The 56,460-nt window shown below is 72.1% G+C and carries 51 protein-coding genes, 1 pseudogene and 1 riboswitch (1 of these 53 only partly in view); of the genes and pseudogenes, 11 read left to right on the forward strand and 41 right to left on the reverse strand.

Translation table 11 applies throughout. The features are described from left to right. Nucleotides 1-40: 40 nt before the first annotated feature. Both ACWGJ5_RS39280 and ACWGJ5_RS39285 read right to left on the reverse strand, forming a co-directional pair. Nucleotides 41-1,654, reverse strand: a complete 1,614-nt coding sequence (locus tag ACWGJ5_RS39280) for an amidohydrolase (protein WP_453314415.1) — start codon at nt 1,652-1,654, stop codon at nt 41-43. A gap of 70 nt (nt 1,655-1,724) precedes the next feature. Continuing rightward, nucleotides 1,725-2,165: an Lrp/AsnC family transcriptional regulator gene (locus ACWGJ5_RS39285; RefSeq protein ID WP_228619002.1), complete on the reverse strand. Its 441-nt coding sequence runs from the start codon at nt 2,163-2,165 to the stop codon at nt 1,725-1,727. 244 nt (nt 2,166-2,409) lie between these two features. Between ACWGJ5_RS39285 and ACWGJ5_RS39290 the strand changes: the two genes are divergently transcribed. Then, nucleotides 2,410-2,844 (forward strand): hypothetical protein, encoded by a 435-nt coding sequence (locus ACWGJ5_RS39290; RefSeq protein WP_453314416.1) that lies wholly within the window; start codon nt 2,410-2,412, stop codon nt 2,842-2,844. 6 nt (nt 2,845-2,850) lie between these two features. Here ACWGJ5_RS39290 and ACWGJ5_RS39295 read toward each other — a convergent pair whose 3' ends face one another. The 8 genes from ACWGJ5_RS39295 to ACWGJ5_RS39330 all read right to left on the reverse strand — a co-directional run bounded on the left by ACWGJ5_RS39295 (nt 2,851) and on the right by ACWGJ5_RS39330 (nt 12,073). Continuing rightward, complete coding sequence (locus ACWGJ5_RS39295; protein ID WP_453314417.1) at nt 2,851-3,948, reverse strand: phosphotransferase family protein; 1,098 nt, start codon at nt 3,946-3,948, stop codon at nt 2,851-2,853. A 14-nt stretch (nt 3,949-3,962) separates the two neighbouring features. Next, complete coding sequence (locus ACWGJ5_RS39300) at nt 3,963-5,063, reverse strand: hypothetical protein (RefSeq protein WP_453314418.1); 1,101 nt, start codon at nt 5,061-5,063, stop codon at nt 3,963-3,965. Between the two features lie 345 nt (nt 5,064-5,408). Beyond that, entirely contained in the window at nt 5,409-6,581 is a 1,173-nt protein-coding gene (locus tag ACWGJ5_RS39305) for an acyl-CoA dehydrogenase family protein (RefSeq protein WP_453314419.1), read from the reverse strand. A gap of 340 nt (nt 6,582-6,921) precedes the next feature. Further along, complete coding sequence (locus ACWGJ5_RS39310; protein WP_453314420.1) at nt 6,922-7,575, reverse strand: TetR/AcrR family transcriptional regulator; 654 nt, start codon at nt 7,573-7,575, stop codon at nt 6,922-6,924. A 104-nt stretch (nt 7,576-7,679) separates the two neighbouring features. Beyond that, nucleotides 7,680-7,826: an SCO1431 family membrane protein gene (locus ACWGJ5_RS39315; protein ID WP_453314421.1), complete on the reverse strand. Its 147-nt coding sequence runs from the start codon at nt 7,824-7,826 to the stop codon at nt 7,680-7,682. A 93-nt stretch (nt 7,827-7,919) separates the two neighbouring features. Then, entirely contained in the window at nt 7,920-9,290 is a 1,371-nt protein-coding gene (locus ACWGJ5_RS39320) for a peptidase C39 family protein (protein ID WP_453314422.1), read from the reverse strand. A gap of 207 nt (nt 9,291-9,497) precedes the next feature. Next, nucleotides 9,498-11,039, reverse strand: coding sequence for an amino acid permease (locus ACWGJ5_RS39325; protein WP_453314423.1), 1,542 nt, complete (start codon nt 11,037-11,039; stop codon nt 9,498-9,500). 77 nt (nt 11,040-11,116) lie between these two features. Beyond that, complete coding sequence (locus ACWGJ5_RS39330) at nt 11,117-12,073, reverse strand: hypothetical protein (RefSeq protein ID WP_453314424.1); 957 nt, start codon at nt 12,071-12,073, stop codon at nt 11,117-11,119. 216 nt (nt 12,074-12,289) lie between these two features. Between ACWGJ5_RS39330 and ACWGJ5_RS39335 the strand changes: the two genes are divergently transcribed. Both ACWGJ5_RS39335 and ACWGJ5_RS39340 read left to right on the forward strand, forming a co-directional pair. Continuing rightward, a complete protein-coding gene (locus tag ACWGJ5_RS39335) occupies nt 12,290-12,910 on the forward strand; it encodes a uridine kinase family protein (protein WP_453314471.1) in 621 nt (206 codons plus the stop codon). A 428-nt stretch (nt 12,911-13,338) separates the two neighbouring features. Further along, a complete protein-coding gene (locus tag ACWGJ5_RS39340; RefSeq protein ID WP_453314425.1) occupies nt 13,339-15,201 on the forward strand; it encodes an AAA family ATPase in 1,863 nt (620 codons plus the stop codon). A 76-nt stretch (nt 15,202-15,277) separates the two neighbouring features. Here ACWGJ5_RS39340 and ACWGJ5_RS39345 read toward each other — a convergent pair whose 3' ends face one another. The 9 genes and pseudogenes from ACWGJ5_RS39345 to ACWGJ5_RS39385 all read right to left on the reverse strand — a co-directional run bounded on the left by ACWGJ5_RS39345 (nt 15,278) and on the right by ACWGJ5_RS39385 (nt 22,707). Further along, nucleotides 15,278-16,351 (reverse strand): hemolysin family protein, encoded by a 1,074-nt coding sequence (locus ACWGJ5_RS39345; protein WP_453314426.1) that lies wholly within the window; start codon nt 16,349-16,351, stop codon nt 15,278-15,280. Beyond that, nucleotides 16,348-17,682: a hemolysin family protein gene (locus ACWGJ5_RS39350; protein ID WP_453314427.1), complete on the reverse strand. Its 1,335-nt coding sequence runs from the start codon at nt 17,680-17,682 to the stop codon at nt 16,348-16,350. The genes ACWGJ5_RS39345 and ACWGJ5_RS39350 overlap by 4 nt, the downstream gene beginning before the upstream one ends. Before the next feature lie 268 nt (nt 17,683-17,950). After that, nucleotides 17,951-18,415: a PH domain-containing protein gene (locus ACWGJ5_RS39355; protein ID WP_453314428.1), complete on the reverse strand. Its 465-nt coding sequence runs from the start codon at nt 18,413-18,415 to the stop codon at nt 17,951-17,953. Nucleotides 18,416-18,430: 15 nt separating this feature from the next. Beyond that, entirely contained in the window at nt 18,431-19,288 is an 858-nt protein-coding gene (hisG, locus tag ACWGJ5_RS39360; RefSeq protein WP_453314429.1) for an ATP phosphoribosyltransferase, read from the reverse strand. Nucleotides 19,289-19,348: 60 nt separating this feature from the next. Next, nucleotides 19,349-19,621 (reverse strand): phosphoribosyl-ATP diphosphatase, encoded by a 273-nt coding sequence (locus ACWGJ5_RS39365; RefSeq protein ID WP_023552153.1) that lies wholly within the window; start codon nt 19,619-19,621, stop codon nt 19,349-19,351. A gap of 34 nt (nt 19,622-19,655) precedes the next feature. Then, nucleotides 19,656-20,141 carry a 6,7-dimethyl-8-ribityllumazine synthase gene (ribH, locus tag ACWGJ5_RS39370; RefSeq protein ID WP_208901990.1) on the reverse strand — a complete coding sequence of 162 codons (486 nt, stop codon included), beginning with the start codon at nt 20,139-20,141 and terminating at the stop codon, nt 19,656-19,658. 23 nt (nt 20,142-20,164) lie between these two features. Further along, a complete protein-coding gene (locus tag ACWGJ5_RS39375) occupies nt 20,165-21,463 on the reverse strand; it encodes a bifunctional 3,4-dihydroxy-2-butanone-4-phosphate synthase/GTP cyclohydrolase II (RefSeq protein WP_453314472.1) in 1,299 nt (432 codons plus the stop codon). Nucleotides 21,464-21,523: 60 nt separating this feature from the next. Further along, nucleotides 21,524-22,042 (reverse strand): annotated as a pseudogene (locus tag ACWGJ5_RS39380) (nicotinamide mononucleotide transporter family protein); the annotation flags it as partial. A gap of 56 nt (nt 22,043-22,098) precedes the next feature. Beyond that, nucleotides 22,099-22,707 (reverse strand): riboflavin synthase, encoded by a 609-nt coding sequence (locus tag ACWGJ5_RS39385; protein WP_453314430.1) that lies wholly within the window; start codon nt 22,705-22,707, stop codon nt 22,099-22,101. A 156-nt stretch (nt 22,708-22,863) separates the two neighbouring features. After that, a riboswitch (FMN riboswitch) is annotated at nt 22,864-22,994 on the reverse strand. 325 nt (nt 22,995-23,319) lie between these two features. Here ACWGJ5_RS39385 and ACWGJ5_RS39390 point away from each other — a divergent pair. Continuing rightward, nucleotides 23,320-24,210: an RNA polymerase sigma-70 factor gene (locus tag ACWGJ5_RS39390; RefSeq protein ID WP_453314431.1), complete on the forward strand. Its 891-nt coding sequence runs from the start codon at nt 23,320-23,322 to the stop codon at nt 24,208-24,210. Between the two features lie 104 nt (nt 24,211-24,314). Continuing rightward, a complete protein-coding gene (locus ACWGJ5_RS39395) occupies nt 24,315-25,058 on the forward strand; it encodes an SDR family oxidoreductase (protein ID WP_453314432.1) in 744 nt (247 codons plus the stop codon). 110 nt (nt 25,059-25,168) lie between these two features. Here ACWGJ5_RS39395 and ACWGJ5_RS39400 read toward each other — a convergent pair whose 3' ends face one another. Next, nucleotides 25,169-26,410, reverse strand: a complete 1,242-nt coding sequence (locus tag ACWGJ5_RS39400) for an ROK family transcriptional regulator (RefSeq protein ID WP_453314433.1) — start codon at nt 26,408-26,410, stop codon at nt 25,169-25,171. Between the two features lie 130 nt (nt 26,411-26,540). Between ACWGJ5_RS39400 and ACWGJ5_RS39405 the strand changes: the two genes are divergently transcribed. Beyond that, complete coding sequence (locus ACWGJ5_RS39405) at nt 26,541-27,755, forward strand: MFS transporter (protein WP_453314434.1); 1,215 nt, start codon at nt 26,541-26,543, stop codon at nt 27,753-27,755. Here the strand turns inward: ACWGJ5_RS39405 and ACWGJ5_RS39410 are convergent. Next, complete coding sequence (locus ACWGJ5_RS39410) at nt 27,715-28,173, reverse strand: acyl-CoA thioesterase (RefSeq protein WP_453314435.1); 459 nt, start codon at nt 28,171-28,173, stop codon at nt 27,715-27,717. The genes ACWGJ5_RS39405 and ACWGJ5_RS39410 overlap by 41 nt on opposite strands. Before the next feature lie 101 nt (nt 28,174-28,274). Further along, a complete protein-coding gene (locus ACWGJ5_RS39415; protein ID WP_453314436.1) occupies nt 28,275-29,555 on the reverse strand; it encodes an alginate lyase family protein in 1,281 nt (426 codons plus the stop codon). Nucleotides 29,556-29,699: 144 nt separating this feature from the next. Here ACWGJ5_RS39415 and ACWGJ5_RS39420 point away from each other — a divergent pair, with 144 nt between their 5' ends. The 3 genes from ACWGJ5_RS39420 (at nt 29,700) to ACWGJ5_RS39430 (ending at nt 33,304) form a co-directional block, all read left to right on the forward strand. Next, the gene (locus ACWGJ5_RS39420; RefSeq protein ID WP_453314437.1) at nt 29,700-31,106 is read left to right on the forward strand and encodes a uracil-xanthine permease family protein; all 1,407 of its coding nucleotides are present in this window, start codon (nt 29,700-29,702) and stop codon (nt 31,104-31,106) included. A 483-nt stretch (nt 31,107-31,589) separates the two neighbouring features. Further along, entirely contained in the window at nt 31,590-32,276 is a 687-nt protein-coding gene (locus ACWGJ5_RS39425) for a DUF5995 family protein (RefSeq protein WP_453314438.1), read from the forward strand. 98 nt (nt 32,277-32,374) lie between these two features. Further along, a complete protein-coding gene (locus tag ACWGJ5_RS39430; protein WP_453314439.1) occupies nt 32,375-33,304 on the forward strand; it encodes an LLM class F420-dependent oxidoreductase in 930 nt (309 codons plus the stop codon). A 38-nt stretch (nt 33,305-33,342) separates the two neighbouring features. Here ACWGJ5_RS39430 and ACWGJ5_RS39435 read toward each other — a convergent pair whose 3' ends face one another. Continuing rightward, nucleotides 33,343-35,040: a flavin monoamine oxidase family protein gene (locus tag ACWGJ5_RS39435; RefSeq protein ID WP_453314440.1), complete on the reverse strand. Its 1,698-nt coding sequence runs from the start codon at nt 35,038-35,040 to the stop codon at nt 33,343-33,345. Nucleotides 35,041-35,116: 76 nt separating this feature from the next. Next, nucleotides 35,117-35,905 carry a carbon-nitrogen hydrolase family protein gene (locus ACWGJ5_RS39440; RefSeq protein WP_453314441.1) on the reverse strand — a complete coding sequence of 263 codons (789 nt, stop codon included), beginning with the start codon at nt 35,903-35,905 and terminating at the stop codon, nt 35,117-35,119. Nucleotides 35,906-36,211: 306 nt separating this feature from the next. Here ACWGJ5_RS39440 and ACWGJ5_RS39445 point away from each other — a divergent pair, with 306 nt between their 5' ends. Further along, nucleotides 36,212-36,784 (forward strand): Repetin, encoded by a 573-nt coding sequence (locus ACWGJ5_RS39445; RefSeq protein ID WP_453314442.1) that lies wholly within the window; start codon nt 36,212-36,214, stop codon nt 36,782-36,784. Between the two features lie 6 nt (nt 36,785-36,790). Here the strand turns inward: ACWGJ5_RS39445 and ACWGJ5_RS39450 are convergent, their stop codons facing one another. From ACWGJ5_RS39450 to ACWGJ5_RS39490, 9 genes are all read right to left on the reverse strand, one after another. Next, nucleotides 36,791-37,435, reverse strand: a complete 645-nt coding sequence (locus ACWGJ5_RS39450) for a DUF4232 domain-containing protein (RefSeq protein ID WP_453314443.1) — start codon at nt 37,433-37,435, stop codon at nt 36,791-36,793. 102 nt (nt 37,436-37,537) lie between these two features. Next, complete coding sequence (locus ACWGJ5_RS39455; protein WP_453314444.1) at nt 37,538-37,918, reverse strand: DUF742 domain-containing protein; 381 nt, start codon at nt 37,916-37,918, stop codon at nt 37,538-37,540. A gap of 7 nt (nt 37,919-37,925) precedes the next feature. Further along, nucleotides 37,926-38,363, reverse strand: coding sequence for a roadblock/LC7 domain-containing protein (locus tag ACWGJ5_RS39460; protein ID WP_453314445.1), 438 nt, complete (start codon nt 38,361-38,363; stop codon nt 37,926-37,928). Beyond that, nucleotides 38,353-41,280 carry a nitrate- and nitrite sensing domain-containing protein gene (locus ACWGJ5_RS39465; protein ID WP_453314446.1) on the reverse strand — a complete coding sequence of 976 codons (2,928 nt, stop codon included), beginning with the start codon at nt 41,278-41,280 and terminating at the stop codon, nt 38,353-38,355. Before ACWGJ5_RS39465 ends, ACWGJ5_RS39460 begins: the two co-directional genes overlap by 11 nt. Before the next feature lie 101 nt (nt 41,281-41,381). After that, complete coding sequence (locus tag ACWGJ5_RS39470) at nt 41,382-42,848, reverse strand: HAD-IA family hydrolase (RefSeq protein ID WP_453314447.1); 1,467 nt, start codon at nt 42,846-42,848, stop codon at nt 41,382-41,384. A gap of 14 nt (nt 42,849-42,862) precedes the next feature. Beyond that, nucleotides 42,863-43,939 carry an ABC transporter ATP-binding protein gene (locus tag ACWGJ5_RS39475; RefSeq protein ID WP_453314448.1) on the reverse strand — a complete coding sequence of 359 codons (1,077 nt, stop codon included), beginning with the start codon at nt 43,937-43,939 and terminating at the stop codon, nt 42,863-42,865. An 8-nt stretch (nt 43,940-43,947) separates the two neighbouring features. Next, complete coding sequence (locus ACWGJ5_RS39480) at nt 43,948-44,769, reverse strand: ABC transporter permease (RefSeq protein ID WP_453314449.1); 822 nt, start codon at nt 44,767-44,769, stop codon at nt 43,948-43,950. Then, on the reverse strand, nt 44,754-45,653 hold the full coding sequence (locus ACWGJ5_RS39485; protein ID WP_453314450.1) for an ABC transporter permease: 900 nt from the start codon (nt 45,651-45,653) through the stop codon (nt 44,754-44,756). The genes ACWGJ5_RS39480 and ACWGJ5_RS39485 overlap by 16 nt, the downstream gene beginning before the upstream one ends. Beyond that, on the reverse strand, nt 45,650-46,810 hold the full coding sequence (locus ACWGJ5_RS39490; protein WP_453314451.1) for an ABC transporter substrate-binding protein: 1,161 nt from the start codon (nt 46,808-46,810) through the stop codon (nt 45,650-45,652). The genes ACWGJ5_RS39485 and ACWGJ5_RS39490 overlap by 4 nt, the downstream gene beginning before the upstream one ends. A gap of 205 nt (nt 46,811-47,015) precedes the next feature. On the opposite strand from ACWGJ5_RS39490, the gene ACWGJ5_RS39495 reads away from it, so the two are divergent. Further along, nucleotides 47,016-47,756 (forward strand): GntR family transcriptional regulator, encoded by a 741-nt coding sequence (locus ACWGJ5_RS39495; protein ID WP_453314452.1) that lies wholly within the window; start codon nt 47,016-47,018, stop codon nt 47,754-47,756. A gap of 93 nt (nt 47,757-47,849) precedes the next feature. On the opposite strand, the gene ACWGJ5_RS39500 is transcribed toward ACWGJ5_RS39495, so the two are convergent. From ACWGJ5_RS39500 to ACWGJ5_RS39535, 8 genes are all read right to left on the reverse strand, one after another. Continuing rightward, a complete protein-coding gene (locus ACWGJ5_RS39500) occupies nt 47,850-48,302 on the reverse strand; it encodes an Lrp/AsnC family transcriptional regulator (protein ID WP_031174468.1) in 453 nt (150 codons plus the stop codon). Between the two features lie 27 nt (nt 48,303-48,329). Further along, nucleotides 48,330-49,817 carry an amino acid permease gene (locus ACWGJ5_RS39505; protein WP_453314453.1) on the reverse strand — a complete coding sequence of 496 codons (1,488 nt, stop codon included), beginning with the start codon at nt 49,815-49,817 and terminating at the stop codon, nt 48,330-48,332. Nucleotides 49,818-50,184: 367 nt separating this feature from the next. Then, nucleotides 50,185-51,627 (reverse strand): GuaB1 family IMP dehydrogenase-related protein, encoded by a 1,443-nt coding sequence (locus tag ACWGJ5_RS39510; protein ID WP_453314454.1) that lies wholly within the window; start codon nt 51,625-51,627, stop codon nt 50,185-50,187. A 132-nt stretch (nt 51,628-51,759) separates the two neighbouring features. Then, nucleotides 51,760-52,074: a barstar family protein gene (locus tag ACWGJ5_RS39515; protein ID WP_453314455.1), complete on the reverse strand. Its 315-nt coding sequence runs from the start codon at nt 52,072-52,074 to the stop codon at nt 51,760-51,762. Further along, on the reverse strand, nt 52,071-52,496 hold the full coding sequence (locus tag ACWGJ5_RS39520) for a ribonuclease domain-containing protein (protein WP_453314473.1): 426 nt from the start codon (nt 52,494-52,496) through the stop codon (nt 52,071-52,073). Before ACWGJ5_RS39520 ends, ACWGJ5_RS39515 begins: the two co-directional genes overlap by 4 nt. Nucleotides 52,497-53,458: 962 nt before the next feature. Continuing rightward, on the reverse strand, nt 53,459-54,502 hold the full coding sequence (locus ACWGJ5_RS39525; protein WP_069781990.1) for a sugar-binding transcriptional regulator: 1,044 nt from the start codon (nt 54,500-54,502) through the stop codon (nt 53,459-53,461). Nucleotides 54,503-54,592: 90 nt separating this feature from the next. Continuing rightward, nucleotides 54,593-55,279 carry a ribulose-phosphate 3-epimerase gene (rpe, locus tag ACWGJ5_RS39530; RefSeq protein ID WP_453314456.1) on the reverse strand — a complete coding sequence of 229 codons (687 nt, stop codon included), beginning with the start codon at nt 55,277-55,279 and terminating at the stop codon, nt 54,593-54,595. A gap of 135 nt (nt 55,280-55,414) precedes the next feature. Then, on the reverse strand, nt 55,415-56,460 hold the 3' portion of the coding sequence (locus ACWGJ5_RS39535; RefSeq protein ID WP_453314457.1) for an RsmB/NOP family class I SAM-dependent RNA methyltransferase. 373 nt of this gene lie beyond the right edge of the window; only the last 1,046 of its 1,419 coding nucleotides appear in the window; the start codon falls outside the window, past its right edge; the stop codon is at nt 55,415-55,417.

Raw genomic sequence — 56,460 nt, forward strand, 5'->3', positions numbered from 1 at the left:
GCGCGGCGGCGAGCGATCGCCGCCGCGCCACCCCCGTAGATCACTCGCCCGGCCGTACGAACACAGTCCGCCCGCCCACCACGGTGCGCAGACAGACCGGCAGGTCGCGGCCCGGGGTGAGATCCGGCAGGCCGGGCGTGCCGGAGCGCGGGTCCGTCGACCAGCGGGCCACCCGGTCGTCGGGGGCCTGGACGACCAGTTCGTCGGTGCGCCAGACCGCGTAGTCGGCGGGCGCACCCGGCACCAGGACACCGGCGTCGTCCCGCCCCACGGCCCGCCAGCCGCCGCGCGTGTGCGCCGTGAAGGCGGCACGGACGGACACCCGGTGCTCGGGCGTGTGGTGGAACGCGGCGGCACGGACGGTGCCCCACGGGTCGAGCGGGGTGACCGGGCTGTCGGAGCCGAAGGCGAGGGGCACACCGGCGCGCAGCAGGGCCGCGAAGGGGTTGAGGGTGCGGGCCCGTTCGGCGCCCAGCCGCCGGGCGTACATGCCGTCCTCGCCGCCCCACAGCGCGTCGAAGGCGGGCTGCACGGAGGCGATCAGGCCCAGTTCGGCGAAGCCGGCGACGGTCTCGGGGGTGAGCATCTCGGCGTGCTCGACGCGATGCCGCGCGGCGCGGACGCGGGCGAGGCCGAGCTTCTCGGCCGCGGCGCGCACGCCCTCCACCACGGCGGTCACGGCGGCGTCCCCGATGGCGTGGAAGCCGGCCTGCAGGCCCGCCTCGGTGCAGGCGACGACATGGGCGGCGACGGCCTCGGCGTCCAGGTAGGCCGTGCCCGTGTGGCCGGCGTCGGCGTACGGCTCGTGCAGGCAGGCGGTGTGCGAGCCGAGGGCGCCGTCGGCGAAGAGGTCGCCCGCCGCGCCCACGGCGCCCAGCTCCCCAGCCTTCCGGACGTTCTGCTCGGCCCAGTAGCCGACCACGCGCGGGCCGGGCACCTCGGCGGCGAGCTTCAGCAGTCCGGTGAAGTCGTCCTCGGAGGAGATCTCCGGGCCGCCGCACTCGTGCACCGAGCCGATACCGAGGGAGGCGGCGTGGGCGAGCGCGGTGCGCTGGGCCTCGGCGCGCTGGGCCTCGGTGATGGCCGCGAGGGCGGCCTCCCGGACGGTGTGGTGGGCGTCGGCGATGAGGGGGGCGTCCGCGCGGGGGACGTCGCCGGGGATCAGGTCCAGCAGGGCGGTGGTGACGACCGCCGAGTGCACGTCGATGCGGGAGAGGTACAGCGGGCGGCCGCCGGTGGCCTCGTCGAGTTCGGCGCGGGTCGGCGGACGGCCGCCGGGCCAGCGGGCGGCGTCCCAGCCGTGGCCCAGCAGGACGCGGTCGTCCGGGCGGGCGGCGGCGAAGTCACGGACCAGAGTGAGGGCCGCCTCCCGGGTGGGGGCGGCGGACAGGTCCAGGCCGGTCAGGGCGAGACCGGTGGCGGTGGTGTGCACATGGGCGTCGGTGAAGGCCGGGGTCACCAGGGCGCCGTCGAGGTCGATCACCTCGTCCACGCCGTCGGCGAAGGCGTCGGCGGCACCCTCCGAACCGACCCAGGCGACTTGGCCGCGCTCCACCACCATCGCCGTGGCGAAGGGGTCGGCGGGGCTGTGCACCTCGCCTCGGCGCAGCAGGACGGTCTTGGGGGGCTCGGGGTCGGCGGTGCGGTCGCTCATGGCGGACAGTTTCCCGCCCCGGCCGGCGCCGGCTGTACCCGGGGCGCCCGAAACGCACCCGGTGCGGTGATCAGATCCGGGGCGGCCGCGCCTCGTACGGCGTGGAGAGGACCACCGTCGTGCGCGTCGACACCCCTGCCAGGCCGCGGAGCCTCGCCAGCAGCTCCTCCAGTTCGTGCGGGGTGGCCACGCGCACCTTGAGGATGTAGTTCTCGTCGCCCGCGACGCTGTGGCAGGCCTCGATCTCGGGCACGTCGGCCAGGCGGTCCGCGATGTCGTCGGGGGCGCTGGGGTCGAACGGTTTCACCGAGATGAACGCGGTGAGCGGCAGCCCGACGGCCTCGGGGTCGACCACCGCGGCGTAGCCGCGGATCACGCCACGCTGCTCCAGCCGGCGCACCCGCTGGTGCACGGCGGACGTGGACAGGCCCGTGGCCTTGCCCAGGTCTGTGTAGCTCATCCGCCCGTCCTTGACGAGCAGCTGCACGATCTGTCGGTCCAGCTCCTCCATGGCGCCAAAACCTACAGTGCGCTTGATCTCCTGGGATAGCCGAGAGCGCAGGTCATAGCCGGTTCGATACAAAAGGCGCCGCACAAGGCCCGCAGTGGGCACCTGCACACGGCATGTGACGAACGCCACACACCCGGAACCGGCTCCGTGATGTTCTCGTGATTACCGCCGAGGGCGGGCGGGAAGTGCTTGGTGTGGTCGAGGCCGCAGCGCCGTAACGGCCCAGCCTTAGGGGGAGAATCCCATGCAGAGTGTCCATCGCCCTGGTCGATCCGCGTCCAAGCGGCAGCAGCCGGTCGTCGAGCTCGAGCCGGAGGGCGTCGAACCCGACGCCCTCGACGACGATCCGGACGCCTACGACACCTTCGAGATGTACCGCGTGATCTGCCCGGACTGCGCTCAGCCGATCGCGCTGCTGGCGGACGAGCAGGTGCTGCCCGAGCACGCGCTGTGCGCCTCGCCGTGGAACCCGTTCGGCCTCACGGTCTGTGCGGGCACGGGCCGTTCGGCTGCCGACGCCCGCCCCGCGGACGAGTCCTTCGCGCCGCAGGAGCAGGACACCGCGCTGCTGCTGACGCTCCCCCAGGGACTGGACTGGCGCACGCAGCCCTTCTCGCACGTCGGCGGCCCGGGCTCGCGCCCGATGCGCGTACCGGCGATGCGCCGCCAGGCCGCCTGAACGGCCTCACCGCATCCAGTACGCGCCCTGCACCATGGCACGCAGGCTGTCGTGGTGCAGGATCAGTGTGTCCGGATCCGCCGGGACGGCGACCTCCCCGAAGTGCGCCTGCCGGTAGGCGACGCGGAGCATGACGATCGCGTGTCGCAGGGCGGCGTACAGGGTGTGGAACTCCATGTCCCGTGGGGTGTGGCCGGTCAGGCGGGCGTAGCGGGCCTCGACGCGGTCCCGGCGCAGGAAGTCCGGCAGTCCGCGCTGTCCGGAGGCGACCGTGAGGTCGTGGAAGAAGCGGTGCAGATAGACGATCCAGCCGAGGTCGACCTCGCGCGGGGCGAGTGCCGCCATCTCCCAGTCCAGCACGGCGACGGGCTCGAAACCGTCGTAGACGATGTTCCCGATGCGCGCGTCGCCCCAGCTGAGGACGGGTTCGCCCGCCTCGCGCGGCCACAGCTCCTCCAGCCGGTCGAACGCGGCCTCGATGAGACGTGAGCGGGGCAGGCCGTCGATCACCCAGGCGTAGTAGGCCCGTTGGGCCGTCACATGACGGCGCAGCGCGTCTCCCGTTCCGGGCCCGGCGAGGAACTGCGCCTCGGCGAGGGGCACCTGGTCGTGCAGACGGGCCAACAGCGCGACGGTTGCAGCCTCCAGGTGCTCGCGTTCTCCGTCGCTCGCCACGTACAGCCAACTGCCCTCGTAGGTGTACGGCATGACGTCCGGCGGCACGCGGCCTGCGACCCGCTCCATGACGAAGAACGGGGCCCCGAGCGGGCCCGGGTCCTCCTCCAGCCACAGCACACGCGGCACGGGCACGTCGGTGCGCTCGGCCACCAGGCGAAGGGTGCGGTACTGGCGGGCCATGTCGTACTCGGGGAAGACGGTGTACGCCGACGGGTCCGCCGCGAGCCGCAACGCGCAGGCCCCGAAAGGTGCTTCGGGGTGTTCGAGGTCGAACAGCAGGGTCTCGCTGGACATGCCGTTGGCGGCCGGGACGGTGACCCCGGTGGCCTTGGCTCCGGGCAGCCGGGTGCCGAGCCAGGCGGTCAGGCGCCGGGCGAGCTCCTCGGGGTCGCGCGTGGTCGTACGGGGACGCGGTGCCGTGGCCATGCCGGGCTCCTTCCTCAGGGTGCGACCGAGTCGAAGCCGGTGAAGCCGCTCGGGTCGTGCCGGCCGAACGAGCCGTGCTCGAAGATGCCGTAGCCGGTCCGTCCGTCCAGCCGGAAGCGGGCGGAGTGGTCGGTGACGCCGTAACCGGCCAGCGGGTGGGGCAGGGTCATGTCGTAGGTACGGCGATCGGTCCAGCCGGGGCCCCGCCAGGTGCCGTGCTGCCAGTCGTCCGCCGGCGGATAGCCCGCGCCGAGGGCGAGCGGCGAGGAGGCCAGGATCTCGACGTCAAGCTTTCGCGACTCCCGCGCGTCCCCCAGATGGATGACCGCCCGTTCCGGGTGGCGGGTGCCGCAGCGGTAGCCGATCTCGGCCTGCGGCCAGCCCAGTTGGCGGTCGCGCCGGCCGGGGCGGACCAGGGTCGCGTCGTTCAGGGAGCGGTGGCCGTCGGCGTCCTCCTGCGTGATGACCATCAGGAAGCGGTCCTCGAACCGGACCGGGCACCAGATCCAGTGGAAGCCCTCGGTGGGGTGGTCCGCGGCGAGCCGCCCGCCGTCCTCGCCCGGGACGGGCCGCACGCCCCAGCTGCGGTCCCGGGTGCCGGTCCAGTCGTCCGCGGTGACCCGGAACTCCTCTCCCCCGGCCCGGAGCACGCCCTCCGCAGTGCCCGCCTGGACGAAGCGGCGGCCCTCCAGGGTGAGCCGGTCGCCCCGGCGCTGGAGGTGGTGCGGCTCCCACAGGGCGGGGAAGGCGGCCGTCCAGGTGAGGTCGTACGACAGCTGCTCGTCCTCGCAGATCAGGCGCAGCTCCTTCAGCGGCCGCGGGACCTCGATGCGCAGTGGTCCGACGGCGAGCCGCATCCGGTCCTCCCCCAGCGCGTCGGAGGCACGTACGGCGTGCAGGGTGTCCCCCGTGCGCAGGGTGGCGTACGCGTCGATCACGCCGAGGTTGGGGTAGACGCCGAGGCCGAGGATGAGCAGGGCGCGGCCGGAATGGTCGAAGACGTGGAAGATGCAGCGGTCGTAGGCGTTCCGGTCGCCGGTCGCCACGTGCTTCATGGACAGCGGTACCTGGTGCACCGGGTACTCGTCGAGCGGTACGGGACGGTCGTCGGCCACGGACACCCCCTGGGCAATGGTCGGCCGACGGTACGTCAGCCGACCGGAGGAGGCCAGAGCGGGGACGGAACGTTCCTGAACTGACGCTCGATTCCGCCGGGCGGTGACCTGTCGGGCCACTGCCGCGTTGCCCGGGTATGACCCCCCTGCACTCGGTCACCGGGCGTCAGCGCCGTATCTTCGTCCCTCGCCCCGCAGAATCGGTTCCGCCGCCGCCCGCGCCGCCGGACCCGCCCATCTACCGCGATCTCATGCGGACCTGGGCCGACCGGGGCCGGACCCTGCCGGGCCGCCACGATCCGGAGTGGATCAGGCTGGCGGCCCCGACGGTCCTCACGGGACAGTTCAGCGGCCTTCGGGTCCCGCCACGTGACGGGCGATGACCATCCGCTGGATCTGGTTGGTGCCCTCGACGATCTGCAGGACCTTGGCCTCGCGCATGTAGCGCTCGGCCGGGAAGTCGGCGGTGTAGCCGTAGCCGCCGAGTATCTGCACGGCGTCCGTGGTGACCTTCATGGCCGCGTCGGTGCAGTGCAGCTTGGCCATGGCGGCCTGCTTGGCGAACGGTTTGCCGGCGTCGCGCAGCCGGGCCGCGGCGAGGTAGAGCGCCCGGCCGGCCTCGATCTGGGTGGCCATGTCGGCGAGCATGAAGCGCAGGCCCTGGAAGTCGGCGACGGGGTGGCCGAACTGCCGGCGCTGGGTGGCGTAGGCGACCGCCTCGTCCAGTGCGGCCTGGGCGAGGCCGATCGCGCAGGCGGCGATGCCGAGTCGCCCGGAGTCGAGGGCGGACAGGGCGATGAAGAACCCCTGGCCCTCCTCGCCGATCCGCCGGTCGTCGCCGACGCGGACGCCGTCGAGGTGGACCTGCGCGGTGGGCGAGCCCTTCATGCCCATCTTCTTCTCGGGCACCGCCCCGCTCAGCCCCGGCGCGTCCCCGCGGACCAGGAAGGCGGTGATCCCCCGCGGGCCCTCCTCGCCGGTGCGGGCCATCACGGTGTAGAAGTCGGCGATGCCGCCGTGCGTGATCCAGGCCTTGGTCCCGTTGATCACCCACCGGTCGCCGTCGCGGACGGCCTTGGTGCGCAGGGAGGCCGCGTCGGAGCCGGAGGACGGCTCGGAGAGGCAGTACGCGCCGAGCAGGCCGCCGCCGAGCATGGCGGGCAGGTGCTCGACCTGCTGCTGCTTGGTGCCGTAGGTGGCGAGCGCGTAGGAGGCGAGCGTGTGCACGCTGACGCCGAGGCCCACGGTGAGCCGGGCCGCGGCCAGCTCCTCCAGGACCTGGAGGTAGACCTCGTAGGGCTGGTCGCCGCCGCCGTACTCGGAGTCGTACGGCAGGCCGAGCAGGCCCGATTCGGACAGCAGGGTGAAGACCTCACGCGGGAAGCGCCCCGCGTCCTCCTCCTCGGCGGCCTTCGGCGCGATCTCGCGCTGGGCGATGTCCCGGACGAGGGCGAGCAGATCCCGCGCCTCCTCCGTCGGCAGCTGACGCTCCACCGGCTGCGGGTCGCGGTCGGACATGGCGTCGGTCTCCTCCCTGGTCGGGCACCGGCGGTCTGGCCCTGGGGGTGGGGGCGGCTCCGCCTGGTCGTTGCGTGATCGCCGAAGGCGCCCTCTCCCGGGTCTCGGAAGCGGCTGACCAGCGGCTGTGCGCTGTGAGTATGCCCGATCAGCGACCTCCAGTCACCAGTTAACGACCGCTTACTTCAAGAATCCAGTCGGAACCTGTCGTGGCCCTGGAAACCGACTCGAGCCATTGAGGGAGCGGTCTGGTCCTGGGTTCACACACCCTCGAATTGTCGCGTTCACGCCATTCCGGCTGCCGCAGGGGAGGACCACGCGGCCTCCGCTTCCCGGTGTGTCAGGTGTCGCGGCGGGCCGGCTGCGGCGCCGGGTAGGCCGGGTCCAGTTCCTCGACGGCGCGCAGGGCTCCGCCGAGCGTCTTCACCAGCAGCTCGCGCATGGTCTCGCGGGACAGCTCGGGGCGGTCGATCCAGTCCAGGGTCGCGCCCTCGACGGCGCACACCCAGGAGAGCAGGCCCATCCGGGCGAGCGGGGCGATGTCGCTGCGGCCGTAGGCCCCCTCGGCGATGGTGGCGATGATCGCCTCGCGGACGCCGTCCCGGATGGCGTGCACCTCGGTGTCGAAACCGACGCCGCCGCTGACGATGGTGCGGTAGGCGGCCTGGTGGTGCTCGGCGTAGCGCAGATAGCCGTCGATGGTGCGGTGGACGCGCTCCACGGCGGGCATCTCCAGGGCGCCGCCGGCGAAGGTGACCAGGTCGGCGACGGAGTCCTTGATGATCGCCAGGTAATAGCCGCGCTTGGACTGGAAGTAGTAGTAGATCAGGCCCTTGGCGACATGAGCCTGGCGGGCGATGTCGTCCATGGACAGCGCGTCGTAGGACGTGTCGGCGAACAACTTCCGCCCGATGGCGATGAGTTCGGCGCGACGCGCCACCGAGCGCTCGGTACCGCGCATCCGGGGACGGACGGCGGCACGCTGATGCGGCATATTCAATTTCGACCCTGTTCGAGGCGGTCGGCGGGACCTCCGCAGTATGTCAGAACATGCCGCACACGTGAGCGGGGCGAGTCAGAGCAGGCCGGACCCGGGCATCAGAGCAGGCCGAGCTGGGTCACGAACATTGCGACGACCGCCACGAGGACCCAGCCCATGACGTGCTCGAGGATCTTCGGGCCGTCGTCCTTGGGGCCGCCGGTGCGGGCGCGGGTGACGGTGGACGGGTGTGCGGTCGTATCCATTTGTCCACCTTGCCACCCGCGACGGCGTGTCCGGCGATGAGCTTGCTCACACCGTCTGATCAGGCCGTCTGCGCAGACGGTCTGCTCACACGGTCAGTGCACGCCCACCGCGGCGAGTGCCTTGCGCTGGCGCGGGCTCGGATGGGCCGGGAAGTAGAGGTAGCAGACTCCCCCGGTGCCGGAGACGACCTTGCCGGAGGCGTTGTACCGCTTGGTCCTGAGCCAGATGTTCTCGAACTCCCGGCGCAGATAGACCCGTCGTACCGCGTCGTCGCTCGGCGAGGCCGGGTCGTTGGCGATCACGTCGCCGTCCGCGGTGAAGCCGATCACCGTCATCAGATGGCCGGAGGTGCCGTAGCCGGCACCGGTCAGCTCGGTCTTCAGGAAGGACTGGGACGTTATGGCCGGGATGCCGGCCGCGACCAACGTCTCCAGGTCGGTGAGCGAGGCGAGGCGGGTGACCACGCCCTGGATGCCCTGGAAGGTGGCCGCGTAGGCGGCGTTGAACGGCCAGTTGCCGCAGCCCTCGTACTGGTAGTCGTAGGTGAAGCGGGCGGCGTGGTCCACCTCGGGATCGGCGTAGGAGGGGTCGACCCAGGAGAGCTGCTCGGGGGTGAGCCGGCCGCCCCAGTACTCGACGATCATCTGCGAGGACGTGGGGCTGCACCAGGCCTCGCCGCCGTTGTCGTACTGCGGGTACTGGCCCTTGTGGATCTCCTGGGAGTAGCGCGGTACGGCCAGTTCCTGGGCGAGGCCGGGGGTGGAGGCGGGGACGGTGAAGCGGTCGGGGATGTCGGACCCCATGGCGCCCAGCCGCCACACGGTCGGCGTCAGGTGCGTCCCCGGCCTGCGGTAGAGGGTCAGGCGCAGCCGGTACGACGTCAGGCGCAGGCCGGTGCTCGCGTCGTCGATGGCGAAGGTGTCCGTCCAGATGGTGCTCTTGCCGTCGGTCTGGCCGTCCACCGAGGTCCGCTTGATGTCCTGGTCACCGGCCGCCCAGCGGCCCATCACGTACCACGGGGTCCCGGTGCCGTCGGAGTACGTGCCCTGGAGCTCCACCTGGATCCAGGTGCCCTCGGGGGTGTGGGCGTTCCAGGAGGAGACGACCTCGGTGGCGGGGACCGTGAGCCGGTGGACCGGGGCGGTCCAGGTGGCGTACTCCCAGGTGGCGGTCGTACCCGTGTGCGGGTCGGTGTAGTCGGTGCGGCCGGCGGGGGCGCCGATCACGACGCCGGGGCGGGCGCCGGCGACGGCCCGGACGCCCTGGGCGGCGCCGAGACGCCACTCGCGGTACGTGGTCCAGCCGTGGTAGTCGATCGGGCGGGCCTGCCCCTGGCCGGTGTCGTCGGCCTCGGTGTCGGGTCGCTGCGCGGCGGCGGCAGCGGGGGCCGCTCCGCTCGCCACCGCCACGGCGACGGCTGCGGTGAGGACTGTTCTGCGGGACGGCTGTTGGGCTCTGCTCATGGGCGCGATTACCCCCAGGTGTCCGATGATCCGGTGCGGTGTGTGCGCCAACTATGGAGCAGGCGGCATGGCGCTGCCAGCACTTCCGCGCATGCCACGCCACCAATATTGGTCTGGACCACTGGAAGGCACCCCGAGGGGGCGCGGGCCAGCCGCACGACACCCCGCGCCACCCGAGCTGTACGCCTCGTACTGTGGTGCTCGCCGTCAGACGAGGTCCATCGCGGCGACCTCGTCGGGCCGGCCATAGCTGACCGGCCCCTGGAAGCGGCGGCGCGCGGTGGCGAACCACCACACGGTCGCCACGACCAGGACGATGCCGAGCGCGATCGGCGCGTAGTTGAAGGAGTCGGCCGTGATCGGCGAGGCCTGGGGCAGCATGAACAGGACACTGCTGAGCACGATCCAGATCACCGCGAGCCAGCCGACCGGCCGGCCCCAGCGGCCCAGGTGCCAGGGCCCGGACTGGAACTCGCCGCCGAGCCGCAGCCGCAGGAAGATCGGCACGGCGTAGGCGAGGAACAGGCCGACCACGTTGACGCTGACGATCGCGGTGAACGCGGTGTGCGACCACCAGCCGGGCACCACCAGGGCCACTGAGCAGACCACAGCCAGCCACACCGCGTTCACGGGCGTACGGGTGCGCGACGAGACCGAGTGCCACCAGCGGGAGCCGGGCATGGCACCGTCACGGGAGAAGGCGAAGATCTGCCGGGTGTTGCTGGTGAGGTTGGCGAGACCGCAGAAGAGCATCGCGCCGATGACGACGAGGAGCATGACCTTGGCCACGCCGAGGCCGAGGCCGTCGATGAGAATCTGCACGGGCGGCGCCGCCGAACCGGCCACCTTGGCGTAGTCGCCAATGCTGTAGACCAGTGCAAGCATCAGGATCAGACCGGTGATCGCCGAATAGCCGATGGCGCGGGTGATCCCCTTGGGCGCGTTGACCGTCGCGTGGACCGTTTCCTCGGACATGTGGAAGCTGCCGTCGAACCCGGTGAACGTCCAGCTCGTGACCAGCAGCCCCAGCATGCCGCCGTAAAGACCGCTCGAGAAGCCGGTGTTGTTCTCGAAATGCGTCACGAAGGACACCGGCTGATGGTGATCGGGCATCACTATGAGTGCGCCGACGATCACGACGAGTCCGATCAGCAGCCACCACACGGAAATGCGGTTCAGTACGGCGACGAGCTGCACGGTGTAGGTGTTGGCGAGACCCTGTACGACGATGAGCAGGGCCGTGATCAGCACCGTCTGGTGCGTGGTCGGCTGGTAGGACGGCCACTGCAGCTGGATGAAGGCCTGGATGAAGGTGGCCGCCGCATAGCCGGTCGCGGCGGTGCCGCCGATCTGGCCCACGAAGTTCAGCCAGCCCGTGTACCAGGACCAGGCGCCTTTGTGCCGCTTTGCAAGTTTACCGGCGGAGAAATACAGGGCACCGCTCGTCGGATACGCCGAGGCGACTTCCGCCATGGCCGCGCCGATGAGCAGCACCATGACGCAGACCCCGATCCAGCCGAATACGAGAATGCGGGGGCCGCCCGCGTTCATACCGAATCCGAAGGACGAGAAAATACCTGAGAGGATATTGATGATGGTGAAGGAGATCGCGAAATTGTCGAACGCCTGGAAGCGCCGGGTGAGTTTCCGCGGATAACCCATCGCGTGCAGGGTCGCGTCGTCGTCGAGCGCGACCTGGTCCTCGCCCGCGCGGGCCTTCGCCCCGGGCGACGATGTCCGTTCCGACACGGTTCGGCCTTTCTCTGAGGGAAATCTCCGAGTGAATCCGAGTGCAGGTGCAGGTGCAGGTGCAGAGCGCGTGCAGGTCAGTCGGGCCGGGGCACGGGCAGCCCGCAGGCACGCCGGGCCCGGGACAGCTGCTCGGCGGGGTCACCGAAGGCGCTCCAGGGCATGCGCGAGGCGTACGGGCCCATGGCCGTGAACACCGCCCGGGCCTCGAACTCACGCTGGGCCATGACCAGGGCGTGCGCGAGGTAGGCGAGGTCGAGCACCGGGGTGAAGCGGTAACGGCCCACCGCGGGCAGCCAGTTCTGGTAGATCGCCAGCGCGGTGGAGCGCCACTGCGGCTGTTCCCAGACGCGCTCGGCGAGCAGCTGGGTGGGGTTGTAGCTCTCCACCAGGGCCACCAGCGGCAGCAGCCGGAGGGCGGAGTCGGCGGGCGCCCGCTGGCTGAGGAAGGCGGCCACGTCCCAGGCCGCGTTGACCGAACCGCCGTAGCGCGTGAAGAAGCACGACAGGAAGCGGTGGTGGCCCTCGCGGTGCCAGGGATCCAGCGACAGGACGTGCGAGAACAGCCGCCAGGGGCCGGGCGGAGCGGTGAGCAGGCCGTGCGGGGCCGGGTCGCGCAGCCGGTGCAGCCGGGCCATGGCGAGCTTGGCGACCCAGGGCGTGGGGTCCTCGGGAGCCATGGCGGCGGCCCGGTCACAGGCGGTCAGCGCTATCCGCTCCAGCGCCTCGGCGCGCTCGTCGCGGGCGTCGGCGGCCCGCAGCGCGCGCTGTACCGCGACCCGGGCCCACATCAGCGCGGACTCGGGCGTCGGCTCCTCGGCGAGCCAGCGCTCGACCAGATCGGTGCCGGCCGCCTCGGAGGCGAGGATCAGCGAGCGATGCGCGCGCAGGGCGAAGTCGGTGCGCGTCTCGGCGAGGGACTCGTACGCGTATCGATAACGTCCGGCGCGCACATCGACGCATACGCTCGCCAGGACACGGTCGTCGGCCGCCGGATGCCACACGTAGTGCCCCTCGAATAACTCCGCGGCCATGTCTCCCTGCCAGTCCCCGTACGGCGCACAGGTGTTGCGCTGGAGGCACCCTACTCAGCGGCGGGCACACCCGGAACGCCTAATTCGACATATCGGTCAAGGGATTCGCGAATGTTTATCCAGGGCCTTGACTGGCTGGCAGCCGATGATTCAAAACGCGACCACAACTACACTGTCCCCGAAAACCGCCCACACCCACCCACCCCGGGAACCACCATTCGCGACCTCGCCGCCCGGCTGCGCGGGCTTCCCCCCTCCCTCGGGCCGGTCCGGCTGATCGCCGTCGACGGGCACGCCGGCTCGGGAAAGTCCACCTTCGCCGGGCACTTGGCCGCCGCGCTCGGCGGGGCTCCGGTGCTGCATCTCGACGACATCGCCAGCCACGAACAGCTCTTCGAGTGGACCGACCGGCTCATGGCCCAGGTGATCCGGCCGTTCGCCCGGGGCGAGAGCGCCTCCTGCGCACCCTACGACTGGCGCGCCCGCGGCTTCGGCGCGCCGCGCCCGCTGCCGGCCGCACCCGTGGTCCTCGTCGAGGGCGTCGGCGCCGGCCGCCGGGCCCTGCGGCCGCACCTGGCCCTGCTGCTGTGGATGGAGTTGCCCCGGGAGGAGTCCTGGACCCGTGGCCGGCTGCGGGACGGGGCCGAGCAGCGGGAGTTCTGGAAGGGCTGGGTCGAGGCGGAGCACGCGCACTTCACCGCGGACCCTTCGCGCCCCCATGCCGATCTTCTGGTGCTGCAGACGCCGAAGGGGTACGAGGTGCTGCCGGGTCCCGGGTCAACCTGTGGACCGGACCAAGGTGTTACCCAGAGTGACGGACCCTCCCCGTTGTGGTGAAGCTGTGAAGACCCTTGCGGGGGAACTTCCGGGAGTGCCTCAACTCCGCTTGACCGGGGGGCCGTACAGGTCTTACGTTCTCAATGAGCGGTCATTCGGGACCGCCCCCAGACGCGAAGCCCCCGGTTGTTCCCCCGTGACCGGGGGCTTCGTTCTGTCTGCCCCCATTTTTCCGGGTGCCCCGCGCGCCGATCCGCTCACCCTCGGTCACCGATCCGCGTGCGCCCCGTCTGCTCCCACCTCGCCAAACGGCCCGTGCGGCACCCTTCGGCACGCGGTCGTCGCACGGGTACGATGCCCTCGGTGCGACCTTCGAGGCTGCCTCGCGCACCTGTAACTCCGGTCCGCGGCACGGCGGTTCGAACCGCGGCGACGCCGGGCGACTGCCCGGTGGTGAACCACGGGGGCACGGTCTGTGGGGGGACGGGATGGACTTCGGCACGCAGGGCCCCGAGGCCCCGGCCGACCTGGCCTGGCTGCGGGGAGTGGACGCCTACACGATGGGCGCCTACCCGCAGGCGGAGGAGGAGTTCCGCGCCGCGGTGCGGATGGACCCGGGGATGGCCGACGGCTGGCTCGGGCTGCACGCGCTCCGGGTCGACACGACGACCTCACTGCTGAGGATGTTCCGGCACCGCGACCGCTTCGGCGAACAGCGCGCCCGGCACCGTCGCACGCTCAACTCCTGGTACTGGCTGGGCTGGTGGGTGCAGCCGGTGCTGGAGAGCCCGCGCGACCTGCTGCTCGCGCACGCCTCGCACTGGCTGGACGGCCGGCACGTGCCCGAGCTGGACCGGGCCCTCGCCGGGCTGCCCCCGGTCGACACCGACCCGCAGGTCCGCTTCCTGCACGCCTGCCGCTCCTATCTGGTCAAGGACTGGGAGCAGCTGGTACGGCACACCGACCCGCTGCTGGACGATCCCATGCTCGGCATCGAGGCGGGCCTGTTCGGCGGCATGGCCAGGGTCCGGCTGGAGATGTACGGCCAGGCCGAGCCCCTGCTGTCGGCGGCGCTGATGCGGTGCCGCAGCGAACAGCCGCAGCGCAAGGAGCTGCGCTACTGGCTGGCGCGGGCGCACGAGGGCACGGGCCGCTCGGCGGCGGCGCTCCCCCTGTACCGCGCCGTGCACCGCGTCGACCCGGCCTTCATGGACACCTCGGCGCGGCTGGCGGCGATCGCCGAGGGCGACGGGTACGACGACACCGCCGACCTGGCGGCGATCACGCTGACGGGCGCCGGGCAGGACAGCGTGGACGGACCCGACGGCTTCGATCCGCTCTTCGGCGCCGAGGGGCGTGATCTGCGGCTGCCGGAGCCGGACCTGCAGACGGGGCCCCTGCCTTCGGTGACCGATCCGGCGGTGCGGATCAAGACCGGTGTCTCCTCCTCCCCCATTCCGGCCGGTCCGACCGATCCCGCCCTGCTCGAGGAGGCGCTCGCCGAGCTCGAGCGCATGGTGGGGCTGGAGCCGGTGAAACGCCAGGTCAAGGCGTTGTCCGCGCAGTTGAACATGGCCCGGCTGCGGGCCGGGCAGGGGCTGCCGGTGCAGCCTCCGAAACGGCACTTCGTCTTCTCCGGGCCGTCGGGCACCGGCAAGACCACGGTGGCGCGGATTCTGGGGCGGGTGTTCTACGCGCTCGGGCTGCTCGGCGGTGACCATCTGGTCGAGGCACAGCGGGCGGACCTCGTCGGCGAGTACCTCGGGCAGACGGCCGTGAAGGCCAACGAGCTGATCGACTCCGCGATCGGCGGGGTGCTGTTCGTGGACGAGGCGTACTCGCTGTCCAACTCGGGATACGGCAAGGGGGACGCGTACGGCGACGAGGCCCTGCAGGTGCTGCTGAAGCGGGCCGAGGACAACCGGGACCACCTGGTGGTGATCCTCGCCGGCTATCCGGAGGGCATGGACCGGCTGCTGGCCGCGAATCCCGGACTGTCCTCCCGGTTCACGACCCGCGTCGACTTCCCCTCCTACCGGCCGCACGAACTCACCGAGATCGGCAAGGTGCTGGCCGCCGAGAACGGGGACGCGTGGGACGCAGAGGCCCAGGAGGAGCTGCGTTCGATCGCCGGGCACGTGGTCGAGCAGGGGTGGATCGACGAACTGGGCAACGGCCGGTTCCTGCGCACCCTGTACGAGAAGAGCTGCGCGTACCGGGATCTCCGGCTGTCGACGTATGCGGGTTCCCTGTCCCGGGAGGACTTGGCCACGCTTCGCTTGCCCGACTTGATGCAGGCGTACGGGGAAGTGCTGTCGGGGCGGGGGCCGCACGATCCGTCGGGTATGTAGGACAGCCCCCGAAGGGGCGCGGGGAGTGACCGGCCACGACGCACGGCAGGCCGCGCCGCTCCCCGCACCACCCGGGCTAGGAGGCGAGCACCTGCTCCGGCTCCCCGCTGACCCGCGGCTCCGGCATCTCCCGGTGCGCCGGGTCCCGTACCTCGCCCACCAGCAGCTCCAGGACGTCCTCGAGGGCCACCAGACCCAGCACCTTGCCGGAGGCGTCCGCGACCTGGGCCAAGTGCGTGGCCGCCCGCCGCATGACCGTGAGGGCGTCGTCGAGCGGCAGCTCGGCCCGCAGGGTGGTCATGGGCCGCCAGACCTTCTGCGGGACGGCACGGCCGGAGTGCTCCAGGTCGAGGACGTCCTTGACGTGGACGTACCCCATGAAGGGGCCCTTGTCCGACGCGGCGACCGGGAAGCGGGAGTACCCCGTGCGGGCCGTCAGCTCGACGATCTGGCCCGGGGTGACCGACGGGGCCACCGTGACCAGGGACTCCCGGCTCAGCAGGACGTCGGTCACCGGGCGGGAGCCCAGCTCCAGGGCGTCCTCCAGGCGTTCCCGCTCCTCGGGGTCGAGCAGGCCGGCCTGGCCGGAGTCCTCCAGCAGGCGGTTGAGCTGCTCGCTGGTGACGACGGCCTCGACCTCGTCCTTGGGCTCGACGCGGAAGAGCCGCAGGATGGCCTGGGCGCAGGCGCCGAGGGACACGGTGATCGGCTTGCACAGGCGGGCGAACCAGACCAGGCCGGGGCTCAGCCACAGCGCCGCCTTCTCGGGGGCCGCCATCGCGAGGTTCTTCGGCACCATCTCGCCGATGACCAGGTGGAAGAAGACCACGGCGGCCAGCGCGATCACATAGCCGAGCGGGTGGACCATGCCGTCGGGGAGATGGACCGCCGCGAACACCGGCTCCAGCAGATGCGCCACCGTCGGCTCGGCCACCGCGCCCAGCGTCAGCGAGCAGAGCGTGATCCCGAACTGGGCCGCGGCCATCATCTGGGGCAGGCGCTGAAGACCGTAGAGGACCTGGCGGGCCCGCGCCGTGCCCAGCGGTTCGATCTGGCTGCGGCGCACGGACACGAGCGCGAACTCGGCGCCGACGAAGAAGCCGTTGGCGAGCACGAGCAGCGCGGCGAAGACTAGTTGGAGGACGCTCATCGGGCGGCCTCCATCACGTTCGCCGCCGGGGCCGTCCTGACCAGGCGGACCCGTTCGGCGCGGTAGTGGCCGACCTGGCGGACCGAGAGCCGCCAGCCGGGCAGTTCCGCCTTGTCGCCGGGGGCCGGGATGCGGCCGAGCAGGTCGGCGACGAGTCCGGCGACCGTTTCGTACGGTCCCTCGGGCACGTCGAGGCCTATGCGCTGGAGGATGTCGACGCGGCAGCTGCCGTCGGCGTCCCAGGCGGGCCGGCCGTCCTCCGGCGGGGCCGGGGCCAGCTCGGGCATGTCCGTGGCGTCGTGCTCGTCGCGGACCTCGCCGACGAGTTCCTCGACGATGTCCTCCAGGGTGACCACGCCCGCCGTGCCGCCGTACTCGTCCACGACGACCGCGATGGGCTGCTCGGAGCGGAGCCGGGCTAGCAGGGGCTGGACCGGCAGGGTCTCCGGGACCAGCAGCGCCTTGCGGGCGATACGGGTCACCGGGGTGCGCAGGCGGTCGTGCACGGGGACGGCGAGGGCGTCCTTCAGATGGGCCATGCCCACGATCTCGTCGATCTTCTCCCGGTAGACGGGGAAGCGGGACAGGCCGGTGGCCCGGGTGAGGTTGACGACGTCCTCGGCGGTGGCCGAGTCCTGGAGGGCACTGACCTTCACCCGCGGGGTCATGACGTGCTGCGCGGTCAGCTCGCCCAGGGACAGGGTGCGGACGAACAGGTCGGCCGTGTCCTGTTCCAGGGCTCCGGCCTGCGCGGAGTGCCGGGCCAGGGAGACGAGTTCGCCCGGGGTGCGGGCGGAGGCCAGTTCCTCGGCGGGTTCGACGCCGAGGGCCCGCACCAGCCGGTTGGCGACGGTGTTGAGCGCGGCGATCACCGGGCGGAACAGGCGGGCGAAGCGGTGCTGGGGGCCGGCCACGAACCGGGCGACCGGCAGCGGCTTGGACACGGCCCAGTTCTTGGGCACGAGCTCGCCGATCACCATCTGGATCGCGGAGGCCAGCAGCATGCCGACGACCACGGCGACACCGGAGACGGCGCCGTCGGGGATGCCGATGCCGGCGAACGGGCCGTGCAGCAGGCGGGCCAGGGCCGGTTCGGCGAGCATGCCGACGACCAGGGAGGTGATGGTGATGCCGAGCTGGGTGCCGGAGAGCTGGAAGGACAGCTCCTTGAGCGACTCGGCCACTCTGCCGGCCCGGCGGTCGCCCTCGGCGGCCGCCTTCTCGGCGTCCGTGGCCTCGACGGTCACCAGGCCGAACTCGGCCGCCACGAAGAATCCGTTGGCGAGGATCAGCAGGAAAGCCGCTCCCAGGAGCAGCAGGGAGATGGTCACGCTGCCACCGCCTTCCCGGTATGTCGGGTCGGGGCGGCGCAGGTACTACAGGACGATCCGTCCATCGCTGGAGGGAGTCACTCCTCGGGTAGCAGGAACCCCTGTGCACCGGGTGGTGCCCCAGGGGCGGAGACGCAGCGAAACGGCCTCCGTCACCAGATTAATCAAGACACGGGCCAGTCGGGCAGAGTCGGCGGCCCCGAGTCAGCCCGGATCTGCCCCCGAGTCGGCCCTGATCCGGCCCGAGCCGGGTCCGATGTGGTCCGGGTCAGCCCTGATCCTCGACCGGGTGGGCCGGGGAACGGGCTTCGGCGAGGGCGCGCAGGGCCTGCGCGTCGGCGATGGCCCGCTGCTTGGCGAGGCCCGGCTGGATGCCGAGCGCGGGCAGGCTGGTGCCGTCACTGAGGTTGAGGAAGACCCAGGGATCCCCCGGACGGAGGTTCACCTGGACGATCTCCGCCCACTCCAGGTGCCGCTTGCCGGCGATGTTGACCACGGTGACACCGGACTCGTCGGCGACGACCTTCACCCGGGCCAGCTGGGCCAGCGCCCAGAAGATCAGCGCCCCGGTGACGACGAAGCTCGCCCGCTCCCCCGGGCCGAGCTGCTCCAGCAGCATCGCGACCCCGGAGATGGTCAGGAAGATCGCGACACCGGCGGTGAGCAGGATCACCCGGGTGTGGCCCGGCCGGAAGGTGACGGGAAGGGCGGGAAGGGATGGGGTGTCGGACATCTCGGTACGCACCCCTTACAGGCGGCAGGCGTGGATGGCCGTGGTGAGGATGGCGCGGGCGCCGATGGCGTAGAGGTCGTCCATGATCCGCTGCGCCTCCTTGGCGGGGACCATGGCGCGGACCGCGACCCAGCCCTCGTTGTGCAGCGGGGAGACGGTCGGGGACTCCAGGCCGGGGGTGAGCGCGACGGCCTTCTCCAGCTGCTCGACGCGGCAGTCGTAGTCCATCATCACGTACGTCCGCGCGACCAGGACGCCCTGGAGGCGGCGCAGGAATTGCTGGACCTTCGGCTCGGCGTCCTCCTCGCCGTCGGCGTCGGTGCGGCGGATGACGATCGCCTCGGACTTCATGATCGGCTCGCCGAAGACCTCCAGCCCGGCGTTGCGCAGGCTGGTGCCGGTCTCGACGACGTCGGCGATGACCTCGGCGACGCCCAGCTCGATCGCGGTCTCCACGGCGCCGTCGAGGTGGACGACGGAGGCGTCGACGCCGGCGTCCGTGAGGTGGCCGGCGACGATGCCCTCGTAGGAGGTGGCGACCGTCTTGCCCTTGAGGTCCTCGATGCCGCTCGCGGTGCCCGGCTTGGCGGCGAAGCGGAAGGTGGAGCGGGCGAAGCCGAGCGGCAGGATCTCCTCGGCGTCGGCACCGGAGTCGATCAGCAGGTCGCGGCCGGTGATGCCCAGGTCGAGGCGGCCGGAGGCGACGTAGATCGCGATGTCGCGCGGGCGGAGGTAGAAGAACTCGACCTCGTTCCCCGGGTCGACGATCCGCAGCTCCTTGGACTCGCGGCGCTGCTGGTAGCCGGCCTCATGCAGCATCTCCGCCGCAGGGCCGGACAGTGAACCCTTGTTGGGGACGGCGATGCGCAGCATGAGGTCGGCTTCCTTTGCGTGAAGGGGTTTCTACGGCTTTACGGCTTTTGCGCAGGCGGACTACAGGTGGGCGTAGACGTCGTCGAGGGAGATCCCGCGGGCGACCATCATCACCTGGACGTGGTACAGCAGCTGGGAGATCTCCTCCGCGGCCGCCTCCTTGCCCTCGTACTCGGCGGCCATCCAGACCTCGGCGGCCTCTTCGACGACCTTCTTGCCGATGGCATGGACGCCCTTGCCGACCAGCTCTGCGGTGCGGGAAGTGGCGGGATCGCCGTGGGCGGCCTTCTGCTGGAGCTCGGTGAAGAGCTCCTCGAACGTCTTCTTGGACATGGTGGTCCTTACCCTACGCGCTCCGGCCGGTGCCTCAGTGCCAGGGTTCGGATACTGAGCGGAGCGTCGCCGCGGTCGCGACCGCCGCGGTCACCGCCTCGTGGCCCTTGTCCTCGTTGGAGCCCTCCAGGCCGGCCCGGTCCAGGGCCTGCTCCTCGGTGTCGCAGGTGAGTACGCCGAAGCCGACGGGCACGCCGGTCTCGATGCTGACCTGGGTGAGGCCCTGGGTGACGCCCTGGCACACGTAGTCGAAGTGGGGGGTGCCGCCGCGGATGACGACACCGAGGGCGACCACGGCGTCGTAGCCGCGCCCGGCCAGCACCTTGGCGGCGACCGGGAGTTCGAAGCTGCCGGGGACCCGGATCAGGGTCGGCTCGTCGATCCCCAGTTCGTGCAGGGCGCGCAGGGCGCCGTTCACCAGACCGTCCATCACCTTCTCGTGCCACTGCGCCGCGATGACGGCGACCCTGAGGTCGCTCGCGTTGCGTACGGACAGTTCCGGTGCACCCTTGCCGCTCACGTCTCTCCTAAGTGCTTTCTTGCTTACTGGTTGCCGCAGGTGGCCGCGGAAGCCGACACGGCGGGCGTGTCCAGCCAGGGCAGGTCGTGTCCCATGCGGTCGCGCTTGGTACGCAGGTAGTGCAGGTTGTGCTCGCCCGCCTGAACGGGCATCGGCTCGCGGCCGGTGACCTTCAGGCCGTGACGCTCCAGCGCGTCCGTCTTGTCCGGGTTGTTGGTCATCAGCCGGACGCTGCGCACGCCGAGGTCGGCAAGGATCCGGGCGCCGGCGCCGTAGTCGCGGGCGTCGGCGGGCAGGCCGAGTTCGAGGTTGGCGTCCAGAGTGTCGCGACCGCGTTCCTGCAGCTCGTACGCCCGGAGCTTGGACAGCAGGCCGATGCCGCGCCCCTCGTGGCCGCGCAGGTAGACCACCACGCCCCGGCCCTCCTCCTGGATGCGCTGCAGGGCGGTGTCCAGCTGGGGGCCGCAGTCGCAGCGCAGGGAGCCGAAGACGTCACCGGTGAGGCATTCGGAGTGGACGCGGACGACGACGTCCTCGCCGTCGCCGAGCTCGCCGTGGACGAGGGCGACGTGTTCGACGCCGTCGGTGGAGCGGTAGCCGTAGGCGGTGAAGGTGCCGTGCCTGGTGGGCAGGCGGGTCTCGGCCTCGCGGCGGACGGTGGGCTCGCTGCTGCGGCGGTAGGCGATCAGGTCCTCGATGGAGATGATCGTCAGGCCGTGCTTGCGGGCGAACGGGATCAGCTCGGGCAGGCGGAGCATACGGCCGTCCTCGCCGGCGATCTCCACGATGGCGCCTGCCGGGCGCAGGCCCGCGAGCCGGGCGAGGTCGACGGCGGCCTCGGTGTGGCCGTTGCGGACGAGGACGCCGCCGGGCTTGGCGCGCAGCGGGAAGACATGGCCGGGGCGGACGAAGTCCGTCGGCTCCGCCGTGCCGGTCGCGAGGAGCTGAAGCGTCGTCGCGCGGTCGGCGGCCGAGATACCGGTGCTCACACCGTGAGCGGCCGAGGCGTCCACGGAGATGGTGAACGCGGTTTTCATCGACTCGGTGTTGTCGTCGACCATCTGCGGCAGCCGCAGCCGGTCCAGTTCCTCGCCCTCCATGGGGGCGCAGATGAGTCCCCGGCACTCGCTCATCATGAACGCGACGATCTCGGGGGTGGCCTTCTCGGCGGCGACGACGAGGTCGCCCTCGTTCTCCCGGTCCTCGTCGTCCACGACCACGACCGGGCGGCCGGCCGCTATGTCGGCGATGGCCTGCTCGACGGGGTCGAGGCCGAAACTCTCGAAGGCGTCCGTGTCGTACAGCAGCGGTGCCGAGGTCATGCCGGGGCTCCTTTCCAGGACGGGCTGCGGGCTCCTGCGGGAGCGCAGCCACCAGTCGCGCATGCCCCACAGGACGAGTGCGCCGTAGATGACGTAGACGAAACCGGAGAAGGCGTAGCGGTTGGCGAAGTTGAGGGGTACGCCGACGAGGTCGACCAGCAGCCAGGCGATCCAGAACTCGACCATGCCCTTGGCCTGGGCGTACATGGCGACGATGGTGCCGACGAAGATGTAGGCGTCGGGCCAGGGGTCCCAGGACAGCGACGGGTAGGCCGTGAAGAGCAGGGCCACCGCGACCGTGCCGATGGCGGCCGCGCCGAGCATCGCCGCGCGCTCGCGCCAGCCGGCGAACCGGGGGGTGATGTGGCCGTCGGCGGACCGGCCCTTGTTCCGCTGCCACTGCCACCAGCCGTACAGCGCGACGGCCATGACGACGGCCTGCTTGCCGGCGCTGCCGGTCAGATGACCGTAGAAGGCGGCGAAGAGGACGAGGCCGGAGAGGAACTGCACGGGCCAGGTCCACAGGGAGCGGCGCCAGCCGAGGGCGAGGGTGATCAGGCCGAGGATGTTGCCGGTCATGTCCGACCAGATGATGCGCTGCCCGAAGAGGGTGAAGGCCTCGGAGTTCAGCCAGTTCACTTGGTGGCTCCCTGGGCACGGTCGCCGAGGAGCCGCTCGACGTACTTGGCGACGACGTCGACCTCGAGGTTGACCGGGTCGCCGGGCTGCTTCACGCCGAGCGTGGTCAGGGCGAGGGTGGTCGGGATGAGGCTGACCGTGAAGTGGTCGGGGCCGGCGTCCACGACCGTGAGGCTGATGCCGTCGACGGTGATGGAGCCCTTCTCCACGACGTAGCGGGAGAGGTCCGCCGGGAGGGAGATCTTCACGAGCTCCCAGTTCTCGGAGGGCTTGCGTTCCAGCACCTCGCCGGTGCCGTCGACATGGCCCTGCACGATGTGCCCGCCGAGCCGCGCGCCCACGGCCATGGGACGCTCGAGGTTGACGCGGGAGCCGACGGCGAGTGCGCCGAGGCTGGAACGCTTCAGGGTCTCCGCCATCACGTCGGCGGTGAACTCGTCGCCCTCGTGCTCCACGACGGTCAGACAGACCCCGTTCACGGCGATGGAGTCGCCGTGCTGCGCGCCCTCGGTCACGACGGGGCCACGGAGCCGGAAGCGGGAGGCGTCGCCGAGGTTCTCGACGGCGGTGACCTCACCCAGCTCTTCGACGATTCCGGTGAACACTTCCCGGGTCCTCCTGCCTCTTGGGGCACGGACTCCGGGGCCTGTCGATGACGACAGAATGTACGGGTGAGCACGCCGGGGCGACGCCGAAAGAGGCTCGTCCGCGTACGGACAAGCCCAGATACGGCGACGCGCACAGGTACGTGTGCCCGCCCGCCGCGCACTGCCTCCCATCCGGACTTTAACCGTCGGTCCAGGAATTTCACCTGGTCAACCGGCCGCTGGAAGCGACCGGGTCGCGGACTGTAACCGCCGGTTCGGACTTTCACCGACCCCGGAGTGCGCTGCTTCTGGTACACGGCCAGTGTGCCACGCCTGGGGGCACTCCAGACAGGCGGAGCGTGTGGGCTCCCTCACAGCACGTGTCGCCGGCCTTGCGCGGTGCGGTCGGACCGCGCAACCGACCGACGTCCAGGGCGGGTTGGTCTTGGTCCGGACCCATTGACCCCTATGGTCTAGTCCTTTTATCGTGCGGGCGGGTCCGGTGGCGGTGACGACGGCCCTTGCCCGCCGCCGGACCGTCAGGACTTCAGGAGGCCGGACCCCACGTGTGGGACACCGGGGGGGACTCCATGACCAGGTCGCCGCCGGGTGTCTGGCAGGGTGAGGCGCATGACGTCATCGCCGCCCTCCGACGAGTTCGAGTCCCACCGGCCCCGGCTGTTCGGCCTGGCCTACCGCCTGCTGGGCTCCGCCCACGAGGCGGAGGACGCGGTGCAGGACGCGTACCTGCGGTTCCGCGGCGCCGACCGGGCGGCGATCGGGCATCCGGGGGCATGGCTCGCCAAGGCCGTCACCAACCTCTGCCTGACCCGGCTGACCTCGGCCCGGGCGCGGCGTGAGGAATACCCCGGGACCTGGCTGCCCGAGCCGGTGGTCACCTCCGACGGCACGCTCGGCCCGCTGGAGTCGGCGGAGCGGCGCGAGCAGGTCTCCATGGCCCTGCTGGTCCTGCTGGAGCGGCTGACGCCGACCGAGCGGGCCGTGTACGTGCTGCGGGAGGCGTTCGGCTACGCCCACCGGGAGATCGCCGACGTCCTCGACCTGAGCGAGGCCAACTGCCGTCAGCTGTACCGGCGGGCGGTGGCGCGGGTCGCCGTGCCGGAGGGCCGCTTCGAGCCGGCGCCCGAGCGGCGGGAGGCACTGCTCATGTCCTTCCTCACGGCGGCCCGCGAGGGTGACCTGGCCGGCCTGGAGAAGATGCTCGCGGCGGACGTCACCTACTGGGGCGACGGCGGCGGCAAGGTGTCCGCGGTCAGGCGGCCGGTCGAGGGCCGCGAGAAGGTCGTGCGCTTCCTGGTGGGCGGGGCCGAGCGGTTCACGGGCGGCCTGGACTTCGCGGTGGTGGAGGTCAACGGCGCGAGCGCGCTGGTCGCGTGGGCGGGCGACGCGCTCGCAGGGGTGGCGTCCTTCGAACTCCGGGACGGGCTGATCACCCATATGCGGACCGTGATGAACCCGGACAAGCTGACCTACATGCAACGGCAGCTGACCCGGTCGTAGAAGAGCGGACCCGGGGCTTGTCACATTTGCCGGGGGCTGCGTGGTCTCAGCTGTCGAAGGTGCTCCGACCAGGGGCACGCGGAGTCCGAAGGGACAGGAACAGCATGACCACGATCCTGGTGACCGGCGGGACCGGCACGCTCGGCCGGCGTGTGACGGAGCGGCTGCGGGCGGAGGGGCACGAGGTGCGGGTGCTCAGCCGGCACACGCAGCCGTACGCCGTCGATCTGCGCGTGGGCGGGAGCGGTCTGGACGCCGCGCTCGCCGGGGTGGAGACCGTGGTGCACTGCGCGACCACCCAGCGGGGCGGGGACGAGTCCTCCGCCGATCATCTGATCGCGGCGGCGCGGCGGGCCGGTGTGGGCCATCTGGCCTACATCTCCATCGTCGGCATCGATCGGGTTCCGCTCGGCTACTACAAGACGAAGCTGGCCGTGGAGCGCCGGATCGAGGAGTCGGGGATCGGCTGGACCATCCTGCGCGCGACCCAGTTCCACGACCTCCTGGTCACGACCCTCGGCGGACTGGCCAAGTCGCCCGTCATGCTGGTCCCGGCCGGGGTCCCGGACCAGCCGGTGGAGGTGGCCGAGGTCGCGGACCGCCTGGCCGAGCTGGCGCTCGCCGCGCCGGCGGGGCGGGTGGCGGACATGGGCGGCCCCGAAGTGCGGTCCCTGGACTCGCTGGCCCGCGCCTACCTCCACGCGACCGGGCGGCGTCGGGCGGTGGCCCAGGTGCCGCTGTTCGGCCGGACCTACCGCGCCTGCCGCGAGGGCGGGCTGCTGGCGCCGGAACAGGCGGTGGGGAGGACGACGTTCGAGGAGTATCTGGGGCGCCGGTTCGGCGGCTGACAGAGCGGCCGTGAGGGACAGCGGGGAGGAGCACCTCCGCGTCCAGGCCCGTGCCACCCGCGCCGGCGGCCGTATGCCGCGCGGGTGGCGCAGGAGTGTCCGGCGTGCCGTCAGTTCCGGTCCTGGGGTGCGAACAGGTCGTCCTGGGCGCGGTCACGCGCGGTCAGCAGGGCGCCGCGCAGGACCGCCGCGCCGCCGAGGGTGCTCGCCCGTACCTCCGTGAGCAGGGGCGACATACGGCGCAACCGCTCCTCCACCAGCCCGGCGAGCACGGCGCCGCCGGCCTGTCCCGCCTCTCCGCCGAGCACCACACAGCCGGGGTCGAGCACGGCCACCACGGACGCGGCGCCGACGGCGATCCGGTCGGCGAGGACATGGAGAAAGCGCTCGGCGGACCGTCCGGCTCCGGAAGCGTCCGAAGCGGCCGGAGGGGAGTCGCTCCCCTCCCCCGTCACCTGCGCCACGGCCTCCCGGATCACCACCGCCGTGCCCGGTCCGTCCATCGTGGCCGGTACCGACAGGCCGTGCTCCGCCGCCAGGGCGCCGATCGCCGCCGCGCCCGTCAGGGAGTGGAAGCCGCCGTCGCAGTCCCTGGCCGAGGGCAGCGAGCCGGTGCCCGGTACCGGCAGGAAGCCGATCTCGCCCGTGCCGCCCGAGGCACCGCGGCGGAGGGTGCCGTCGAGGACGACCGCCGCCCCCACGCCATGACCCAGCCAGAGCAGGACGAAGGTGTCCCGGTCCCGGGCGGCGCCCTCGCGCTGCTCGGCCAGGGCGGCGAGGTTGGTCTCGTTCTCCACGGTGACGCGTGCCCCGGGCAGCCGTTCCTGCAGCGCGGCGGCGAGGCTGCGGTGCCAGGCGGGCAGGCCGCCGGAGTCGCGCAGGTCGCCGGTGGCCGGGTCGATGAGGCCCGGCGCGCCGATGCCGACGGTGTGCAGCCGGTCCGCCCCGGCCTCCTTCGCGGTCCGTTCCACCGCGGCCACCGCCTGCTCGACGGCCGGACCGGTCCCGGTGTCGCCGCCGATCGGCACGGACGCCTCGGCCAGCACCCGTCCGATCAGGTCGGAGACCAGGACGAAGACACCGCCGGTGCGGACGTCGAGCGCGGCCAGGTGGGCCTGGTCGGCGACGATGCCGTACAGACGGGCGTTGGGGCCCCGGCGCTGCTCGCCGGACTCGCCGACCACCGTGATCAGCCCGCCGGCGGTGAGCCGTTCCACGAGGTCGGCGACCGTCGGCCGGGACAGACCCGTCAGCTGCTTCAACTGCCCGGCGGTGAGCGGGCCTTCCTGCTGCAGCAGGCGCAGGGCCAGCCGGTCGTTGATGGCCCGGGCGGTGCTGGGTGATGCAGGCATGACGGGAATCCTTCCAGATCGGCGCACCGAGGGGCGCCGACGGCGGCCGTAGGACCGTCTATCTATCAGGCAGGGTCCCTGATAGTTTACGGCGCATGGCGCAGCGGCGACCCTGGGGAGGGACTGGGACATGAGTGACGTGGGATACGCGCGCGACGAAGTGAGGCGTGCCCGGTACGCCGTGGCGGCCGTGTTCGCCGTGCACGGCGCCGTGACCGGCTCCTTCGCCACCCGGGTGCCGTGGATCCAGGAACACGCCTCGCTCGGCGCGGGCCAGCTGGGGTTCGCGCTGGCCTTCACGGCGCTCGGGGCTTCGTGCGCGATGCCGCTGGCGGGCCGGATCAGCCACCACTACGGCAGCCGTACGGCCCTGCGCGGACTGCTCGCACTGTGGACGCTCTCCCTGATCCTGCCGTCCCTCGCGCCGAACCTGTACACCCTGTGCCTGGCGATGTTCACCTACGGCGCGAGCGCGGGCACGGCCGACGTGGCGATGAATGCCCTCGGCGTCGAGATCGAGCGGCTGCTGGACAAGTCGATCATGTCCGGGCTGCACGGCATGTGGAGCGCGGGCGCGCTGGTCGGCTCGGCGGCCGGCACGCTCGCGGCCCACCTCGGCTCCGACGCCCGGCTGCACTTCTCGCTCGCCTCGGCCGTGCTGACCGTGCTCGGCCTGGTGGCCTGCACCTGGGTGCTGGACCTGCAGCCGGCCGAGGACGAGGAACCGCCGCCGCGGTTCGCGCTGCCGCCCCGCTCGGCGCTGCTGATCGGCACGGTCGGCTTCTGCGCGGTGTTCGCGGAGGGCGCGAGCCTGGACTGGTCGGCGGTGTTCCTGCGGGACCGGCTGGACAGCTCGGCGGGAGTGGCCGCGGCCTGCACGACCGGGTTCATGCTGACGATGGCGGTGGCGCGGATCGCCGGGGACGCGGTGGTGAACCGGTTCGGCGCGGTCCGTACCGTCCGGGCCGGCGGCGTCCTGGCCGTGCTGGGCGGTCTGCTGATCGTCGTCGCCGGGCACCCGGCGGTGGCGATGGGCGGGTTCGCGCTGATGGGGCTCGGTATCGCGGTGGTCGTACCGCTGTGCTTCGCGGCGGCCGGGCATGCCGGGCCCAACCCGAGCCAGGCCATCGCCGGCGTGGCGACGATCACCTACACCTCGGGCCTGATCGCGCCGAGCCTGATCGGCGGGGTGGCCCAGGCGACCAGCCTGGTGGTGTCGTTCTGCGTGGTGACGGCGCTGGCCTGCGGGCTCGCGGGGTTCGCGGGCGTGCTGCGCAGCGCAGAGCGCGGCGGCCGGGCCGAGGTCAGCCGGCCGGTCGCAGCAGTTCCCGACCCACGGCCCTGAAGGCGTCGGTCCAGGGAGCCGGGCGCAGGGTCGTGGCGTCGAGCCGGACCAGCACCCGGGTGCCCTGGGCGTAGGTCCGCGTCCCGTCGGCCGAACAGAAGCGGAAGCCGTAGGTCAGACCGGTGGTACCGAGCCGGTCCAGCCAGAGGTGGACGGCGTAGGTGCCGGGGCTGGTCACGGGTGCCTCGTAGCCGATGCGCAGTTCGCGGACCGCGTTGCAGGCGTCGCCGGCCGCGTGCCAGTCGCCGTCGAAGCGGACGCCGTGCGCGTTCCACAGCTCGGTCCAGGCGCGCTCGACCAGCAGCGGGTAGCGGGCGTTGTGCAGGAGGCCGAGCGCGTCGAGGTCGTCGAAGTGCACGGTGACGGGGATCAGCCGGCCGTAGGAGACGGCGGGCGCGATCGGGGCTTCGGCGGTCACGGGGCGGGCTCCTGAACATCGCTGCGGGGACGGTTCCCCAGGGCGTTTCCCCGGGGCGGTTCCATACTAAGCGACCGCTCAGGAGCCCTGGCCCGGGCCGGTCAGCCCGCTATGGAGTCCAGCTGCTCGGCGGCGGGCCGCAGCGCCCACAGGTCCCCGCCGGGCGGCGCCTCCAGCTTCGCCACGGCCGCCTGCGCCGCCGAGTCCCCGGCGTCGGCCGCCGCGTGCACCACGTCGGTGGCCGCGTACCGGTGGAACTCCAGTTCCGGATGCGGCCACGCGGCGGTGCCGGTCGCGGCCGGCAGCAGATAGCCGACCGCCTTGAACAGGTTCTGTCCGTCCGGGCCTTGGTACGACCACAGGTTCACGCCCACGTGCCGGCCGATGGCCGCGAGCCGGGTGTAGGCGACCAGGTCGAAAGCGGAGTAGTGCCAGCTGCGGGTCCGGGCGAGCTCCTGCGGCTGGCCGCCGTCCGCCGCGATCTGCGGGTCGATCCGCTTGGCGCGCGCGTCGAGCACGGTCCGCCGGGCCAGCACGGTGTCGCCGGTGGCGTAGGCGAGGGCGGCGAGCTGCATGTCGTAGAAGGTGCCGTGGTTGTTGGCGGCCGCGCCCTCCTGCTTGCCGAAGTCGCTGTTCTTCAGCCAGTTGAGGAAGTCGGCGTTCCACTTGCCCATCGCGGCACGGTCCCCGGCGTTCCAGCCGGGGGCGCCGGCGGCCAGGATCGCCTGGGCGTCGAGGACGCTGGTGTACGACTGGGAGAAGTCGATGACGCCGATGGCCCGGCCGTCGTACTTGCACGGGATGAACTGGGCGTGGTTCAGGTCCGGGTTCATCCGGGTGGCCGGGTCCAGGAACCAGGTGCGCAGGATCTGCCCGGCCTTCTCGGCGTAGGTCCGTCTGCCGGTGTAGTACCAGGCGAGTGCGAGGTCGTACGTCGAGTCGAAGACCTTCTCGGCATCCTGCCGGTCCGTTCCGCTGTCGACCTCCGGGGTGCGCTGCCCGTCGCGCTGGACGTACGGGCAGCCCCAGGGGTTGTCGGCGGTGGGGGTGGTCGTGGGCCACCAGTAGGGGGCCTGGCTCAGGTACTCGTGGACGTCACCGCCGGGTGCGGGTCTCGGCTTGTCGACGACCGTCCAGGGGCCCTGGTCCAGCCAGGTGCCGGCACGGGTGGTCAAGTCCCGCAGGGCGCGCTGGAGCCGGGGGTCGCGGCCGAGGCGGGCGCGGGTCTGCTGCAGGCGGCCGCCGTCGAGGACGGCGGTCCTCGGGGCCTTCGGCGAGGCGTGCGCGGAGGGGGCGTGGGCGGCGTGCGCGGACGGGACGAGCGCGGCGCCGAACGTCACCACCGCGGCCAGCAGCACGGTCGCACGGGATCTTCCACTCATCGAGCACTCCGATCTGTCATCGATCAGCGCGAGTCAGATATATGAATCGAGTTCATGGATAGGACCGTGCGAGCGTAGAACCGCTCGTTACCCGTGACAATGGTTCGGACCGTCTTCACGTACGTAAGAAAGCGAAACCGCACCATGGACCTCGGCGTACGCTGGAAGCTGCACGGTGACGGGCGCACGCCCGCGCCCGGAGCGGTGGTACGCCCCGACGAACGGCTCTCCTGGCCCCGCACCGTGGGCCTGGGCGCCCAGCACGTGGTCGCGATGTTCGGCGCGTCCTTCGTCGCGCCCGTCCTGATGGGCCTGGACCCGAACCTGGCCATCATGATGTCGGGCGTGGCGACCGCGATCTTCCTGCTCGCCACCCGCGGCCGGGTGCCCAGCTATCTGGGCTGCTCCCTGTCGTTCGTGGGCGTGGCCGCCGTCATCCGCGCCCAGGGCGGTACGAGCGCCACGGTGACCGGCGCGGTGTTCGTCGTCGGTGTGGCGCTGTTCCTGGTGGGACTCGCGGTGCAGCACTTCGGGGCGCGGATCATCCACGCGGCCATGCCGCCGATCGTCACCGGCGCGGTCGTCATGCTGATCGGCTTCAACCTCGCCCCGGTCACCGCCTCCACCTACTGGCCGCAGGACCAGTGGACGGCCCTGCTGGTCATGCTGTTCACGGGGCTGGCCGTGGTCTGCCTGCGGGGCTTCTGGTCCCGAATCGCGATCTTCCTCGGGCTGGTCTTCGGCTACGGCATCTCCTGGGCATTCGACCGGATCTTCGGCAAGATCCACTCCATGGGCCCGAGCGGCAAGGTCACCGACCACTGGCGCCTGGACCTCTCCGGCGTCTCCAAGGCCGACTGGATCGGCCTGCCGCACTTCCACGGGCCGTCCTTCCAGTGGTCGGCGATCCTGGTCGCGCTGCCGGTCGTGATCGCGCTGGTCGCGGAGAACGCAGGCCACGTCAAGGCGGTCGGCGAGATGACCGGCGACCCGCTGGACGACAAGCTCGGTACGGCGATCTCGGCGGACGGCGTCGGATCCATGCTGTCCACCGCGGTGGGCGGCCCCCCGAACACCACCTACTCCGAGAACATCGGTGTGATGGCGGCGACCCGCGTCTACTCCACCGCCGCCTACTGGGCCGCGGCCGGCTTCGCGCTGCTCTTCGGCATCTGCCCGAAGTTCGGCGCGGTCGTGGCCGCGGTGCCGGGCGGGGTCCTCGGCGGCATCACGGTGATCCTCTACGGCATGATCGGCCTGCTGGGCGCCCAGATCTGGCTGCACGCCAAGGTGGACCTGCGCAACCCGCTGAACCTGGTGCCGGCCGCCGCGGGCATCATCATCGGCGTCGGCAACGTCAGCCTGAAGTTCACCAGCAACTTCTCGCTCAGCGGCATCGCCCTCGGCGCCCTGGTCGTCATCACCGGCTACCACGCACTACGCGCCTTCGCCCCGGCCCATCTGAAGCAGCAGGAGCCACTGCTGGACGAGGGCACCTCCGCCTACGACGCGGAGGCCGGCGAGGAGGGGGCTCCGCGCGCCAAGTCGTAGACGTACGACGGCGTGAACGTCCCGGCCGCGCCCCGGCAGCCGTCGGACTTCCCCGGCGGCTCCACCTGATCACCTGCGCCAGGCTGACGCGGCCGGTCCGCGGGGTCGCGGGTCGCCGGGGTGGGCGCGGACCCAGTCCGGCACCGGGGAGTCGGGGCAGCTGTTCTCCCGGGGCGGACCGGGGACGGCGTCGTGGCCGGGGCGGGGGACTTCTTCGCTTCCCGCTTCCGCACGACCGGCTCACGCGTCGTCCCCACGCCGCGCCGTCCCGGCCACTCGCCGGCCGCGCCATGCCTAACCCTCCTCACCCGCGCCGCCCCCGCCGCTCCCCAGCCGTGCCGCACCCGCCGCTCCCGCACCACGCCGGGTCCGCCGCTCTCTTTTTCCCGCTGCTGCCGCCGCTCCCGCCCTGCGTTCGCCCGTTCCGGCGATGTCTCCGGCCGGTCGGTGTGTCCGTCGGGGCAGGGCTGGGACCCTTCCTCCATGGCGCAGTTGGAACACCTCAGCACTCCCGTCGACGCGGTCGTCTCCCGGATGCGCGCGATCGATGCGACGCTGCCCGAGCGGGACGGCATCGCCGTGTTCAACCGCGTCTACCTCACCGTCACCGAGGAGGTCGACCGGCGCCTGGACACCGGTGAGTTCCCGGATCCACGGGCGGCGATCGCGCTGGACGTGCGGTTCGCCGAGCGCTATCTCGCGGCGGTCGACGCCGCGGCCGCCGACCGCCGCCCGCCCGCCTGCTGGCGTCCGCTGTTCCAGCTCCGCCGCCATCCCGGGGTAAGGCCGCTGCAGTTCGCGCTGGCGGGCATCAACGCGCACATCGGGCACGACCTGGCGCTCGCCGTGGTGGACGCCTGTCGTACGCTCGGCTGCGAACCGCCCGACCTGGAGGACGAGTTCGACCGCGTGGGCGAGTTCCTCGTCGCGCTGGAGGAGCGCATCCGCGAGGATCTGATGCCGGGTCCCGATCTGCTGCAGATCGCCGACCCCCTCACCCACCTGCTCGGCTCCTGGAGCCTGGAGCGGGCCCGCGACGCGGCCTGGGTGGCGGCACGGGCCCTGTGGGCGCTGCGCCACTGCGCCGGCATGGCCGAGGAGTTCGCCGAACGGCTGGACACGGCGGTGGGGTTCGCGGGGCGGATGCTGCTGACGCCGCTCACCGACTGAACCTGGCCGGTTTCCGCCCCTGCGCGAGCCGCCTTCGGAACACCCTGGCCGTCGCCGTACGTTGCCTGCCGAGTATCCGATCACAGAGGAGCAGCGGTATGGCGACCCGGCTCGGCCTGAGTCTTCCCCAGATGCGGCAGTACTCGATCGGCACGGACGTGCCCGCGGTGGCACACGCCGCCGAACGGATCGGCTACGACAGCCTGTGGGTCTTCGAGCGCGCTCTGTTCCCGGAGCCCGCCACCCAGGGTCTTTACGGCGTCGAGGGCCTGCCCTGGCCCGACCAGTACCGGCACGTGGCGGACCCGCTGGTCACCCTCACCCTGGCCGCGGCTGCCACCGAGCGGGCGGAACTCGGCTCCAGCGTCCTGGTGGCGCCCCTCCACGTGCCGTTCCAGCTCGCGAAGGCCCTGGCCTCGCTGGACGCGGCGAGCGGAGGCCGGGTGATCGCCGGCTTCGGCACCGGCTGGTCCCTGGACGAGTACGCGGCGTCGGCCGTGCGGCCGTTCGAGGAGCGGGGCGCGGCCCTGGACGAGATCATCGAGGTGTGCCGGGCGGTGTGGGGTCCGGATCCGGTCGTCCACGAAGGCAAGTCGACCAGGATCGCCTCCGCCGTGGTCGGGCCCAAGCCCGCCCGGCCGATCCCGGTACTGCTGGCCGCGAGCAACGAACGTGCCTTCCGGCGGCTGGTCGACCATGCCGACGGCTGGCTGCCGGCGGGCTTCAGCGCCGAGGGGGTCGGCGCGCAGTGGCGCCGCTTGCGGGAGCTGGCCGAGGAGCGGGGCCGTACGAAGCCCCTGCGGACCGTGCTGCGGGTGAACACCAGCCGCCAGGCGAAGCCGTACGACGGCACGGACCGCCGGCCCTTCCAGGGCGACGTCGACCAGATCGTGGCGGACCTCGTCGAGTACACCGGTATCGGCCTGGACGAGATCCTCATCGACCTCCAGGGCACCGCGCGGGACGCACAGGAGCTGACGGACGTCGCCGCGGAGGTCTTTGAAAAGGCGCGGGCGGCCGGAGTCTGAGTCCGGCCGCCCGCGCCTTGGTCCTTGCTCGTTTCTGGTCAGTCCTCGGGCAGCTCCACAGGGGCGATCTCGTCGTACACGTCGCCCGGGCCGGGGTTGGCCGGGTCGGTCTCGCCGCCGAAGTGGTGCATGACACCCCAGACCGCGTTCAGCGCGGTCTGGATCGCGCCCTCGGCCCAGCCGGCCGTCCAGGAGATGTCGTCGCCGGCGAGGAAGATACCCCGCTTGTCCCCGGGCAGCCGGTCCTGCATGAAGTGGGTGAACAGGCGCCGCTGGTAGCGGTAGTGGCCGGGCAGGTTCGCCTTGAACGCGCCCATGAAGTAGGGCTCGTTCTCCCAGGAGACCGTCACCGGGTTGCCGATGACGTGCTTCCTGATGTCGACCTTCGGGTAGATCTCGCCCAGCGACTTCAGCATGACCTCCATCCGCTCGTTCGCGGACAGCGGCAGCCACTTCAGGCTGTCGTCGCACCAGGTGTACGACAGGCAGATCACGGCGGGCTTGTCCGGGCCGTCGTCCAGCAGATAGGTGCCGCGGGTCATGCGGTCGGTCAGCGTCATCGACATGACGTCCCGGCCGGTCTCCTCGTCCTTGTCCAGCCAGAACGGCCGGTCGACCGGGACGAAGAGCTTCGAGGACTCCATGTAGTGGGTGCGCTCGATCGCGGTCCAGTGGTCGATCGGGAAGAGCGAGTCGTCACAGGCGATCTTGGACAGCAGCATCCAGGACTGGGCGGTGAAGATCGCCGCCTGGTAGGTGCGGATGTCGCCGTTCGCGTCCGTCACGGTGATCTGGTTGCCCGCGGTGCGGTGCAGCCGGGTCACGGCCGGCTTGGGCTCGCCGTCCACGTGCAGGGACTTCAGAGAGGTCCCGTACGGCCAGTGGACGATCTTCTCCGGCTCGCGCTCCCACAGGCGCAGCGGCAGCTGCTGGGAGCCGCCGACGATGCCGCGGTGGTGGTCGTCGGCCTCGGTGTAGACGACGCGCAGGATCTCCAGGATGGAGTTCGGGAAGTCGGTGTCCCAGCCGCCGGTGCCGAAACCGACCTGACCGAAGATCTCGCGGTGCCGGAAGGACTTGAAGGCCTCGGAGTCGCAGAGGAAGCCGTAGAAGGTCTGGTTGTCGAGCTTCTCGACCAGCTTCGCCCAGATCTCGCGGATGCGCGGGACGTCCCGCTCGCGCATGGCGCGGTTCATGTCGGAGAAGTCGGCGCCCTCGTCGAGGCACTTGTTCCAGGCTTCGGCGACGTCCCGGTACACCTGGGGCAGGTCGTCGACGGTCTCGGCGTAGTGCGACTCGCCCTTGAGGTCCACGACGGTCGAGGGGGTGGCCTCGGCCAACGGGTTCGGGAAGGGCCTGGTCTCCAGGCCGACCATGTCGATGTAGTGCTGCAGGGCGGTGGAGGACGGCGGGAAGCGCATCGCGCCCATCTCGGCGGTCAGCGTCTCGTCGCAGCCCTCGAAGCCGACCGTGCGCAGCCGGCCGCCGATCTGGTCCGCCTCGTAGACGACGGGCTTGAGGCCCATCTTCATCAGCTCGTACGCGGCGACGATGCCGGACAGGCCGCCGCCGATGACCGCGACCTCGGTGCCGTGCTCGGTCGCGGGTATCTGGCCGAGGCCCGCCGGGTGGGCGAGGAAGTCGTCGTAGGCATAGGGGAAGTCCGGGCCGAACATGGTGATCGGCGGCTGCTGCTCGTCGCTGTGCTCGACGGCGTTGGGCACCGTGGACGTCATGGGGTACGGACTCCTTGCGCGGGGGTTGCTCGGGGAGGGCTCGGGCGGGGGGTGATACGGCGAGGGCTGAGGGGGCTCAGATCAGCGACCCGTACAGACCGGGGCGGCGGTCCTGCAGGTACGGGTTGGCCTCGCGGGAGGCGGCCAGGGAGGCGGGGTCGGCGTCGGCGAACACCAGCTGCTCGGCGCGGCCGGCCCGGGCGCGGGCGATGCCGTCGGGACCGGCGAGGACGGAGAGGCCGACGAACTCGAACTCCCCTTCCTGGCCGACCCGGTTGACGTACGCGACGTACATCTGGTTCTCCCAGGCTCGCACCGGCACCAGGGCCTCGGCGACGAACTGGAAGGGGTGCATCTGCGCGGTCGGGACGACGAGGAGGTCGGTGCCGGCCAGGGCGTGGGCGCGGACGTTCTCCGGGAACTCGACGTCGTAGCAGATCATCAGGCCGACGGTGAGGCCGTTCAGCTCGGCCTGGACTACCGGCTGCTCGCCGGGCGTGAAGTGGTCGCGCTCGAAGCAGCCGAAGAGGTGGGTCTTGCGGTAGTTCGCGAGCCGGATGCCGTCGGCGGAGATCAGCTGGGCGGAGTTGTACACGGTCGCGCCGTCGCGCTCCGGGTAGCCGTAGACGATCGCCAGGCCGTGCCGGTGGGCCAGCTCGGCGATCGCGTCCGCGCTGTCGCCGTCGGCGGGCTCGGCGAGGCGGGCGATGTCGTCGCCGATCGCGTACCCGGTCAGGAACATCTCCGGTGCGGCGAGCAGCGCGGCGCCCGCGGCGGCGGCACGGCCCGCGGCCTCGTCGAGGACCTTGAGGTTCTCGGCGATCGAGCCGGGGCGGCCGGAGCTCTGGAGCAGGGCGGTGCGCATGCGTGTTCCTCACCGGACGCAGGGGGTTAGGAGGCCATTAAGAAGGTACGGTCGGCGCGCTCGGCCGGACAAGAAGGAGCCGTTGCGCGCCCGTGCGCGGTTCGTTGCGTGGAGTGCGGGTCGGACGGCGATTCGTTGCGCCCCCTCGGGGCCGCATCCCGTCCTCCCCGAGACGCAGGTCACGGCCGGGGTTCCCCGCCGGACGGCGGAGGTGGGTTCCCGCCTGCGGAGCGATGTGCGCCCGGCCCGCCGCCGGGACAGTGGTGAGCGTTCAGTTCACGCGCTTGACCTGCGGAAAGGACCGCCATGAAGCGTCGTACGAAGATCGCCGCCGTCACGCTCACCGCCGCCCTGCTCATCACTGCCGGTACGGCCGGGGCGGCGCTGGCCTCGGGCGGCGGGGCGGACCGTCCCCGGCCGGCGGCGGAGCACGCTCAGCGGGAGGCCGCCGCACTGACCGGTACGGCCGAGCTGTACCGGTCGGCCGGGGACGACATCACCTTCACCTTCGACGCGCATCTCGCGGCGAAGGACACCCGGAACCCGCGCAAGGCCACGGGCACCTTCGCGTTCAGCCACTACCTGCACGGTCGGGGGGCCTGGGCCAGGGCCAGGGTCGACTGCCTGGTCACCGGCGGCGAGGTCGCCGTCGTCTCCGGCGTGATCACCGCCTCCGACCTGCCCGGGGCGACGGGAAGGCGGGTCGGTGTCACGGTCCACGACCTCGGCCGGCACGACCGGCTCGGCTACAGCTGGGCGGGGGTCGGCAGTCCCACGGACACCAAGGACCTGCCGCCGTGCGTGTCCTCCGCGCCCTTCGAGAAGGTGAAGCAGGGCACGGGTGACTTCACGGTCGTGCCCTGGCAGCCGAGGCTCTAGGTGCGGCTACTTGCCGGTGCCGACGGGGTCGACGGTGACGGCGGGGCCGCCCCCGTCCGAGACCGGCACGTTGATGCTGACGGGCAGCGTGCGGGAGTGGGTCTCGTTCGGCGGGGTGACGACGAGGCTCGTGAAGGTCTCGCCGCTGCCGCCGGAGTTGTTCGGCGGGTAGTGCAGCGTGAAGCGGGTCTCCTCGCCCGGCTTGACGCTGACCGCGACCGGGGCGACCGTGCTCCGCTTGGCGCTGACCGTGCCGTCCTTGCTCTTGAGGTCGGCGCCGGGGAAGCCCTTGAGGGTGCAGGCGGTGGAGCCGGTGTTCTTCAGGTTGACGATGAGGGTGCCCTCGGCCATGCCGCCGGAGGTGCTGAAGGCGAGCTGGGAGGTCGGGCACGCGCCGGAACCGCCGCCCGCGGCCCTGCCGCCGCCGCTCGTGCCGGACTGGCCGCCGGCGGTGCCCTTGCCCGGGGTGCCGGTGGAGGCGGCACTGCCGTCGGAGGCCTGCGAGCCGGAACCCTGGGAGGCGGAGCTCTGCGAGCTCGGGGTGGAGGAGCCGCCGGAGCCGGACGAGCTCTTGCCACTGCCCTGGCAGGCGGTGAGCGACAGGCCTGCGACGGCGACGACGGCGAGCAGCGAGAGCTTGTGGACGCGCATGGTTCCCCTTAAGCGGTCTGGGTGACGTGCTGCTCCCTGAGACACCGGCCGCCGTTGATGCGTTCCGATCAACACCGCTCTCGCACACGGCTGTGACAAACCCTAGATCTCCCGCAGCCGCTCCACGATCTCCCGCAGCAGCCCCGGATCGGCCGTCGGACCGCCGGCCGGGTGGCGGCGGGGCGCGTCGATGCGGATGAGACCCGCCTCGGCCAGGTCACCGAGCAGCACCCGGAGGACGGTCAGGGGCAGGTCGGCGTCCGCGGCCAGCTCCACCACGGGACGCGGGCCGCGGCGGATCAGGTCGAGCAGGGCGGCACGGGCGTGATCGACGTCCCGTCCGGGCGCGTCGGCGTCCAGCGCGGTGACCCGGGACATCAGGTCGATGGCGTGCGCGCCCGAGGGCCTGGTGCGGCCCCGGGTCACCGTGTAGGGGCGCACCATCGACCCGGTCTCGTCCTCGTACCAGTGCTCGTCGCTCACCGCGGGATCATCTGGGGCTGCGGGCGGCCGCGTCCAGATGGCGGCCGAGGCGGCGGACGAGCAGGGCCATCTCGTGGGCGAGCTGGCCGACATCGGTGCCGGCCTCGCTGAGGACGGCGAGCCGGCTGCCCTGCCCGGCCGGGGTGATGAAGAGGTAGGCGTCGTCGAGCATCACCATGGTCTGCCGCACCTCGCCCGCGCCGAACCGCTCCCCCGCCGAGCGGGCCAGGCCGTGGAAGCCGGAGCAGACGGCGGCCAGGTGCTCGATGTCGCGTCGGCGCATCCCGTCCGAGCTGCTGAGCGGGAGGCCGTCGGCGGTCAGCAGCACGGCCTGGCGGACATGCTCGGTGCGCGCCACGAGATCGTCCAGCAGCCAGCCCAGGTCCGTGCCGGGCGCCCCCGCGGGCGGGTCCTGCGGCTCCGGGGTCTGGTCGTCACCGTTCATGATCGGTGTCGGTCCCTTCGTCGGCGTGACTGGTCAGGGGGGCAGGGGCGGCGTCGGTGGGGGCGTGGTGGGGGGCGGCCTCAGGTGCGTGTGCCTGGTCAGGGGCGGGTGCGTGTGCCTGGTCAGGGGCGGGTGGGGCGGGTGCGGGTATGTGTGGTGCGTGGTCGGGCGCGGGTGCGTGGTCGGGCGCGGGTACGGGTGCGTGGGGGCTGGTCGCGCCGTTCCCCGCGCCCCTGCGGAGCTGCGGTTCCGTCGGCTTCGCGGTGCCGGAGCTGCGGGCGGTCGCGTCGGTCGCCGGCAGACCCTTGCGGCCGCGGTCGAGTCCGCGCTGGAAGGCGCCGAAGATCGCCCGCATCTCCTCGGCGTCGACCTCCCGCCCGGGTGCCGTGTCCGGCGGGGGCGGGTCTTCCCGCAACTCCCGGGCGAGGGAGGCCTGGCGGACCCGGGTGGGGAGGGCGGGGGCCTCCGGGGCGGGAGCCGACGTGTGTGCCGTTTCCTGGTCGGCCGACGGCTCCGGGGCGGTGGCGCTCGCCGGGTCGCCGGAAGGCCGGGGCCCGGGCCGCCTCCGTGTGGGCAGCGCACCCGCACCGGAAGCGGAACCGGCCCGCTTGCCCGACGGCGGCTCGGCCGCATCGGCGGACACCTCGGACCGCCCGATGGACGGCACCTCCCGCACGCCCGCGGACGCCCCGGACCGGCCTCCCGACGGCATGTCTCCCGCATCCGGACCGACGGCGGGCCGGCCCCTCGACGGCAGCTCCCCCACCCCGGCGGACACCCCGGACCGGCCTCCCGACGGCAAGTCCCCCGCATCCGGACCGACGGCGGGCCGGCCCCTCGACGGCAGCTCCCGTACGGTTGCGAGGCCGTCGGCGTGCCCGTGCCCGGGCAGCGTCCGGCTTTCCGGGGCACGCGCCCCGGGCCGCGCGTCCTCCGGCTCTCCGGTCTGCCGTACGACACTCCGCCCCGCCGCAGCGGGCTCGACAGGGCCGGCGGGGCCGGCGGGCTCTGGCTCCGCCAGCACCCTCTCCGGCAGCAGAATCACCGCCGTCGTGCCGCCGTACGGCGAGTCCCCGAGGCTCACCTCGATGCCGTGGTGGGCGGCGAGGCGGCCGACGACGTAGAGGCCGAGGCGGTCGTGGCGGGTGGGGTCGAAGGCGTCGGGGTCGGTGAGGGTGGCGCGGGCGTGGGTGCGTGCCTCGGCGTCGAGGCCCAGGCCCCGGTCGTCGATCTCGATCACGAACCCGCTGCCGACCCGCCCGGTGCGCAGGGTGACCTGGGTGTGCGGCGGTGAGAACGCCGTGGCGTTCTCCAGGAGTTCGGCGACGAGATGGACGACATCGGCGACCGCGTCCGCCGCGACGCCGATCTCCGGCATCGGCGGCACGACCACGCGCGCGTAGTCCTCGATCTCGCCGACGGCCGAGGCGACGACGTTCGCGACCGGCACGGGCCGGCGCCAGCGGCGGCCGGGCGCGGCGCCGGAGAGGATGATCAGGCTCTCCGCGTGCCGGCGCATGCGTGTGGTCAGGTGGTCGATGCGGAACAGCTCGCGCAGGACGTCGGGGTCCTCGGTGCGCCGTTCCAGGGTGTCGACGAGCTTCAACTGGCGGTGCACCAGCGCCTGGTTGCGCCGCGCGATGTTGAGCAGCACCGCGAACAGGCCGCGGCGCAGGGTGGCCTGTTTGACGGCGGCCTCGACGGCGGCGAGCCGCGCGGTGTTGAAGGACCGGCCGACCTGCCCGATCTCGTCGTCGCGCACCTCGTCGGCGGCCAGCGGCGGCGCCTCCGCCACCGCGTCGACCTCCTCGCCGGCGCTCAACCTCCGCATGACATCGGGCAGCTGGTGCTGGGTCAGGACGTCGGCCGCGTCCCGCAGGGTCTCCAGGCGCCGCGAGATGCGCCGCGCACCGCGTACCGCGAACCACAGCGACAGTCCCACGGCCGCGAGCCCCGTCACGCCGACGACGGCCGACTTGGTCAGCTCCCGGTAGGCGAAGGCCCGTCCGCGTGCCGCGGAGTTCTCGGCGGACTGCGTACACAGCTGCATGTACCGCTTCACGGCCCGGTCGGTGGTGGACCGCCAGGTGTCCGCCGCGACGGCCCGCCCGGCTCCCGTGGCCCCGGCCCGCAGCAGCGCGTCCTCGCCGCGCACCAGCGAGCCGTACAGGACCCCGCGCTGGAAGCCCTCGAACAGCGCGCGCGAGTCGGCGGGCAGGTCCGGCACGTACGTGCGCTGGAACACCCGCCGGTCCTCGATGGTCGCGGTCAGCGTGTCGTACTGCCCGTCGGTCAGGGTGCCGGCCCCCCGCGCCCCGGCGACCAGCGCGTCCTCCCGTGAGACGAATTCCCGTACCCGCACCAGCTCGCTGACGACCTGTGCCTCGCGGGCGAGCTGTCCGGCCTGCAGGGCGGTGAGCGTGGACTGCACGTCGAAGCCGGGCTCGACCAGCGCGCTGTACTCGCCGACGGCCCGGTCCCAGCTGATGTGCCGGGACAGCACCTGCGAGCGCAGCCCGTCCAGTTTCCCGGTCGCCGCGTCCATGGCGTCCAGCGCCTGCCGCTGCCGGGCCGTGAGCCGGCCGCGGTCGCCGTCCCGGATCGCCTGCCGCATGGCGTCCACGGCCCGGTCGGTACGGCGCTGCTGTTCGAGCAGCTGACCGGCCGTGGCCGTGTCGAGGCGGGCGCCCAGGTAGGCGGCGGACATCCGGCGCTCGATCTGGATCTGCCCGATCGCGGTGTCCACGGGGGTGCCGAAGTCCTCGTACACCCCCTGGAGCCGGATCAGCGCGCGCAGTTCGGAGGTGACGGACACCATCGCGAAGCTCCACAGCGCCATCAGCGCGACGGCCGGGGCGAGCGCGAGCGCCACGATCCGTGTACGGACGGTGGTGGGACGGCCGAGGGGCCAGCGCATGGAGTACCTGCCGGTGTTACCAGTCAGTAGCGGGCGTGGGCGCGGCACAACCTACGGGATGGTCACCCTGTACCGCAATGGTGACCTGCGGTAACCCGGAGTCACATCCTGGTCAGGGAGAACGTGGTGACGACCGCCGCGTGGTCGGAGGGCCAGTCGTTGTCCGCGACGTCCGGCCAGGGTCGCGGGCTGCCGGTGACGAGGGTCCTCGCGTCCCGCACCGCAAGGCCCCGGTGCAGGACGTAGTCGATCCGGTCCTGCGGCTCGGGTCGTCCGCTGCCGTCCTCGTGCACCGGATGGATCGGCGACCAGGTGTGGCCGGGCTCGGCGGCGGGGTCCGGGTGGGCCTCGCGGTAGGAGTCGGCGAAGCCCGCGTCCTCGGCGGCCCTCGTCACCGGCCAGGCCACGTCCGGCCAGTCCAGGTGGGAGGGGCAGTTGAAGTCGCCGACCAGGACGACCGGGACGCCGTCGCACGAGGACTCGGCGATACGCGCCAGCGCGTCCCGCATCTGGGCCAGCCGCAGCTCCTCGTGGGCGATCAGCTCCCGCGCCGGCAGCCCGTCGAAGGCGGACTCGTAGGGGCCGTACGGCGTGTAGTGCAGGTGCGCGGTCCAGACGTCCACCTCGCGGCCGGGGGCCACGGCGATCCGGACGCCCGCGGCGCCGTAGAAGCCGACGTCCGGGTCGCCGAAGCGGGCGGTGACGGGGTGGCGGCTGATGACACCGAGGTTCTCGCCGGCCCGGTGGTGGTGCCAGCCGAGCGCCTCGGCCAGTTCCTGGGCCGCGGTGCCGCCGGTCTCCTGGAGTCCGACGACGTCGGCGCCGCTCTCCAGGATCACCTTGAGCTGCTTGGCCCGGTGGTCGTCGACCTCGCTGCCGCCCAGCCACAGGTTCCAGCTCATCACCCGCAGCTCGGACGTCACCATGTGCCGCAGTTCCTCGACCGTGACCCCGCTGAGGCTGTCCCGTACGGTCCGGCCGGGCGCGGTGCCGATCGGTGCGAGGGACGGCACGGCGAGGACGGCGCACCCGGCGGCCTCGGCGGAGGCGACGCCGGTCTCGGTGTCCTCGACGGCCACGCAGGCGGCCGGTTCGACCCCGAGGGCCCGGCAGGCGGCCCGGTAGGGGTCGGGGGCCGGCTTGGTGCGGGCGGTGTCGTCGGCGGTGACGGAGGCCGCGAACCGGTCGGCGCCGAGGGCGTCGAGGACGACGTCGGCGACCGCCCGTGGGGACGCGGTGACCAGGGCGGCGGGGACGCCGACGGCGGCCAGCGCGTCCAGCAGGTCCAGCGCGCCGGGCCGGGGCACGATCCCGGTGCGGACGCGGTCGGCGAACTCGTGGTGCAGCTCGGCCGCGAGCTCCGCCTCCGGCCGGCCCGACTCCGTACCGAGCCAGGCGGCGGTGTGCTCGACCGGGCGGCCGAGCACGTCGGGCTGGTCGGCCTCGGTCAGCGGGCGCCCGGCGACCTGCTCGACCGCCTCCCACCACAGCCGCTCGGTGTCGACGAGCGTGCCGTCCATGTCGAACAGAACGGCCTGCAGCGGGCGTTGATGGGTGTGGGGGGTCACGTTCGGGAAATTCCTCACTTCTGGATACGTTCGGCCACGAGCACCGGCCGCTCGGGCAGCGACACGCCGACGGCGGTTCCGGCGCCGAGCCCGGTGGCCTCGTGGGCGGGCAGGTCGGCCTTGACCTCGGTGCCGTCGGCAAGCCGTACGGTGACCCGGACGACCGCGCCGAGGAAGGCGGTGGCGACGATCCGGGCGGTGCCCTGCTCGTCGGAGCGCACCTGTACGGCCTCGGGCCGCACCAGCACGTCCACCTCACCGTCGGGCACCTCGCCGTCGGCCGGCAGCCGCCGGCCGAGCACCTGGACCGTGCCGTCCTTGAGGTCGCCCGGTATCCGGCTCATGGTGCCGACGAACTCGGCGACGAAGGCGGTGGCGGGGCGGCCGTACAACTCGGCGGGTTCGGCGCACTGTTCGAGGCGGCCGGCGCGCATGACGGCGACCCGGTCGGCGACCGAGAGGGCCTCCTCCTGGTCGTGGGTGACGAACAGCGTCGTGATGCCGAGCTCCTGCTGGAGACGGCGGATCTCCTCGCGCAGGGTGAGCCGCACCTTGGCGTCCAGCGCGGACAGCGGCTCGTCGAGCAGGAGCACGCGCGGGCGCAGGGCCAGGGCGCGGGCCAGCGCGATGCGCTGCTGCTGGCCGCCGGAGAGCTGGTGCGGGTAGCGCTCGCCCTTGTCGGCGAGACCGACCAGCTCCAGCAACTCGGCGGCACGGGCCCGGCGCTCGGCCGTGCGGACGCCGCGCATGCGCAGCCCGAACGCGACGTTGTCCACGGCGTTCAGATGCGGGAAGAGGCTGTACGACTGGAAGACCATCCCGGCGTCGCGGCGGTGGGCCGGGACGTGTGTGACGTCCTCGCCGTCCACCAGGACGGCACCGGAGTCGGGGTGTTCGAAGCCGGCGAGCATGCGCAGCGCGGTGGTCTTGCCGCAGCCGGAGGGGCCGAGCAGGGCCAGGAACTCCCCCGGGCGGACGGTCAGGTCGAGCCCGTCGAGCGCGACGCTGGCCCCGAACTCCCGTCGCAGCGAACGGAATTCGACGGTGGCGGCCTTTTCCGCAACGGCCTTCTCGAGCGTGGTGGCGGTCATGGTGTGTGTCATCCCCGGGAGTCGGCGGTTCGGTTGCGTCCGCCGCCGGCACCGGCGAGCGCGAGGAGCAGGGCCCAGGTGACGAGCAGGCTGAGCACGGACACGGCGACGGACATCTGGGCCTGCTCGCCGCCGACGTTGTAGATCCACACGGCGAAGGGGGTGTAGCCGAGCAGGTGGGAGACCGTGAACTCGCCGAGTACCAGGGCCAGGGTGAGGAAGGACGCGTTCAGCAGGGCCCCGCGCAGGTTGGGCAGGACGGCCCGGACGAGTGCCTTGGGCCAGGAGGCGCCGCAGCTGCGGGCCGCCTCGACGAGGGTCCGCACGTCGATGGCGCGCAGGCCGGAGTCCAGGGCCCGGTAGACGAACGGCAGGGCCATCACGACGTAGGCGAGGACCAGAACGACGGGGAACTGGTCGTTCTGGATCACCACGAACGTCTCGAACAGCGGGGTGCGGGACAAATGCTCCGGGCCCCACTTGAGCACGGTGGCGATCCCGGCGACGAAGGCGATGGGCGGCACCACCAGCGGCAGCGAGCACACCACCTCCACCACCGGCCGCAGCCGGGGCGAGCCGAGCCGGAGCGCGACCACGGCGGGCACCATCAGCAGCAGCACGACAGCGATGGTGGCGACGGCCAGTTCCAGCGAGAGCAGCAGGCTGGAGAGGAAGCCGTCGGCGGACAGGATCCTGGTGTAGGCGTCGAAGGTGAGGCCCTGGCCGGGTACGTCGACCGTGAAGATCGCGGAGGCGGCGAGCGGCACCAGGAAGTACAGGGCGGCGAGGCCGAGGACGACCCACCGCCACAGGGTCAGGCGTCGAGCCATCGGGCACTCCGTCGCTGAAGGGGCAGGTACACGGCCATCACCAGGCCCGCCACCAGCACCATGTCCAGGCTGAGGGCGAGGGCGACGTTCTCCTGGCCGACCAGCACGTTGCCGGACAGGGCGTCGGCGATCTGCAGGGTGACCAGCGGGACCGCGCTGCCGACCATGGCGGCTGCGGTGGCGTAGGCGGCGAAGGCGCTGCCGAACAGCAGGACCAGGCCGCCGAGCAGCGAGGGCGCGAGCACGGGCAGGGCCACGTGCCGCCAGTACTGCACGCCGGTGGCGCCGTTGTTCAGCGCGGCCTCGCGCCACTGGGAGCGCAGGCCGTCCAGCGCCGGGGTGATGGTGAGGACCATGAGCGGGATGAGGAAGTACAGGTAGACGAGGACCAGGCCCCAGAAGCTGTACAGGTCCCAGCCGGCGTCCTTCAGGCCCAGGTGCACGGTGAGGACGCCCGCGTTGCCGAGGGTGGCGACGAAGGCGAAGGCCAGCGGGACGCCGCCGAAGTTGGCGAGCACGCCGGAGGCGGTCAGCACGGCCTCGCGCAGCCAGCGGGAGCGGGAGGAGACCACGGCCTGGGCGAGCGGCAGCCCGAGCAGGGCGCCGAGCGCGGCGGAGATCGCGGACAGCTTGACGCTGCCGAGCAGGGCGGTGAGGTACGGACCCTGCAGCGAGGCCGTCATGTTGGCGCCCGTGTAGGTGGTGGCGCCCGTGGTGGCGTCGTCGGCCGAGAAGGCGCCGTTCACGATGGCGACGGCGGGCAGGCCGAAGGCGATGGCGACGAAGACCAGCAGCGGTACGACCGCCAGCCAGCCGGGGGCGCGGCGCCGCCGCTTCGCCGAAGCGACGGGCGCCACGTCCGCGCGCGGGAGAGCGGCGGTCATCCGGAGACGGCCTTCCCCCAGCCCTGGGCGATGACCGTCTTGGCCTTGCTCTGCTGGGTCTCGGTCGGGAAGGACGGCGTGCCGGTGACCTTCGGGAGCTTGGCGGCGGCCGTCTTGTCGAGGGTGCCGGCCTTCTCCATGGCGGTCATCTGGGCCGGGCGGGCGTAGCCCTTGAGCCACAGGTTCTGGCCCTCGGTGCTGTACAGGTACTCCTGCCACAGGCGGGCGGCCGCGGGGTGCGGGGCGTCCTTGGTGATGGCCTGGGAGTAGTACTGGGCGTACTGGCCGTCGCTCGGGATGGTGACCTTCCAGTCGAGGCCCTTGGACTTGAACTCGTCGGCGTAACCGGCGTTCAGGTAGTCCCAGTCGATCGAGATCGGCGTCTCGCCCTTCTCGACGGTGGCCGGGGTGGACTCGACCGGCGTGTAGTTGCCGTTCTTCTTCAGCTTGGCGAAGAAGTCCAGGCCGGGCTGGATGTTGTCGAAGGAGCCGCCGTTCGCCAGGGCCGCCGCGTAGACGCCGCCGAAGGCCGAGCCGGACTTGGTGGGGTTGCCGTTGAGGGCGACCTGGCCCTTGTACTCGGGCTTGAGCAGGTCCTTGAAGCTGGCCGGGCAGTTCTTCACGCGCTTGGCGTCGCAGCCGATGGAGATGTAGCCGCCGTAGTCGTTGTACCAGCGGGCCTGCGGGTCCTTCTGGGCCTCGGGGATGTCGGCGTAGGTGGTGACCTTGTAGGGCGCGAGCAGGCCCTGCTGGGCGGCGCTGAGGGCGAAGGAGCTGCCGAGGTCGAGGACGTCGGGCGCGCGGTCCTGTCCCTTGCGGGTGGTGACGGCGTTGATCTCGTCCTGGCTGGTGCCGTCGGGGCTCTCGTCCTGGATCTTGATGCCGTACTTCTTCTGGAATCCGTCGATGAGGGCGCCGTAGTTGGCCCAGTCGCGGGGCACCGCGATGATGTGCAGCGTGCCCTCCTTCTTGGCCGCCTTGACCAGGGCGTCCATGCCGCCGAAGTCGGCCGCGGAGGTGGCGGTGGCGGCGCTCTTGCCGTCCTTGGTGGTGGTCGACGCCTTGTCGGGGGCGGCGCCGCAGGCGCTCAGCGCGAGCGCGGCGACGACGGCGAGGGAGCCGCCGAGGACGGCGTTTCTCGGCAGGGACACGGTCACGGTCTCTCCAGGGGGACGCATGAGGGTTGCGGAGAACTTGTCTGAACAAGTTGCGTCACAGTACGCCCGGTCACAGTGTCCTGTCTGTAAACGGGAGCGAAACTTTGAACCCTGCTTGGCTGCACAATCCAGACCGTTGCAGATCACGCTCAGGTCTCGATTAGGCTGGTCACGCTGTGCACAGCAACCTGAGCAGAGGGGAAGCATGACGGCGCGACACGAGGAGATCGCCGACGAGCTGCGGCGCGCGATCGACCGCGAGGAGTACACGGTCGGCAGCCGGCTGCCCTCGGAGTCGGAGCTCGCCGGGACATACGGCGTCTCACGCGGCACGGTCCGCCAGGCCGTCGCCACCCTGACCGCCGAGGGCCTGATCGGCTCCCGCCAGGGTGCCCGGCGCGTCGTGCTCGCCAGCCGCCGCAGCCAGAGCTTCGAGGAACTGCGCAGCTTCGCCCAGTGGGCCCGCGCGATGGGCCGCGAGGCCACGGGCCGGGTGGTGTCCCAGGAGTACCGCCCGGCGACCCACGAGGACGCCGTACGCCTCCAACTCCCCCTCGGCACACCGGTGTTGCACGTGCTCCGGGTGCGCGGCCTGGACGGCGAGCCGGTGCTGCTGGAGCGGACCGTGTACGCCGACTGGATCTCCCGGGCGGTCGAGTCGATCGAGCCGGGCTGTCCCTCGGTCACGCAGCGGCTGTACGACGACACGGGGCTGGTGTTCGCGTACGGGGAGCATGTGATCGACGCCGTCTCCGCCGGGGCGCAGGACGCCGAGTTGCTGGGGGTTCGCCGCACGAGTCCGCTGCTGCGGGTGCGGCGCGTGACGACGACGCGCGAAGGGCGGCCCGTGGAGTGGTCGGACGACCGCTACCGGTCGGACGCGGTGAGTTTCAGTGTGCGCAACTCGATCGACAACAACGCGCTGGCTCGCAAGACGGCGGAGTAGAGGCGCCCCGAAAGGGGCGCGGGGAACTGCGCGGCAGACCACGACGGACCCGCGGCCGGCACCCCACAGCGCGCCCCGAGGCGTGATCCGCCCCTACCCCGGCGCCCCGGAGGAGAAGCGGCGCAGCAACGGCGACAGCACCAGCACCGACTTGGTCCGCTCCACGAACGGCTCCCCGGCGATCCGCTCCAGCACTCGCTCGAAGTGCCGCATGTCGGAGGCGAAGACCTGGGCGATCGCGTCCGCGTCGCCGGTGACGGTCGACGCGGCCACGACCTCCTGATACCGCTCCAGACCCCGCTGGATGGTGTCCGGCGAGGTGTTCCGCCGGCAGTAGATCTCGATGTACCCCTCGGTCTCCCAGCCGAGCGCCGCCGGATCCACCCGCACGGTGAATCCGGTGATCGCTCCGGTGGCCCGCAGCCGGTCCACGCGCCGCTTCACAGCGGGCGCGGACAGGCCGACCATCTGCCCGATGTCCGCGTACGAGCGGCGGGCGTCCTCGGCGAGGGCGTGCACGATGCGTTCGTCGAGATCGTTCAGCACAGGGGGTGGTTCACTTCTTCGGTCCGGTCACTTCTCTGCCGTCACCGCGAGGTCGTCACCGGTCGCGAGACGGGAACGGCGGTAGCCGTATACGAAGTAGAACACGAGCCCGACGGCCATCCAGACACCGAACACGATCCAGGTGACGGTGGACAGGCTGCCCATCATCCACAGGCAGAACGCGAAGCCCAGCGCGGGCAGCACCGGCGACAGCGGGACCCGGAAGGAGCGGTGCATGGCCGGGCGGGTCCGGCGCAGCACCACGACGGCCACGTTGACCAGAGCGAAGGCGAAGAGCGTGCCGATGCTGGTGGCGTCCGCGAGCTGGCCCAGCGGGATCGCGGCCGCGAGGACACCGCAGAACACCGAGACGATGACCGTGTTGGCGCGCGGGGCGCCGGTCTTCGGGTGGACCCTGGCGAAGATCTTGGGCACCAGGCCGTCGCGGGACATGGCGAACAGGATGCGGGTCTGGCCGTAGAGCACGGTCAGGACGACGCTCGCGATGGCGATGACCGCGCAGAACGCGAGCAGCGTGCCCCAGAAGCTCTGCCCGGTGACGTCCGTCATGATCTGCGCGAGCGCGGCCTCGGAGTCCTTGAACTTCCGCCACGGCCAGGCACCCACGGCCACGGCCGCGACGAGGACGTACAGCGCCGTCACGATGACCAGGGACAGCATGATCGCGCGGGGCAGGTCGCGCTGGGCGTTCTTGGCCTCCTCACCGGCGGTGGAGGCGGCGTCGAAGCCGATGTACGAGAAGAACAGCGTGGCGCCGGCCGCGCTGACACCCGCCATGCCGAGCGGCATGAAGTGGGAGTAGTTGCCGGACTTGAAGCCCATGAAGCCGATGGCGCAGAAGAGGATCAGCGCGGCGATCTTCACGGACACCATGACGGTGTTGGCCCGCGCGGACTCCTTGGCGCCGCCGAGCAGGAACACCATGCCGAGGAGGACGACGATCAGGGCGGGCAGGTTGAAGATGCCGCCCTGGCCGGGCGGGGCCGACAGGACCGTCGGGATGGTCACGCCGATGGTGCCGTCCAGCAGCTCGTTCAGGTACTCGCCCCAGCCGACGGCCACGGCGGCGACCGAGACGCCGTACTCCAGCAGCAGGCACCAGCCGCAGACCCAGGCGATCAGTTCGCCCATCGTTGCGTATGCGTACGAGTACGAGGAGCCGGAGACCGGGATGGTGCCCGCCAGCTCGGCATAGGACAGGGCGGAGAACAGCGCGGTGAGGCCGGCGATCACGAAGGACAGGGTGACCGCCGGGCCCGCCTTGGGGACGGCCTCGCCGAGGACGACGAAGATGCCCGTGCCGAGGGTGGCACCGATGCTGATCATGGTCAGCTGCCACAGGCCGAGGGAGCGCCGGAGCGAGCCTCCCTCACCCTGGCCGCCCTCCGCGACCAGGCGTTCCACTGGCTTGCGCCGCATGAGGCGCGCGGCGAGGCCCCGGGCTGCGGGGGCGGTCGCTGTGCGGTCGTGCGGGGGTGCGCCTTGGTCGAGCACGCGCTGGCTCCTTCATGCTGCCGGTCATTGCGTTCGGGGACCGGCGGAGCCCTGCGAGGGCAGGGACCCACCGAGCGGGGTCCCCGCCACGCCACGTACAGACGAGCACCCTATGAGGCGGTCCTTCACGGGCGTAATGCAGCAACCATGCGCATCCCCGGATGATCATTGCGTTCATCGGACCGCGATGACAAATCGTTGCGCGCGGGCTGCCGACCGTTGCAGAGCGAGCCTCATATGCACCTTCGCCCCCACAAGTGAGTACCGGCCTTCCGGCCCCGTGGAGCCGAAACCTCCGGATACGCCGACGGCCCCCGCCCCTCCCTGACGCGGGAAGGACGGGGGCCGTCGCGGCGTGTTGCGCCGGTCAGTTCCAGCTGGCGTGCAGCGGCTTGCCCTCGGCGTAGCCCGCGGCGCTCTGGATGCCGACGATGGCCTTCTCGGCGAACTCCTCCAGGGAGGCGGCACCGGCGTAGGTGCACGAGGAGCGGACGCCCGCGATGATCGAGTCGATCAGGTCCTCGACGCCCGGGCGGGCCGGGTCGAGGAACATGCGCGAGGTGGAGATGCCCTCCTCGAACAGCGCCTTGCGGGCACGGTCGTACGCCGACTCCTCCGAGGTGCGGTTGCGCACCGCGCGCGCGGAGGCCATGCCGAAGGACTCCTTGTAGGCGCGCCCGTTGGCGTCGTGCTGGAGGTCGCCCGGCGACTCGTACGTACCCGCGAACCAGGAGCCGACCATCACGTTGGACGCACCGGCCGCCAGGGCCATGGCCACGTCGCGCGGGTGGCGGACACCGCCGTCGGCCCACACGTGCTTGCCGTACTTCTTCGCCTCGGCGGCGCACTCCAGCACCGCGGAGAACTGCGGCCGGCCCACGCCGGTCATCATCCGGGTGGTGCACATGGCGCCGGGGCCCACACCGACCTTGATGATGTCCGCGCCGGCGTCGATCAGGTCCTTCACGCCCTCGGCGGAGACGATGTTGCCCGCGACGATCGGCACCTGCGGGTCGAGGGCGCGCACCAGCTTGATGGCGCTGACCATCGACTCCTGGTGGCCGTGCGCGGTGTCGATGACGAGCGTGTCCACGCCGGCGTCGAGCAGCTGCTTGGCCTTGCCCGCCACATCGCCGTTGATGCCGACGGCGGCGGCGATGCGCAGCTTGCCCTGCGCGTCGACGGCCGGCGTGTACAGCGTGGCGCGCAGGGCGCCCTTGCGGGTCAGGATGCCGGCCAGCTTGCCGTCCTTGTCGACGGCCGGGGCGTAGCGGCGGTTGGCCGCGTCCAGCCGGTTGAACGCCTCGCGGGGGTCGATGTCCGCATCCAGGAGCAGCAGGTCCTTGGACATGACCACTTCGAGCTGGGTGAAGCGGTCGACGCCCGTGAGGTCCGCGTCGGTGACGACGCCGACGGGCCGCTGCTCCTCGTCCACGACCACACCGGCGTTGTGGGCGCGCTTCGGCAGCAGCGCCAGCGCGTCGGCGACGGTCTGGTGCGGGGCCAGCACGATCGGCGTGTCGAGCACCAGGTGGCGGCTCTTCACCCAGGAGACGACATCGGTGACGACGTCGATCGGGATGTCCTGCGGGATGACCACCAGACCGCCGCGGCGGGCCATCGTCTCGGCCATGCGGCGGCCGGCGATGGCGGTCATGTTGGCCACGACGAGCGGGATGGTGGTGCCCGTGCCGTCCGGCGAGGCGAGGTCCACGCCCTGACGCGAGCCCACCGCGGAGCGGCTCGGCACCATGAACACGTCGTCGTACGTCAGGTCGTACGCGGGCTGGATGTCATTGAGGAAACGCACGTGCTGCACATCCCAGTCGATCAGAGGTGACCCCCCGACGGGTGCGCCAGGGGGAAAGAGCACGTACTTCATTGTCCCATGTCGGCGCCGCTGTCACGCCCCCACGGAACATCCAGGGTGGGCGCCGATCACCTAGGAGGATCCTCCAAGGGCGAGGGCGACGGACAGGGCGGACGTGTGGTCCGCGGCCTCGGCGAACACCTCCTGCACGATCCGCCACTCGTCCGGCCGGGCCTCGGCGTACGGCCGCCAGTTCCGCACGACGATCAGCAGTCCCCGCTCGACCGCCCCCTCGGGCCACACGGTGTGGTCACCGAGGGAGTCGGCCAGGGCGTCCCAGTTGCGGCCGAACCAGCCGGGCAGTGTGAGGGCGCGTGCGGCGCGGTCCATGAGGCCGGCCTTGTCGGCGACACCGCCGAGGTCCAGCGTCAGCACGACCTCCGTCATCTCAGCACCGCCCGGAACGAGTTGTAGTGATCATCGGTGTAGTAGATCTCCCCGCCCTGACCCGTGACGATGCGCCGGGCCCCGCGATCGTGCGAGCCGGGCGTCCTGACCGTGTACTCGTGGTAATAGTCGCGCTGGTGCCTCGGCAGATGCCCCTCGAAATTCCCGAACACGACGCCGTCCCTGGCGTACGGGAACGGCCCGCCCCTGTCGATCAGCGCGAGCGTCCTGCGCGCCTCGGCCGGCAGCTGGGCCGCCCCGACCGTGCCCATGCCGTGCGCCCACGCCGGCACGGACACACTCGCGCCGGACGCCCGCACACCCGAACTCACTCCGGCACCGGAACCGGGATGCGAGCTCGCTCCGGACGAGCATCCCGCCAGCAGAACGGACACGACGAAGGCCAGCAGCCCCAGCAGCAGGCGGGCCGGTGTCCGGGTCCGCCCGCGGACCGACGCGCGGGCCCTTCCGCCGGCCGGCGTCCGGAACCGCCCGCGGGCCCAGGTGAGGGAACGTCGCGGCGTGGAGAACTCCCTCGCCGGGTGGGGGAGCGTCGCGGGCCGTCCGAGCGTGCGGGGCGGCGTCGAGGACGCCCCGGGCGTGGGGGGCGGTGCCACGGGCCGTCCGAGCGTGGGGGGCGGCGTCGAGAACTCCCTCGCCACGTGGGGAGGCGTCGCGGGCCGCCGAGGCGTGCGGGGCGGCGTGGGGAACGCCCCGGCCGCGTGGGGAGACGCCGCGGGCCGTCCGGAGCTGCCGCGCTGCGTCAAGAACTCCCCGGTCGTGTGGGGCGGCGTCGCGGGTCGTCCGGGCGTGCCGCCGGGGGCCGTCACGGGCTCTCCGGCCGCCTGGGGCGCCGTCGACGACCGTGCAGACGCGCGTGGCGCGGTTCCAGCCGTGCGGGACGACATAACGGGCCGTGCCAGCGTGCGGGGCGGCGCCGATGACCGGCCACGCGTGCGCCGTGGCCTCCCGGACTGTCCAGCCGTGCGGGGCGGCATCGGGGACCGTCCGGGCATGTCGGGCGGCGCCGACGGCCCTCCGGTGGCCCGGGGCTGTGTCAGGGGCCCTCTGGGCATGTGGGGGACGAACCGCGGCAACATGTCGTTGATGCTGCCACGGCCGTCCCGCTCCCAGGCTGCCGCGACCCGCCCGGGACGTGACACACCACGCCACGCCATGGGCAGCCGGTCCCCGCCCGCTCCCGCGCGACAGGCGGGCGGGTCGGCGGCCGGGGACGCGCTGACCGGCACCGGCCGCCGGGCAGGCCTCGACGGGCCACGACCCGCGCGCCCCGCCCACGGAACGCCATGAGAGCCGACGCAGTCTCCCGGCTCCCCGTGTGACCACCCTCTCGCTCGCGAACTCCCGCGCCCCCGCGGAGCCTTCAGTGCCCGTCGGGGTCCGCGCGGCCGAGCGTCGGCTTCGGCGTCGGCCCGGCCGTCATCAGGTAGTCCGCGGCGGACGTGTCCGTGACCAGGCTCGTGACCAGCCCCGACCGCAGCACCGCGTCGATCGCGGCCGCCTTGCGCTGACCGCCGGCGATCGCCACGACCTCCGGGATACGGCGCAGCTGGTCGGCCTTGACCGTGATGCACCGCTCCCCCAGGTCCCGCCCGATCCGGCGCCCCTCGGCGTCGAAGAGGTGCGCGGCCATCTCGGCGGCGACGCCGAGCGAGGCGTAGTGCGCCCGCTCCTCGTCGCTGAGCATGTCGTGCACGGTCGAGATACCCGGTTCCCAGGAGCCGATGGAGACGCAGGCGACCGTGACCTTGTCGAAGTACTCGAAGGCCCGGGCGATCCCGGTCTGGTTGCGCAGCGCGGCCGCGGTGGCCGCGTCCGGCAGCAGCATCGGCGCGTAGATGGGGTGGGCGTCGCCGCCCGACACCTGGGCGGCGCGCCGCACGGCCTCGACCGAGCCGCGCTCCGAGGTCCCGGCGTCGTACACGCCCGTCAGCTGCACCACCGTGCACGGCGGCAGCCGGTCGAGCGCCGCCGCCATGTGGATCGTGGACCGGCCCCAGGCCAGCCCGAGCACGTCCCCCTCGTTGACGAGCTCGCCGAGCAGGTCGGCGGCCACCTCACCGAGGTTCTCGGGGTCGGGGGTCTCCTCGGCCTCGGCCGGGGACTCGACCACGACGGCGTGCCGCAGGCCGTAGCGGGCGCGGAGCGCGTCGGAGCGCTCGGCGTCCAGCTCGGCCGGGACACGGATCTCGATGCGTACGAGATCCCGTTCGAGAGCCGTCTCCAGGACCCGCGCCACCTTGAAGCGGCTGACGCCGAACTCCTCGGCGATCTGGATCTTGGATTTGCCCTCGAGGTAGAAGCGGCGGGCCATGGCCGCCGCCTGCACCAGCTCAGCGGGTCCCATCCGCATGGCTGACCGGCCCGCCGACATACCCGACACGGCGATCTCCTCACTGCTGTTCACACTCTGGATTCGCCGTTCATCCTTGCAGATTCGGCGCGGCGGATCCGCCCTGAAGGGCGCCGTTCACTTAACCGTTCACGTACCTGTGGCTCAGTGGTCGCATGCCCAGGACGCCTTGGCGGTGGCCGACTCGCCCTGCGCGCGCAGGGCACGGACCGCCTCCTCGGGGTCCTTCGCCCCGTACACGGCCGAGCCTGCCACGAACACGTCCGCTCCCGCGTCCGCGCACCGCTCGATCGTCGAGGCCGAGACGCCGCCGTCCACCTGGAGCCACAGCTGCAGGCCGTGCTTGCTGATCAGCTCACGGGTGCGGCGGATCTTCGGCAGCATGATGTCGAGGAACGCCTGGCCGCCGAAGCCGGGCTCGACCGTCATGATCAGGAGCATGTCGAGCTCGGGGAGAAGGTCCTCGAACGGCTCGATCGGCGTCGCCGGCTTCAGTGCCATGGAGGCGCGGGCCCCCTTGGCACGGATCTCCCGGGCGAGCCGCACCGGGGCCGCGGCCGCCTCCACGTGGAACGTGACGGAGGAGGCCCCCGCCTCGACGTACTGGGGCGCCCAGCGGTCGGGGTCCTCGATCATCAGATGGCAGTCCAGCGGGGTGTCCGTGGCACGCGCCAGGGACTCCACGACCGGCACGCCGAGCGTGAGGTTCGGGACGAAGTGGTTGTCCATGACGTCGACGTGGAGCCAGTCGGCGCCCTGGACCGCCTTGGCCTCCTCCGCGAGGCGGGCGAAGTCGGCGGACAGGATGCTGGGGTTGATCTGCACGGCCATGCCCCAAGCCTCCCATGCCGCCGCGCTTGGCTGTAACGGCGGTCCATTGCGGTTGTGGTTCGTCCGCGGATTGGTGGGGGTTGCTCGCGCCCCGCGGCGGAGCCGCACATCGATACAGCCCCGCCCCGGCGGCGTTCAGGCCGTTCTGCGGATCAAGGCCAGGTACATCGCGTCCGTGCCGTGCAGGTGGGGCCAGAGCTGTACGTCCGGGCCGTCGCCCAGCGCGGGTACGCCAGGCAGCAGCGGACGGGCGTCGACCAGTTCCGCCTCCGGGTGCTGCTTGAGGACGTCGGCGACGACCGCGCGGGTCTCGGCCAGGTGCGGCGAGCAGGTCGCGTAGCCGACGACACCGCCGACCCGCACCGAGTCGAGCGCGGTGCGCAGCAGGGCGCGCTGGAGGGGCGCGAAGTTGTCCAGGTCCTCCGGACGCCGCCGCCAGCGGGCCTCGGGGCGCCGGCGCAGCGCGCCGAGCCCGGTGCACGGCACGTCCATCAGCACGCGGTCGAAGGTGCCTGGACGCCACGGCGGCCGGGTGCCGTCGGCGGCGATCACCTGGTACGGCCCCGGGTTGCCGGCCAGCGCCTTGGCTACGAGACCCGCCCGGTGCGGCTGCTTCTCGGAGGCGAGCAGTGTGGCCCCGCGCTCGGCGGCGAGCGCGGCCAGCAGCGCGGCCTTGCCGCCGGGCCCGGCGCACCCGTCCAGCCACATGCTGTCGGAGCCTTCGAGGGGCGCGTTGGCGAGCGCGAGGGCGACCAGTTGGCTGCCCTCGTCCTGTACTCCGGCCCGCCCCTCGTGCACGGCCTGCACGGCGCCCGGCTCCCCGCCCTCGGCCAGCCGCACGGCGTACGGGGACCAGCGCCCCGGTACGGCGGCGTCCTCGCGCAGCAGCTCCTCGGTGGTGGCCCGCCCCGGGCGCGCGACCAGGGTCACCTCGGGCCGTTCGTTGTCGGCCTCCAGCAGGTCCTCGATACCGGCGCGCCCGCCGCCGAGGGAGTCCCAGAGCGCGGAGACGACCCACCGGGGATGCGAGTGCACGACGGCGAGGTGATCCTCCGGGTCCTCGTCGTACGGCGGCGCGACCTTCTCCAGCCACCCGTCGAGGTCGTGCTGGGCCACCTTCCGCAGCACGGCGTTGACGAACTTGGCGCGCCCGTCGCCGAGAACGACCCGCGCGAGCTCCA

The sequence above is a fragment of the Streptomyces sp. NPDC054783 genome (genome assembly GCF_053611725.1).

Bases quoted from the DNA above. Each gene is read 5' to 3' on its own strand.
- ACWGJ5_RS39280 (WP_453314415.1), bottom strand. From the start codon at position 1,654: ATGAGCGACCGCACCGCCGACCCCGAGCCCCCCAAGACCGTCCTGCTG.
- ACWGJ5_RS39285 (WP_228619002.1), bottom strand. From the start codon at position 2,165: ATGGAGGAGCTGGACCGACAGATCGTGCAGCTGCTCGTCAAGGACGGG.
- ACWGJ5_RS39290 (WP_453314416.1), top strand. From the start codon at position 2,410: ATGCAGAGTGTCCATCGCCCTGGTCGATCCGCGTCCAAGCGGCAGCAG.
- ACWGJ5_RS39295 (WP_453314417.1), bottom strand. From the start codon at position 3,948: ATGGCCACGGCACCGCGTCCCCGTACGACCACGCGCGACCCCGAGGAG.
- ACWGJ5_RS39305 (WP_453314419.1), bottom strand. From the start codon at position 6,581: ATGTCCGACCGCGACCCGCAGCCGGTGGAGCGTCAGCTGCCGACGGAG.
- ACWGJ5_RS39310 (WP_453314420.1), bottom strand. From the start codon at position 7,575: ATGCCGCATCAGCGTGCCGCCGTCCGTCCCCGGATGCGCGGTACCGAG.
- ACWGJ5_RS39315 (WP_453314421.1), bottom strand. From the start codon at position 7,826: ATGGATACGACCGCACACCCGTCCACCGTCACCCGCGCCCGCACCGGC.
- ACWGJ5_RS39320 (WP_453314422.1), bottom strand. From the start codon at position 9,290: ATGAGCAGAGCCCAACAGCCGTCCCGCAGAACAGTCCTCACCGCAGCC.
- ACWGJ5_RS39330 (WP_453314424.1), bottom strand. From the start codon at position 12,073: ATGGCCGCGGAGTTATTCGAGGGGCACTACGTGTGGCATCCGGCGGCC.
- ACWGJ5_RS39340 (WP_453314425.1), top strand. From the start codon at position 13,339: ATGGACTTCGGCACGCAGGGCCCCGAGGCCCCGGCCGACCTGGCCTGG.
- ACWGJ5_RS39345 (WP_453314426.1), bottom strand. From the start codon at position 16,351: ATGAGCGTCCTCCAACTAGTCTTCGCCGCGCTGCTCGTGCTCGCCAAC.
- ACWGJ5_RS39355 (WP_453314428.1), bottom strand. From the start codon at position 18,415: ATGTCCGACACCCCATCCCTTCCCGCCCTTCCCGTCACCTTCCGGCCG.
- hisG (WP_453314429.1), bottom strand. From the start codon at position 19,288: ATGCTGCGCATCGCCGTCCCCAACAAGGGTTCACTGTCCGGCCCTGCG.
- ACWGJ5_RS39365 (WP_023552153.1), bottom strand. From the start codon at position 19,621: ATGTCCAAGAAGACGTTCGAGGAGCTCTTCACCGAGCTCCAGCAGAAG.
- ACWGJ5_RS39375 (WP_453314472.1), bottom strand. From the start codon at position 21,463: ATGACCTCGGCACCGCTGCTGTACGACACGGACGCCTTCGAGAGTTTC.
- ACWGJ5_RS39390 (WP_453314431.1), top strand. From the start codon at position 23,320: ATGACGTCATCGCCGCCCTCCGACGAGTTCGAGTCCCACCGGCCCCGG.
- ACWGJ5_RS39395 (WP_453314432.1), top strand. From the start codon at position 24,315: ATGACCACGATCCTGGTGACCGGCGGGACCGGCACGCTCGGCCGGCGT.
- ACWGJ5_RS39400 (WP_453314433.1), bottom strand. From the start codon at position 26,410: ATGCCTGCATCACCCAGCACCGCCCGGGCCATCAACGACCGGCTGGCC.
- ACWGJ5_RS39405 (WP_453314434.1), top strand. From the start codon at position 26,541: ATGAGTGACGTGGGATACGCGCGCGACGAAGTGAGGCGTGCCCGGTAC.
- ACWGJ5_RS39415 (WP_453314436.1), bottom strand. From the start codon at position 29,555: ATGAGTGGAAGATCCCGTGCGACCGTGCTGCTGGCCGCGGTGGTGACG.
- ACWGJ5_RS39420 (WP_453314437.1), top strand. From the start codon at position 29,700: ATGGACCTCGGCGTACGCTGGAAGCTGCACGGTGACGGGCGCACGCCC.
- ACWGJ5_RS39425 (WP_453314438.1), top strand. From the start codon at position 31,590: ATGGCGCAGTTGGAACACCTCAGCACTCCCGTCGACGCGGTCGTCTCC.
- ACWGJ5_RS39430 (WP_453314439.1), top strand. From the start codon at position 32,375: ATGGCGACCCGGCTCGGCCTGAGTCTTCCCCAGATGCGGCAGTACTCG.
- ACWGJ5_RS39435 (WP_453314440.1), bottom strand. From the start codon at position 35,040: ATGACGTCCACGGTGCCCAACGCCGTCGAGCACAGCGACGAGCAGCAG.
- ACWGJ5_RS39440 (WP_453314441.1), bottom strand. From the start codon at position 35,905: ATGCGCACCGCCCTGCTCCAGAGCTCCGGCCGCCCCGGCTCGATCGCC.
- ACWGJ5_RS39445 (WP_453314442.1), top strand. From the start codon at position 36,212: ATGAAGCGTCGTACGAAGATCGCCGCCGTCACGCTCACCGCCGCCCTG.
- ACWGJ5_RS39450 (WP_453314443.1), bottom strand. From the start codon at position 37,435: ATGCGCGTCCACAAGCTCTCGCTGCTCGCCGTCGTCGCCGTCGCAGGC.
- ACWGJ5_RS39460 (WP_453314445.1), bottom strand. From the start codon at position 38,363: ATGAACGGTGACGACCAGACCCCGGAGCCGCAGGACCCGCCCGCGGGG.
- ACWGJ5_RS39465 (WP_453314446.1), bottom strand. From the start codon at position 41,280: ATGCGCTGGCCCCTCGGCCGTCCCACCACCGTCCGTACACGGATCGTG.
- ACWGJ5_RS39475 (WP_453314448.1), bottom strand. From the start codon at position 43,939: ATGACCGCCACCACGCTCGAGAAGGCCGTTGCGGAAAAGGCCGCCACC.
- ACWGJ5_RS39480 (WP_453314449.1), bottom strand. From the start codon at position 44,769: ATGGCTCGACGCCTGACCCTGTGGCGGTGGGTCGTCCTCGGCCTCGCC.
- ACWGJ5_RS39485 (WP_453314450.1), bottom strand. From the start codon at position 45,653: ATGACCGCCGCTCTCCCGCGCGCGGACGTGGCGCCCGTCGCTTCGGCG.
- ACWGJ5_RS39495 (WP_453314452.1), top strand. From the start codon at position 47,016: ATGACGGCGCGACACGAGGAGATCGCCGACGAGCTGCGGCGCGCGATC.
- ACWGJ5_RS39515 (WP_453314455.1), bottom strand. From the start codon at position 52,074: ATGACGGAGGTCGTGCTGACGCTGGACCTCGGCGGTGTCGCCGACAAG.
- rpe (WP_453314456.1), bottom strand. From the start codon at position 55,279: ATGGCCGTGCAGATCAACCCCAGCATCCTGTCCGCCGACTTCGCCCGC.